Below are 55,596 nucleotides of genomic sequence, written 5' to 3' on the forward strand. Positions count from 1 at the left end.
CGTATCGCGCTTGGGGTCCATGCGCGTGGTAATCGCCCAGATCACATCATTCCAGTCCCGGGCATTGATGTCGTCATCGGTGACAATAACGAACTTGGTGTACATGAACTGTCGCAAAAACGACCAGACCCCGAGCATGACGCGCTTGGCGTGCCCTGGATACTGCTTCTTCATGGTCACCACCGCCATGCGGTAGGAGCAGCCTTCAGGCGGCAGGTAGAAGTCGGTGATTTCCGGGAACTGCTTTTGCAGGATCGGCACAAAGACTTCGTTGAGCGCCACACCGAGGATCGCCGGCTCATCAGGCGGACGGCCCGTGTAGGTGCTGTGATAGATCGGATTCTTGCGGTGCGTGATGCGCTCGACGGTGAACACCGGGAAGCTGTCGACTTCGTTGTAGTAGCCGGTGTGATCGCCGTACGGACCTTCCGGCGCCATCTCGCCCGGATGAATCACACCCTCGAGGATGATCTCGGCGGTAGCCGGCACCTGCAGGTCATTGCCACGGCACTTGACCAGCTCGGTGCGGTTGCCGCGCAACAGGCCGGCGAAGGCGTATTCGGACAAGGTGTCGGGTACCGGGGTCACCGCGCCAAGGATGGTCGCCGGATCCGCGCCGAGGGCCACGGAGACCGGGAACGGCTGGCCCGGGTGCTTCTCGCACCACTCGCGGTAATCCAGGGCGCCGCCGCGATGGCTGAGCCAGCGCATGATCACCTTGTTGCGGCCAATCACCTGCTGGCGATAGATCCCCAGGTTCTGGCGCTCTTTGTTCGGCCCGCGGGTCACGGTCAGACCCCAGGTAATCAGCGGCGCGACATCGCCCGGCCAGCAGTGCTGCACCGGCAGCATGCCGAGGTCGACATCGTCACCTTCGATGACCACTTCGTGGCAGGCGGCATCCTTGACCACTTTCGGCGCCATCGACACGACCTTTTTGAAGATCGGCAGCTTCGACCAGGCATCCTTGAGGCCCTTGGGCGGCTCAGGTTCCTTGAGGAAGGCCAGCAGCTTGCCGATTTCGCGCAGCTCGCTGACCGACTCGGCGCCCATGCCCATGGCTACCCGCTCCGGAGTGCCAAACAGGTTGCCGAGTACCGGAATGTCGAAGCCCGTGGGCTTTTCGAACAATAGCGCCGGGCCTTTGGCGCGCAGAGTGCGGTCGCAGACTTCGGTCATTTCCAGGACTGGAGAGATCGGAACCTGGATGCGCTTGAGTTCGCCGCGCTGTTCCAGGCCACGGATAAAGTCGCGCAAATCGCGATACTGCATGCAAAAGCCTCGTATTCGCCGTACCGGTCGGGGTGCAAAGTGTATCGCCTAACCCGGCCGGCCAGAATAGCCAAAGTACAGATAGCAAAAAGCCGGGTTGCCCCGGCTTTTGCGCAACGCACTCGTTTACTTGCGTTTCATCGACAAGAAGAACTCGTCGTTGGTCTTGGTCTGCTTGAGCTTGTCGATCAGGAACTCGATGGCCGCTACTTCATCCATCGGGTGCAGCAGCTTGCGCAGGATCCACATGCGCTGCAGTTCGTCGTCGGCGGTCAGCAGCTCTTCACGACGGGTACCCGAACGGTTGATGTTGATGGCCGGGAATACACGCTTCTCGGCGATCTTGCGGTCCAGCGGCAGCTCCATGTTGCCGGTGCCCTTGAACTCTTCGTAGATCACTTCGTCCATCTTCGAACCGGTTTCAACCAGTGCGGTGGCGATGATGGTCAGCGAGCCGCCTTCTTCGATGTTACGCGCAGCACCGAAGAAACGCTTTGGCTTCTCCAGGGCGTGAGCATCGACACCACCGGTCAGGACCTTGCCGGAGCTCGGGATCACGGTGTTGTAGGCACGTGCCAGACGGGTGATCGAGTCGAGCAGGATGACCACGTCTTTCTTGTGTTCAACCAGGCGCTTGGCCTTCTCGATGACCATTTCAGCAACCTGCACGTGGCGGGTTGGTGGTTCGTCGAAGGTCGAGGCAACCACTTCGCCGCGCACGGTGCGCTGCATTTCGGTAACTTCTTCCGGGCGCTCGTCGATCAGCAGGACGATCAGGTGGCACTCGGGATTGTTACGGGTAATGTTGGCCGCGATGTTCTGCAGCATGATGGTCTTGCCCGCTTTTGGCGGAGCAACGATCAAACCACGCTGACCTTTACCGATCGGGGCACAGAGGTCGATAACCCGGCCGGTGAGGTCTTCGGTGGAACCGTTACCGGCTTCCATCTTCAGGCGCTTGTTAGGGAACAGCGGCGTCAGGTTTTCGAACAGAATCTTGTTCTTCGCGTTTTCCGGCCGGTCGAAGTTGATGGTGTCGACTTTCAGCAGGGCGAAGTAACGCTCGCCTTCTTTTGGCGGGCGGATCTTGCCGACGATGGTGTCGCCGGTGCGCAGGTTGAAGCGACGGATCTGGCTTGGCGAGACGTAGATGTCGTCCGGGCCTGCCAGATAGGAGGCATCCGCCGAGCGCAAGAAGCCGAAGCCGTCCTGGAGAATCTCCAGCACGCCGTCACCGGAGATTTCCTCGCCGCTTTTCGCATGCTTTTTCAACAGAGAGAAAATCACATCTTGCTTGCGCGAACGGGCCATATTTTCTATGCCCATCTGTTCGGCCATTTCGAGCAGATCGGTAATCGGCTTTTGCTTGAGTTCAGTCAGGTTCATAAGGGGAGTGACGTAATCATGTAAGAAGGGGAAATTAAGCTTCTGGCTTAATGAAGCCGCGCCGCAGAGAAGGCGACAGGATCGCGTACTGATTCGAATTAGGGATGCGTCGGCGACGGCGTGCAGAGGGCACCGGAGAAACAGTGCGAGGCCGAATGTAACACCTGCTTTTTCTGGCGTCTAGTCACCAGACAAAGAAAAGCCCCGGCGAATGCGGGGCTTTTTTCACTCAGATATTGGCGTCAAGGAACGCCTGAAGCTGAGACTTGGACAGTGCGCCGACCTTGGTGGCCTCGACGTTGCCGTTCTTGAACAGCATCAGCGTCGGGATGCCACGCACGCCGTGCTTGGCCGGGGTTTCCTGGTTGTCGTCGATGTTCAGCTTGGCGACGGTCAGTTTGCCCTGGTAGGTAGCGGCGATGTCGTCCAGAACCGGAGCGATCATTTTGCAAGGGCCGCACCATTCAGCCCAGTAGTCGACCAGCACCGGGCCTTCAGCCTTCAGGACGTCGGCTTCGAAGGTGGCGTCAGTGACGTGTTTGATAAGATCGCTGCTCATGGAAGTCTCCAAGGTCGTAAGCAAAAAAACGTGGCCCATCATAGCCGCACCGGCGACTTACAGGAAGTCACGGACGATTGAGTGTAACTATAGTTGTGCATGACCGCGCATATCGGTGCGGTCACAGGAAAGTCATATTTCCTCCATCAACCTGCCCCACATCAAGCCTTGATAAGCTGCGCGTTGGCGTCAGCCCTGGATCGTGGCAGGATTGCCGGGTTATCGACCGAGAAACCATGACCATGCCGCAAACCACAGCCAAGAATCTGTCCTTGATCGCTGCCATTGACTTGGGCTCCAACAGTTTCCATATGGTAGTGGCCAAGGCCCACCATACCGAGATCCGTATTCTTGAGCGGCTCGGGGAGAAGGTTCAGCTGGCCGCCGGTATCAACGAAGAGCGCCAGCTCAACGAAGAGTCGATGCAGCGCGGTCTGGACTGCCTCAAGCGCTTCGCCCAGCTGATCAGCGGCATGCCGGACGGCGCCGTGCGTATCGTCGGCACCAACGCCCTGCGCGAGGCGCGCAACCGCGGCGAGTTCATCCGCCGCGCCGAAGAAATCCTCGGACATCCGGTCGAAGTGATTTCCGGCCGTGAAGAAGCCCGTCTGATCTACCTCGGCGTTTCACACACCCTGGCCGACACCCCCGGTAAACGCCTGGTCGCCGACATCGGCGGCGGCAGTACCGAGTTCATCATCGGCCAGCGATTCGAGCCGCTGCTGCGCGAAAGCCTGCAAATGGGCTGCGTCAGCTACACCCAACGCTACTTCCGTGACGGCAAAATCACCCCGGCACGCTACGCCCAGGCCTATACCGCGGCGCGCCTGGAGCTGATGAGCATCGAAAACGCCCTGCACCGCCTGACCTGGGACGAAGCCATCGGCTCCTCCGGGACCATCCGCGCCATCGGCCTGGCCCTCAAGTCTGGCGGCATGGGCAGCGGCGAGGTCAATGCCGAGGGCCTGGCCTGGCTCAAGCGCAAGCTGTTCAAACTGGGCGAAACCGACAAGATCGACTTCGATGGCGTCAAACCGGACCGCCGGGCGATCTTCCCGGCCGGCCTGGCGATCATGGAAGCGATTTTCGATGCGCTGGAACTGCAGCGCATGGACCACTGCGATGGCGCCCTGCGCGAAGGCGTGCTCTACGACCTGCTCGGCCGTCATCACCATGAAGACGTGCGTGAGCGTACCCTGACCTCGCTGATGGAGCGTTATCACGTCGATCAGGGCCAGGCGGCCCGGGTCGAGCGCAAAGCCCTGCATGCCTTCGACCAGGTGGCCAAGGCCTGGGACCTGGAAGACGGTATCTGGCGTGAGCTGCTCGGCTGGGCGGCCAAAGTGCATGAAGTGGGCCTGGATATCGCCCACTACCACTACCACAAGCACGGCGCCTACCTGATCGAGCACTCCGACCTGGCCGGCTTCTCCCGCGAAGACCAGCAGATGCTCGCCCTGCTGGTGCGCGGCCATCGCCGCAACATTCCCAAGGACAAGTTCGCCGAATTCGGCGACGAAGGCGTCAAGCTGATTCGCCTGTGCGTGCTGCTGCGCTTTGCGATTCTGTTCCATCACATCCGCGGCACCCAGCAGATGCCGACGGTGACCCTGCATGCCAAGGGCGATAGCCTGGATGTCGAATTCCCGGCCGGCTGGCTGGAAGAGAATCAGCTGACCCAGGCCGACTTCGGCCTGGAGGCTGAGTGGCTGACCCGGGTCGGCTTCGTCCTCAGCGTACGCTGAGGACCGGGTTGCTCAGGCGCTCGAGCAGAGCCGCCTGGGCACTGCGCGGGTTCTGATTGCCGGTAGGCGTGCTGCGCACATAGCGGCCGTCCGGCTGCAGGATCCAGGCGTGGGTGTTGTCGGTCAGGTACCCTTCCAGCTCCTTCTTGACCCGCAGGATCAGCTTCTTGCCCTCGACCGGGAAGCAGGTCTCGACCCGCTTGTCGAGGTTGCGCTCCATCCAGTCGGCACTGGACAGGAACATCTGCTCCTCGCCGCCGTTGAGGAAGTAGAACACCCGCGTGTGCTCGAGGAAGCGGCCGATGATCGAACGCACCTGAATGTTGTGCGACACCCCGGCAATCCCCGGACGCAGGCAGCACATGCCGCGCACTACCAGATCGATACGCACCCCTGACTGACTGGCCTTGTACAAGGCGCGGATGATCTTCGGATCGGTCAGCGAGTTGAACTTGGCGATGATGTGCGCAGGCTTGCCCTCCAGGGCAAACTGGGTTTCCCGCGCGATCATGTCGAGCATGCCCTTCTTCAGGGTGAACGGCGCGTGCAGCAGCTTCTTCATGCGCAGGGTCTTGCCCATGCCGATCAACTGACTGAACAGCTTGCCGACGTCTTCACACAAGGCGTCGTCCGAGGTCAGCAGGCTGTAGTCGGTGTACAGACGCGCGTTGCCGGCGTGGTAGTTACCGGTACCCAGGTGCGCGTAGCGAACGATCTCGCCGGCTTCACGACGCAGGATCAGCATCATCTTGGCGTGGGTCTTGAAGCCGACCACACCGTAGATCACTACCGCACCGGCGGCCTGCAGACGGCTGGCCAGCTGCAGGTTGGACTCTTCGTCGAAGCGCGCGCGCAATTCGATCACCGCGGTGACCTCCTTGCCGTTACGCGCGGCATCGACCAGCGCGTCGACGATCTCCGAGTTGGCGCCGCTGCGGTACAGGGTCTGGCGCACGGCCAGGACATGCGGGTCCTTGGCGGCCTGGCGCAGCAGATCGACCACTGGCGTGAACGACTCGAAGGGGTGCATGAGCAGGATGTCCTGCTTGCCGACCACGCTGAAAATGTTCTCGGCGTTCTGCAACAGCTTGGGAATCGCTGGTGTGAACGGCGTGTATTGCAATTCCGGGTGACTGTCCAGGCCGGTGATGCTGAACAGCCGGGTCAGGTTGACCGGACCGTTGACCTGGTACAGCTCGCTTTCACTCAGGCTGAACTGCTTGAGCAGGTAGTCCGAGAGGTGTTTCGGGCAGGTGTCCGCCACTTCCAGGCGCACGGCATCGCCATAACGGCGCGAGAACAGCTCGCCACGCAGGGCCCGGGCCAGGTCTTCGACGTCTTCTGAGTCCAGCGCCAGGTCGGCGTTACGGGTCAGGCGGAACTGGTAGCAACCCTTGACCTTCATGCCCTGGAACAGGTCATCGGCGTGGGCATGGATCATCGAGGACAGGAAGACGTAGTTATCTCCCGGACCGCCCACCTCCTCCGGCACCTTGATCACCCGTGGCAACAGGCGTGGCGCCGGAATGATCGCCAGACCGGAATCACGGCCGAACGCATCGACACCTTCCAGCTCGACGATGAAGTTAAGGCTCTTGTTCACCAGCAACGGGAACGGGTGCGTCGGATCGAGGCCGATCGGGGTGATGATCGGGGCGATCTCGTCGCGGAAGAAGCGCCGCACCCAGGTCTTGAGCTTGGTATTCCAGTGACGGCGGCGGATAAAGCGGATCTGGTGCTTTTCCAGCTCCGGCAGCAGCACATCGTTGAGGATCGCGTACTGACGATGGACCTCGCTGTGTACCACTTCACTGATCCGCGCCAGCGCCTGGTGCGGCTGCAGGCCGTCAGCGCCGGCCTGTTCACGGGCAAAGGTGATCTGTTTCTTCAGGCCCGCCACACGAATTTCGAAGAACTCATCCAGGTTGCTGGAAAAGATCAGCAGGAACTTCAGCCGCTCCAGCAGCGGGTAGCTCTCATCCAGCGCCTGTTCCAGCACGCGGATATTGAACTGCAGCTGGGACAACTCGCGGTGAATGTACAGACTGCTGTCATCCAGACCGGGAACCGCGATGGCCGGGGCAACTGGCGCCGGGACAGGCGCAGGCGCCTCGACCTCGACCACAGGCTCAGGCAGCGCAGCAGGCTCCGGCGGCGTTTCGAGCATCTGCTCCGGTACCGGCTGGGCTTGCTTCATCTCGATATCACTGAGTACTTCGTTATTCATCTGGCGTTCCTGAAGGGCGTTACTGCCCTCTCATCAATTGAGCAGCGCGAACAGCGAAATAGGTCAGGATGCCATCAGCTCCTGCCCGTTTGAAGGCCGTGAGGGATTCCAGGATCACTCCTTCACTGAGCCAGCCGTTCTGGATCGCGGCCATGTGCATGGCGTACTCGCCACTGACTTGATAGACAAAGGTCGGGACCTTGAATTCATCCTTGACCCGAAAAAGGATATCCAGATACGGCATACCCGGCTTGACCATGACCATGTCGGCGCCTTCGGCCAGGTCCGCAGCCACTTCATGCAGGGCTTCGTGGCTGTTGGCCGGGTCCATCTGGTAGGAGGCCTTGTTGGCCTTGCCCAGGTTCAGGGCCGAGCCGACCGCATCGCGGAACGGGCCGTAATAAGCGCTGGCGTACTTGGCCGAGTAAGCCATGATACGCACGTTGACGTGACCCGCCAGCTCCAGAGCTTCACGAATGGCCTGGATGCGGCCGTCCATCATGTCCGAAGGGGCTACCACCTGGGCTCCGGCTTCGGCATGGGACAAGGCCTGACGCACCAGGGCATCGACGGTGATGTCGTTCTGTACGTAGCCTTCTTCGTCGAGAATGCCGTCCTGACCATGGGTGGTGAACGGGTCCAGGGCGACGTCGGTGATCACGCCCAGCTCCGGGAAGCGCTCACGCAGGGCGCGGGTGGCGCGCTGGGCGATACCGTCCGGGTTCCAGGCTTCGGCACCGTCGAGGGATTTTTTCTCGGTTGGCGTCACCGGGAACAGGGCCAGGGCTGGAATCCCCAGCTTCACCCACTCTTGCGCCGCTTCCAGCAACAGGTCGATGCTCAGACGCTCGACACCCGGCATCGAGGCAACTTCCTCACGGCGGTTTTCGCCATCGAGGACAAACACCGGGTAGATCAGGTCATCGACGGTCAGCACGTTTTCGCGCACCAGTCGACGGGAGAAATCGTCACGACGGTTGCGACGCAGACGGGTGGCAGGAAACAAACGGTTAGCGGGGGTAAAGCTCACGGCAGACTCCTGAGCCCGCGCAGGCGGGCGAGCGCGACAGTTATAAGCGGCCATTATGACGCTTGAATGACAGCCTGGGACAACCCTGCGACTTGAGGACGCAGTCATTGTCCTTGTAGGAAATGTTAACGTCGAGACACATTTGGATACTTTCCCCAACGGCCACGAAGGGTTAGGCTTCGCGTTCATTTCGCCAGCACCCAGAAAATGCTCCAACAATTCCTGCAGGATTTTGGTTACTTTGCCCTTTTTCTCGGCACGTTTTTCGAAGGTGAGACCATCCTGGTTCTCGCAGGCTTCCTTGCGTTCCGCGGATACATGGATATCAACATGGTGTGCCTGGTGGCCTTCTTCGGCAGCTATGCCGGTGACCAGCTGTGGTACTTCATGGGGCGCAAGCACGGGCGCAAATTGCTGGCGCGCAAACCGCGCTGGCAACTGATGGGCGACCGGGCGCTGGAGCACATCCGCCGCCACCCGGATATCTGGGTCCTGAGTTTCCGCTTCGTCTATGGCTTGCGTACGGTCATGCCGGTGGCCATTGGTCTGTCCGGCTACCCGCCACGCCGCTACCTGCTGCTCAACGGCATCGGTGCGGCGGTCTGGGCCCTGGCCCTGGGCGCTGCCGCCTATCACTTCGGCGCCATTCTCGAAGGCCTGCTGGGCAACGTGAAGAAGTACGAGCTATGGGTGCTCGGTGGCCTGCTGGCCTTCGGCGGCTTGCTGTGGTTGCGCCGGCGCTTCAAGGCGGCGCGTGTCGCGCGCAAGGAGGCTGCGGCCATGCAGGCCGAACAGCGTGCCGCGGACCAGGACAGCGACCGGCCCTGAGCCAGGCAATCCCCGTTGTCGTCCTCACCCTGAACAATGAACACTGCGCCATTTGCAGAATCCAACTACAAAGGATTTTGAGAAGATGGACGCGGTGATTGGACATCTGCCAATTTAGAGGCGATCTAACGCCTCGACTCGGGAGTAGTGAGCATGACCAAAAAAAAAGTTGCAGTGATCCTTTCCGGCTGTGGTGTCTTTGACGGCGCCGAAATCCACGAGAGCGTGATCACCTTGCTGCGCCTCGACCAGCGCGGCGCCGAGGTTCAGTGCTTTGCGCCGAACATTGCGCAGATGCATGTGCTCAACCACCTGACTGGCGAGGAAATGCCCGAATCGCGCAACGTTCTGGTGGAATCGGCGCGCATCGCCCGCGGCAATATCAAGGATCTGCGTGAGGCCGATGCCAAGGAATTCGATGCCCTGATCGTGCCCGGCGGTTTCGGTGCGGCCAAGAACCTCTCGAATTTTGCCGTTGAAGGCTCAGGCTGCAGCGTCCACCCGGATGTTCTCGCCCTGGCAGAAGCCTTTGCCGAGGCCGGCAAACCGGTCGGCCTGATCTGCATCTCCCCTGCGCTGGCGGCGAAAATCTATGGCCCTGGCGTGGTCTGCACCATCGGCAACGATGCCGACACCAGTGCGGCCATCGTCAAGATGGGCGGCACCCACGAAGAGTGCGATGTGCATGACATCGTCGAAGATACCCAGCGCAAGCTGGTCAGCACCCCGGCCTACATGCTCGCGCAGTCGATCAGCGAAGCTGCTGGCGGCATCTACAAGCTGGTAGACCGCGTGCTGGAACTGACGCACGAAAAAGACTGAGCCTGCCACCAGGAACAGTGAAGACTCCTTCTGTGGGAGCTGGCTTTGCCGGCGATGGGGTCCACACTGGCCTCATCGCCGGCAAAGCCAGCTCCCACAATGGCTCGATCAGCCCGGGAAATCACGCGCCAGCCGCGTGAGGATGCGGTCCAGGGAATTGGCGAAGGCCTGCTTCTCACGATCGCCATAAGGCGCCTGTCCGCCACCGACCTGCCCCTGCTCGCGCAGGTCGGTGAACAGGTTACGCACCGCCAGACGTTCGCCCATGTTGCGCTCGTCGAACTCTCGCCCACGCGGATCGAGGCAGGCCACGCCTTTCTTGACCAGCCTGTCGGCCAACGGCACATCGCTGCAGATCACCAGCTCACCCGGCACGGCATGCTCGACCAGGTAATCGTCGGCAGCATCCGGCCCGCTGGGTACGACGATCAACCTGACGCAGGTGAACGCCGGTTTGATCTGGCTTTGCCCGGCCACCAGCACCACTTCCAGCTGACGCTTCAGGGCAAATTTGACGACCTGATCCTTGGCCGCCTTGGGGCAGGCGTCGGCATCGATCCAGATACGCATGACAACAGATTCCAACAAATACGGGCGAACAGTATCCCTGCTCGCCCGCTCGGCTTCAAATCAGCTCGCTGACACCCGGCGCTTCTCGGCCAGACGGCTGCGTCCGTACAGAATCGCAATGGCCAGCAAGGCCACCACTTGCGCCGCCAGCGAGTAGGCATCGGCGTGGATGCCCAGCCAGTCGAAGTCAAAGAAGGCCACCGGACGGGTACCGAACACCCCGGCTTCCTGCAATGCCTTGACCCCGTGACCGGCAAACACCACCGACAACGCACACAACAATGCAGCGTTGATGCTGAAGAACAGCGCCAGCGGCAGCTTCGCCGAACCGCGCAGGATCACCCAGGCCAGCCCTACCAGCAGCACCAGCGCCGTGGCGCCACCGGCCAGTACTGCCTGATGCCCGGCAGGCCCGGCCTGCAACCACAGCGTTTCGTAGAACAGAATCACTTCGAACAGCTCGCGGTAAACCGAGAAGAACGCCAGCAAGGCAAAGCCGAATCGTCCGCCACCGCTGACCAGGCTGCTCTTGATGTAGTTCTGCCAGGCCGCCGCGTGCCGGCGATCATGCATCCACACGCCCAGCCAGAGCACCATGACACTGGCGAACAACGCCGTGCAGCCTTCCAGCAGTTCGCGCTGAGCGCCACCGACATCGATGACATAGGCCGCCAATGCCCAGGTGCCGAATCCGGCCAGCAACGCCAGGCACCAACCGATGTTGACGCTACGTACCGCCGACTGCTGGCCGGTGTTGCGCAGGAAAGCGAGAATTGCCGCCAGCACCAGAATGGCTTCCAAGCCTTCGCGCAGCAGGATCAGCAGGCCGGAAATGTAGCTCAGCGACCAGCTCAGGCCATCACCACCGAGCAAGCCGGCGGCTTCCTTGAGTTTCGCCTTGGCAGCCTGCAGACGCTGGCTGACCTGCTCAAGCGGCAGACCGTCCTGGAGCGACTGGCGGTAGGCCATGAGCGACTTTTCAGTGTCCTTGCGCACATTGGCATCGACGTTGTCGAGGGAGCTTTCGATCAGCTCGAAGCCTTCCAGGTAGGCCGCCACCGACAGGTCGTAAGCCTGTTCATGGTCACCGTTCTGGTAGGCCGCCAGGCTCTTGTCCAGGGTGTTGGCGGTGTAGTCCAGCAGCTGCGCCGGGCCACGTTGTACCTGCGGAGGTTGGGCGCGCTGGGCGCGGAACACTGCCGCCGCTTCCAGCCCTTGCGATGCTTCAACCTCCAGCGGCGTCTGGCGCGCCAGATCAGCGAGGTTGTAGGTCGTTTCGCCTTTGGCCTTGGCCGGATCTGCGGTGAAGCTGGCGATGTAGGTGGCCAGGTCCCAGCGCTGACGCTCGTCGAGCTGATCGGCAAAGGACGGCATGTCGGTGCCTTCGATGCCTTGCCCCAAGGTGTTGTAGAGGTCATACAGGCTCAGCCGGGTCAGGCGCTCGCTGCTGCGCAGGTTGGCCGGCGGTGGTTCCAGGCCGACCCCCGCCGGACCGTCACCGGCACCGCTGTCGCCATGGCAGACCGAGCAGTGCTGGGCATACAGCGGCGCCCCGCGAGAGGGGTCCGGGGTGATGACAGGAGCCTGGCTGACTTCATAGGCAACCGCCAGCTGTGCGCCGAGCTGACGGGCCTGACGCGCGACGCTGGCGCCGTCCTGGCGCTGATTGATTGCCTGGCGCAGGCTGACCACGCCCTGCTCCAGCGCTTGCCGCTCGGCACGGGCCGGCAAGCCACTGATCAGGCCTTGCAGCACGTCAGTGAATTCCAGCTGCTCGCGGTATTCGCCGTCGTCCACCACTTTGCCCGCCTCGACCGTCGCCGGGTAGTCGGCACCGATGTAGTCGAGCAGGTGCAAGGCCTTGGCGGCGTTTTCGACAGGGTCGGCCAACAGTGCGGTACTGCTCAGTGCCAGCAGCGGCCAAAGCAACCAGGCGAGCAAGCGGGAACGGGGAATCATGAGCCAATCTCAAATAACAATGCGAGGTATTGCATTGTTCACTTCCAATGGCGATCGCTCAAGGTTTGCGCGGCAATCTCAGTAAAATTTAGTGACAATTTCATCTCGGGCACAAAAAAGGCGACCCTGAGGTCGCCTTCTCTCTGTGCAAGCATCCCGAATCAGACTGGCGCCCGGCGAATCGTCGCCAGCAAGGTCGCAGCCCCGAGGAACAACCCGGCAAAGGTGCGGTTCATCCGCCGCTGCTGCTTGGGCGTGCGCAGCAAACGCAGTACCCGTGCCGCCAGGCCGGTATATCCGGCCATGACCAGCAGATCCACAGTCACCATGGTCGCCGTGATGATCAGGTACTGGGGCAGCAACGGCGCATGCGGATTGATGAACTGCGGCAGTACCGCCAGCATGAAGATCAGCGCTTTGGGGTTGCTGACATTGACCAGAAAGCCGCGGAACACCAGGCTCAGCGGCTTGCCGATCGGCCGCACGGCAGACTCGTCGCTGATGTCGGCCGGCAAGGCGCGCCATTGTTTGACGGCCAGGTAGACCAGGTAGGCAACGCCGAACCATTTGATCACCTGGAACGCGGTAGCCGAGGCGGCGAGGATGGCGCCAACGCCGGCGGCAATGATCGCAATCTGCAGCACCAGGCCCAGCTGTAGGCCCAGGGCGTTCCAGTAGCCGCGCCAGAAGCCGTACTGCAGACCACAGGACATCGAGGCAATCGCCCCGGCGCCCGGCGAGAGACTGATCACCCAGCATGCGGCAAAAAATGCCAACCACGTTTCCAACGACATCACGCACCTCGGCCATAGCTTGTTACAAAGCTCTAAACTAGTGCGCTGGCGAAAAAATAACCACGGTTTTTTTCAGCGGCCGATCATTTGCCGACGATTTTGTCTTCACCCACCAGCGGCACAATCTCAGCACCGCGCCAGCGCCTGACCGACTTCTGGAAAAACTGGCTGTTGGGCACCTGGACTGTCGCGCCACCGGCCTCCGGCATTTCGATCAGGGTCGTGAACAGCAGGTTGATGGCCACCACCCGCCCTTTCACTCCGGGTTTGTCGATGGTCTCGACCAGCTCCACCACGTCGCCGATGCGAAACGGCCCGACGGTGAAGATCAGCACCGCACACAGCAGGTTCGACAACACACTCCACATTGCGAAGAACGCCACCGCCGCGACGGCGACAAAGCCGGACAAGGCCGTCCACAGCACCGTGGCGGAAACGCCCAGGCGCTCGAGTACGAACACCAGCGCACTGCCCATGATCAACCAGCGCAGACCACCGCGCACCGGCATCATCAGCTCCGGGGGCAAGGGATAACGTTCGCCCAGACGCTTCAGGCAGCGCCCGACCAGGCGCTGCAGGACAAATGCAGCGCAGAGGATCAGGAGAATCTGCAAGCCCAGCCAGAACGGTGCGATCCACTCCGGCGGCACGGGCAACTGCAACGACGTGATCAAGACAACGCCTCCAGCTCCGCCTGCATGGTCTCCAGCTGCTCAAGGGCGGCCATCCAGGCTTCTTCCAGTTCTGCCTCGCGAACTTTGAGCTTGGCCTGCTGGGCCAGCAAGTCGCGCAACTCATCCTTGCGTGCAGCTTCGTAGATAGCACTGTCACCGAGGCTGGCATCGATCTTTGCCAGTTGCTCATGCAGGGTGCCCAGTTCACGCTCCAGCTTGTCGGCTTCGCGCTTGTGCGGGGCCAACTGCTGACGCAGCGCTGCCGCAGCCTGACGCTGGGCTTTCTTGTCAGTCTTGTCGGCATTGACTGGCGCGGTACTGACCGGTGCGTTGCGCTGGCGATACTCGACCAGCCAGCGGCTGTAGTCGTCGAGGTCGCCGTCGAAGGTTTCAACCTTGCCATCGGCCACCAACAGGAAGTCGTCGGTGGTGCTTTTGAGCAGATGGCGATCGTGGGAAACCACCAGCACCGCACCGCTGAACTCCTGCAGTGCCATGGTCAGTGCCAGGCGCATTTCCAGGTCGAGGTGGTTGGTTGGTTCGTCGAGCAGCAGCAGGTTCGGCCGCTCCCAGGCGATCAGTGCCAGCGCCAGGCGGGCCTTTTCGCCACCGGAGAAATTCAGCACCGGCTCGTCGATACGGGCGCCGCGGAAGTCAAAGCCACCAAGGAAGTCACGCAGCGTTTGCTCGCGCTCGGTCGGAGCCAGACGCTGCAGGTGCAGCAACGGGCTGGCCTTGTTGTCCAGCGAGTCGAGCTGATGCTGGGCGAAGTAGCCCACCGACAGGTTCTCACCGCGCACCAGACGGCCGCTCAATGGCTCCAGCTCGCCGGCCAGGTTTTTGATCAGGGTCGACTTGCCCGCGCCGTTGGGGCCGAGCAAGCCGATACGTGCACCAGGAGTGAGCTGCAGCTTGACCTTCTCAAGGATGGTCTTGTCGCCGTAACCCAAGCGACCTTCGGACAGGTCGAGCAAAGGGCTGGAAATCTTTTCCGATTCACGGAAGACGAAGTCAAACGGCGAGTCCACATGCGCGGCCGAAAGCTCTTCCATGCGTTCCAGGGCCTTGATCCGGCTCTGCGCCTGACGTGCCTTGGTGGCCTGGGCCTTGAACCGGGCGATGTACTTTTCCATGTGCGCGCGCTGCGCCTGCTGCTTCTCGTAGGCCTGTTGCTGCTGGGCCAGACGCTCGGCACGGGTACGCTCGAACGCGGTGTAGCCACCACGGTAGAGCGTCAGCTTGCACTGCTCGACGTGGGCCACGTGATCAACGACTGCATCGAGAAAATCGCGGTCGTGGGAAATCAGCAACAGCGTGCCCGGGTAGCCCTTGAGCCAATCTTCCAGCCAGAGGATCGCATCGAGATCGAGGTGGTTGGTCGGTTCGTCGAGCAACAGCAGGTCGGAGGGGCACATCAGCGCCTGGGCCAGGTTCAGGCGCATCCGCCAGCCACCGGAGAAGTCGCCGACGCGGCGGTCCATCTGCTCGTTGGTGAACCCCAGACCGGCCAGCAGTTTGCGTGCACGGGCATCGGCGGTGTAGCCGTCGGCGCTGTCGAGCTCGATATGCAGACGCGCCAGCGCCGTACCGTCATGGGCGGCTTCGGCGGCAGCCAGATCGGCCTGGACCTTGCGCAGGCGGATGTCGCCATCGAGCACATAGTCGACTGCCAGGCGGTCGAGGGTATCGACCTCCTGGCGCATGTGCGCAATACGCCAGTCGGCCGGCAGCTGACAGTCGCCGGAGTCGGGCGTCAGCTCACCGCGCAACAAGGCGAACAGGCTGGATTTACCGGCGCCATTGGCACCGATCAGGCCGGCTTTGTGACCGGCGTGCAGGGTCAACTCAGCGCCTTCTAGCAGGCGCTGGGGACCACGCTGTAAAGTGAGGTTCGATAGTCTGATCATAATGGCCGCGGAGTCTACCAGCTTCGTCGGCAACTGGCGCGAGTGGGACCATGCACACCGACCTGTGGAATTTTGCCCTGAATCTTTACGCCCGCCCAGGTGTCGAGGCAGCCTGCCTGCAATGGCAGGATCAAGGCGGCGACGTCTGCCTGCTGCTGTGCGCGGCCTGGCTCGACACGCGTGGCGTGATGCCGAACGAGCAACGTCTGCAAGCATTACGGGAAGTGGCCGAGACCTGGCAGAACAACGTGGTCAAACCGCTACGCAGTTTGCGTCAGCAATGGCGCAATGCGGCCATGCAGGATCCGCAGCTGGCGAATTTGCGCGAGCACGTGAAGGGACTGGAACTGAAGGCAGAGCGCATTGTGCTGGAGCGCTTGCAGGAGGCCTGTGAGGGCTGGGCAGCAACACCCGAAGCTGACATCGATTGGCTGCAATGCCTGACGTCATTGGACGGTGGTGTGCATCACGACGCGCTGCATACGCTGCGCGCCGTGATGCAGTCGACTCAGGATGCCGACGATGGCGTCTGAGTTGGCGTTACCGAGGATGCAGGTGCAGTCGGTGCGCTGCTCGCCGGTGCACTGACCGCAGGAGCGGGTGCGGAAGCTGCTGGCGCAGGTGCGCTGGCAGGCTTGGCGGCAACAGGCTGTGCGGCCGGTTTGGCAGGTGCTTTTGCAGCAGGACGGGCCGCAGGTTTGGCCGCTGTTTTCGCGGCAACAGGCTTGGCCGCTGCTGGCTTGGCGGGTGCTTTCGCCGCTGCCGGTTTGGCCGCAGGCCTGGCAGGTGCTTTCGCCGCAACAGGCTTGGCTGCTGGTTTGGCCGCTGCTTTCACTGCGGGTTTGGCAGCTGCAGGTTTAGCCGCTGGCTTGGCGGCAGGTTTTGCAGCAGCGGTTCTGGTCGCAGGTTTTGCCGCCGCTCTGGTTGCAGGCCTGGCTGCCGGTTTTGCCGCTGCAGGTTTGGCAGGCGCTTTCGCCGCAGCAGGTTTAGCTGCGGCAGTTTTGGCCGCAGGTTTAGCGGGTGCTTTTACTGCAGCAGGCTTGGCGGCTGGTTTGGCAGCAGCGGTGCGTGCAGGTGCTTTTGCTGCTGGCTTGGCAGCGGCTTTGACCGCAGGTTTGGCGGCAGGCTTGCTCGCAGCTTTTACCGGTGCCTTGGCGGCCGGCTTGGCCGCGGCAGCAGCAGGTTTTGCCTCGCGCTGAGTCAGCGCCTTGGCAGCCGCTTCCTTGACCTTGCCAACACCCTGGGCCAGTTTCAGGCTTTCCTGGGCATCGCGCTTGAGCTGCAGAATGTAGGTGCGAGTCTGCGACTGGCGCTCTTTCAGCGAGTCGAGCAGCTCTTCCAGTTCAGCCGCTGCCGACTTGGCTTTGGCCTGTGCCTTGGCTTTTCCGGACTTGGCTGCGTCTTGCAATTTGAGACGAGATTTGTGCAGTTTTTCTTGTGCCTTGCCGCGTTGTTTTTCCAACTTGGCGAGCAGTTTTTCAGCATCAGCCAGCGCTTGCGAGCAGGCATTTTCCAAATGATCGAGCAGGCTGCCCGAGAGTTGCTGGAGCAGGTGCAACGGCGTACTTACTGGCTTCTTATTGGCCGACATGGTTTACCTCCTGGCTGACGAGAGTGCGGCTCATACTATGCTTCTGCTGCTACCGCCGCTAGGGCATGTTGACAGTATCGAAGGCGCCGCGTTGCATGCCTGGGCAAAGTTCTTATCGCTGCAGCTGGGAACAAGTGTAGATGCTTCGCAACGTGTTGCTGATATTTGCACGAAGTCGCAGAGCAAGGCTGGCATACTTTACTTCCGCTGAAGCAGGAGTACGCCAGTGTCGCGCTATCTAGTGTTAGCTGTTTTTCTATTGCCGGCAGCGCTCTTGGCAGCGCCCGCCGAAACCACGACAAATGATCACGACCTGGCCTACAGCCTGGGCGCAAGCCTTGGGGAACGGCTGCGTACAGAAGTTCCCGACCTGCAACTGGAAGCCTTGCTTGAGGGGTTACGCCAGGCCTATCAGAACAAGCCGCTGGCCCTGAGCAAAGAGCGCATGGCGGTAGTACTCGGCGAACATGAAACCCGCGCCAACGAAGCAGCGCTACATGCGCAAAGTGAACAGTTACTGGGCGCAGAAAAACGCTTCATGGCCAATGAGCGGGCCCGCGCAGGCGTGCGCGAATTAGCCGCAGGCATTCTGGTGACAGAACTGGTCAAAGGCAGCGGTGCCAAACCCGGCGCAAAGGGCAAAGTCCAGGTTCGCTATGTCGGCAAGTTGCCAGACGGCACTGTCTTCGATCAGAACCAGCAAGCGCAATGGTTCAATCTGGACAGTGTGATCGAAGGGTGGCAAGTAGCATTGCCGGAGATGGCGACAGGGTCCAAGTGGCGTCTGGTGATTCCTTCAGCCCAGGCATATGGCGCCGAAGGCGCGGGCGACCTTATTGCGCCCTATACGCCACTGGTGTTCGAGATCGAGCTGCTTGGGGTCGCCGACTGAAGTCGGCACACCCATCAGGCCTGTACCGCGCCCTCTTCGCTGTGCGCGTTGTGCAGTACTTCGATCAGGCAGTCTTCGAGTTCGAAGCGCTCATGCAGCAGGCTGCCGAGTTCGGTCAATTTCTTCGCAAAGCGCTCAGGGTCGTTGCAGTCACCCTTGTCGCAATGATCGTTGAAAGCCGAGGCAATTTCGGTGGTCGCATCGATTCGGGGGCTGATCTGCTTCGCCAGCTCCAGGCCTCGCGTATCGCCAAAAGCCTTGGCTTCGCTGACCAGTTGCTCGCTCACTTCGAAATGCCAGGCTGACACATAATCGATCAGCACCGCACAGAAGTCCCGGCTCTTGTCCTTGTCGGCGAATGCCGGCCTGGCATCGCGCAACTCACGAAAGGCCGTTACCAGCTCTGCACGCTCATCCAACCAGCGGTCAATGAGCTTGTGAACCCCACCCCAGCGTTCCTGAGCATTCTGACAACTATCTAGCATGGCGATCTCTTCCCTTCTGGGTAATGCGCCTGCCCCCGCTCGCAAGTGTGCGCAGCAATGGTGAAATCAGCAGACGGCATCGAGCAGCTGTGTTTTCGGTATGCGTGCAGGGAGATTATTCCCGTGCGCCCTTGGCTTCAAGGTACGCAGACGACAAAGTTCATACAAGTGTTTAATACTTTCTGAAGCTGCCGCCGGTCGTTTGCATCTGCAATCGATTGCTTCAGTTTTTTGCCGGGTGGCTGATGAGCGAACGCTTGTGCGCACACAGGCGCAAAAGCAGCAGTGCGGCCAACAGTACAAACGACAGCAAGCTCCACTCGGGGACCGTCAAGTCGAGAAAACTCCAGTTGATGGGCGTGCATTCAGGGCTGCCGAGCACCATGATTTTGAGCGACTGGCTCAGGGGCAGGCTTTCGAAGAAATAGCTCATCGATGGCTGGCACCCCATGTTCGCCAGCGGCGTGCCTTGCAACCACACATGCCTGGCTGCGAGCAGCGCTCCACCCGTGGCGAAGAACAGCGCCAGCGCCGCATAAAGGCGCGCCCCAAGGCGCCCGGGAGCGTGCACCACCGCACACAGGCAGACCAGTGCAAAGCCCCCCAGAAACAGCCGCTGGCTGTAGCACAGCGGACACGGTTCCAGCGCCATGCCCCATTCAAGATAGAACGCAGCAGCCAGCATCAGTACCGAGGCCAGCAAGGCCGGAAGGAACATTGAACGCAAGCGAGCCAACGGCATGGTAGTTCCGCAATCGAGATGGGCAGACTTCAACGGTAGAGGATTGCCGCATCTTGTTTCAAGGCGCGACAAATAGGATAAGTCGTTGACTACAAAGGGAATGGTCGCGAAACAAGCTAGAAATATATTCAGCTATTGTCGGACGAGGGCGTAGGGATTTGTAGGCGTTTTCGTCGAAGGCTTGGGCTTGCGGTTTAGCGCAAGCCCAAGGGTAGCTCAAGCTCGAACAGCTTCTGGCAAGGGCAGCGCCAGCAGGCGTTCGTCCAGCAGGCCCAGCCCCTCCTGGAACAGCTGGTTGCTGCGCTCGGTATCACCCAGCCCGGCCAGCAGGCGTGCCAGTTCGGCACAGGCCTCGGGATTGCGTTGCAGGCGCAAGCTGCTTTCCAGGTAGTCACGCGCCTTGCCCCACAAGCGGTTCTGCAGGCTCAACCGCCCCAGGGTGAGCAACAGGCCAGGGTCATCGCCGTGCTGCTTCAACCAGCCTTCGGCGGTCTGCAGCTGGCGCGCCAGATCAGTGCCGCGCACCAGGCCGTAGAGCCGCGCCAGGTGGCTCTCATACTGGCGCTTGAGTGCTGTGCGCAGCACCTCTTCCGCCTCGCTCTCCGCCCCCAACTGACGCAACTGCTCGGCATAGGCCAACACCAGTTGCGGCTCCTGACGCTGGGCGGTAGTCAGCTGCTGCCAGGCCCGTTCCAGAGACTGACGGGCACTTTGCTCCTCACCTTCACGGCTGGCGGCCAGGCTGAGGTTCTCGCCCCAGGCGCGTCGCTCCAGCTCCGCCAGTTCAGCGGCGGGCAGGACCTTGTCCTTGCGTAACTCAGGCAACAACCGGATCAGCGCCGACCAGTCACCGCGCTCACGGTACAGCCGCTGCAACAAGCGCAGCACCTGGGCGTTATGCGGATGACGCTCTTGCATGGCCTGCAGGGTGACCAGAGCCGCATCGCTCTCACCGTGATCCATCTGCAGCTGAGCGTGGCTCAAGGCAATCGCCAGCTCCGCTTGCGGCTGGCGCTCCAGGGCGCGTTCGAGCAGGTTGTCACGGTCCTCGGTACGCCCCAGTTCGTTCGCGGCGCGTGCAGCGCCCAGGTAGTACAGCAGCGGTTGACGCTCCGCTTCGGCGGCGCGTTGCAGGTGGCGCTGAGCGCTGGCCCAGCGACCCTCGGCAAGGTCCAGCTGGCCCTGCTCGATGGCCAGACGGGTACGACGACTGCGGTTGCGGCGCGACCAGGGATTGACCACACCGCTGGAGGTCAGCACCAGGCCGACCAGATAGCGCACCAGCAGCACGGCGAGAATGATGCCGGCCAACACGGCCAGTGCCGCCCAGAGCCCGGATTGATAGCGAAAGCTGCCGTAGGAAATCAGCACATAACCGCTGTGCTTGGCGATCGCGATCCCGAGTGCGGCAGCGGCCGCAATGGCCACCACCGCCAACAGGTAGACGCGCTTCATGGTTTGCCCTCCTCGGCCGGCAAGTGCCGGCGCTCGAGGTAGGCTTGAACCGCACTGAGGCTGTCGGCCAGATCCGGGACCACCACCGATACCGGCTCTTCGGCCAGGGCATTGAGGCTGTCGAGCATTGCCTTGCTTTGCGGGTTGTCCGGATTGAAGTTGGCCAGCAGAACGCTGCGCGCATCGTCCAGGGCCTGGGTATACACCTTGGCTTCGCCATTGAGCGCAGCCCACTGGGCCTGTTCGATGGTCAGGCTGAGCGCCAGACGCAGTTGATTGAGCGACTGCCCGGCAAGTAATGGACGAACATTTTCGTCAGCGTTGAAATCAATCTGGAAGTACTTGGACAGCTCCGCCCACCACTGCGACCAGCGACTGGCGCCATCGCCATCGGCGGTCAAGGCGCCCAGGGCATTGGCATCGCTGTTGAATTCAGGCGACACCGCACTGAGTTGCTGTACCAGTTCACGCTGGGCCGCCAGCTTCAGGAACAAGCCGGTACGGTCCGGTTGCTGGACGCTGCTGAGGGTGGCCAGGCTTTTCGCCAGCTGCTCACGGGCGGCGAAGGCACCCGGGTCGCTCTGCTCGCGCAGAATGTCATCGGCACCCTGGACCAGGGCGCGGGCACTGACGATGTCCTGCAGGGCCGACAAGCGCAGACTGGCCAGACGCAGCAAGTGCTCGGCTTCGGCCAGGCGCCAGTCTTTGCGGCTGGCACCCAGAATACTTTCCAGGCGCTGGCTCAGGCGCTGCTGATCGCCCTGCAGCTGCGCCACCAGGCGACGGCGGTCTTCAAGTTCGGTTGCCGCAGGCAAACCCGCCAGTTGCGCCGACATCTGCTGCTCACGCAATTGCAGCGCCTGGGTCTTTTCGCTCAAGGCTTGCAGGTACTGGCCCTGGCCTTGTTCGGCGCCCTGGAGCTGGCGCACCTGCCATACCCCCCAACCGCCAACGGCAACGCCCGCAGCACCGAGCAGCAAGGCCAGGATTGCCAGGCCGTTGCCCGAACGTTTGGCCGGCGGGGTGGTGGAGGGTTCAGACGCGTCAGGCGTCGATTGCAAGTCATCGTTGGGCAAGACAGTTTCGCTCACGTATCCATCCTTTGCATTGGGCTCGTCGCCAATCAGCTTAGCGCTTCAGAGGGCAGGTGCAGGCATTTGCTGCACGACTGCCAACAACGCCGCGGCGCTGGCACCGCGACAGTCCACTACATTCTGTGCCCCGGCTTCCCGGGCTTGCGCGGCAACACGCGGGCTGGGCACGAACAGCGGCAGCTGCGCCAACTGCGGCCACTTTTCCCCGGCCAGTTGCCGCAAGTGTTCAAAACCCTGCCCACTGCTGACCACCAGGCCGTTCAGGCGTTCCTCGGCAACTCGCGCGGATAACGCGCCGTCCGGGTAGGCCGGCAGGTAGCGGCGGTAGAGTTGCAGATAATCGACACTAGCACCTTGCTCGGTGAGACGCTCGGCGAGCAATTCGCGCCCGCCTTCGCCACGCATGATCAGCACCCGCGGTGCCGGGCCGGCAATCGCCTGGTGCAACGCGGGCAGCTGCAGGAGTGCTTCGCTGTCATCGCCAGCCGGTGGGAAGCTGACCTGGCAGCCCTGGTCCTGAAGAATCTGCGCAGACGCAGCCCCCACGGTAAACCAGGCTGACTGAGGCAACCGCGGCCAATAGCGGGACAGTTCTGCCAGCCCCAGGCGTGCAGCCGGCTTGCTGACCACGATAATCGCAGCGTAGCGATCAAACGCGCGCAGCAGGCCGAGCTGGGACTCATCCAGGCTCACCGCCTCAATCTCCAGCAGCGGTAGACTGCTGCTGGCAACCCCTTGCTCAGCCAGCACCTGTGCCAGCGCGGTGCATTCTTCCGCCGGCCGGGTCAGGAGCAGGCGCCAGCCGTTCACGGGTGACCGGCCTCGCCATACACGGCTTTGAGGATGTCTTCGGCGCCTTGCTTGAGCAGGTCTTCGGCAACCTGAACGCCCAGGGCCTCAGCATCGCCACGCGGCGCACGGGCCTGAGCGGTCAGCAGCTTGCCACCGCTCGGTTCGCCGACCAGGCCGCGCAGCCACAGCTGGTCGCCCTCCAGCACGGCGTAACAGGCGATCGGCACCTGGCAGCCGCCATTGAGGTGCTTGTTCAGCGCTCGCTCGGCAGTCACGCGGTCAGCCGTGTCCTGATGGTGCAAAGGCGCCAGCAATGCATGGATTTCGCGGTCGGCGCTACGGCATTCGATACCCACCGCGCCCTGGCCACCGGCAGGCAGGCTGTCATCGACACTGATGCCGGAGGTGATGCGATCTTCAAAGCCGAGACGAATCAGGCCGGCGGCAGCGAGGATAATCGCGTCGTACTCGCCGGCGTCGAGCTTGGCCAGACGGGTGTTGACGTTGCCGCGCAGAAAACGGATCTCGAGGTCTGGGCGACGGCTCAGCAGCTGGGCCTGACGACGCAGGCTGGAGGTGCCGACGATACTGCCGGCAGGCAGCTCATCGAGGCTCTTGAAGGTATTGGAAACAAAGGCGTCACGCGGGTCTTCGCGCTCACAGATGCAATACAGGCCCAGCCCCTCGGGGAAGTCCATCGGCACGTCTTTCATCGAGTGCACGGCGATGTCGGCCTGGTTTTCCAGCAACGCGGTTTCCAGTTCTTTGACGAACAGGCCCTTGCCACCGATCTTCGACAACGGCGAGTCGAGCAGCTTGTCGCCGCGACTGACCATAGGCACCAAGGTTACCAGCAGACCAGGGTGGGCCTGCTCCAGACGGGCTTTGACGTATTCGGCCTGCCACAGGGCAAGGGCACTTTTACGCGTGGCAATGCGGATTTCGCGAGTGGACATGGATCGATCCGTACAAAGATAGATGTAACGGATGATAACAGTTCATTCAGACCCGCTTGCAGATCTATGTCACAGGAGAAATTAACCATCCCTGGTAGGAATATTCTCCAATCCCGGCCTAGAGGTGCTGCATCATCTTGCGCACGCCCGCCACATGCCGGCGGCTGACAATCAGCGCATCGCCATTGAGGCCTTTGAGAAACAGCTGAAAATGCCCCAGCGGCGTGCGCTGCAAACGCTCGATGCGGTTGCGGGCCACCAGGGCATTGCGGTGAATACGCACAAAACGATCACCAAACTCGTCTTCCAGTGCCTTGAGTGGCTCATCCAGGAGCACTTCGCCGGACTCATGGCGCAAGGTCACGTACTTGTGATCGGCGATAAAGTAAATCACCTGGTCCAGAGGAATCAGCTCGATGCCTTTGCGGGTCCGCGCGCTGATATGGCTGCGCGGGCCACTGCCGCTCTCGGCTGCCGGACGCGTCAGCGCCGCCAGTTGCACCCGGCTGGGGCGCTCGGCCTTGCGCAACGCCTCACGCAAGGCATCGGCGGTCACCGGCTTGAGCACATAACCAAGCGTGCTCTCCTTGAAGGATTCTACGGTGAATTCGCCATCCGCCGCACAGAACACCACGGCAGGCGGAGCTTCGCGCTCACACAAGCGGGCAGCGACCTGGAGACCGTCCAGACCCGGCATGCGGATGTCGAGCAGGACCACCTCGGGTTTGAGGCTGTCAATAAGGGCCAGAGCCTCTTCGCCATTGGTGGCGCTGGGCTCCAGCACTGTATAGCCCCCCAGTTCGCCAAGCAGTCGGCTCAGGCGTTCCCGGGCTTGGGGTTCGTCATCAACGATCAGGACATTCATATTGCGCTGGATTCCTGCGTGAGTCTCGCACAAGGGTAGCGTAGACGGGTGAGGTGACGACCGTCACGGCGATCCACGCTCAGACTCGCACGATGGCTAAAGATTCACTGGCTCAGCATGAAACATGCCGAGCCTCTGTCCAACTGTAGACGGTTGCCGGAACGCTGCCGTTCATTCGATAAATATCCTGTTGCGAACGCCCTGTCGCCTGCCTTTGCCGCGACATAATCACGCATTTGCCCCGACCGCCGTCCTGCGGCACGCGCCTCAACCCTGTTATCATCGACGCCACTTTTCCGTTCACGCCTTCAACGAGTGAATCCATGAGCACCGACAAGACCAATCAGTCCTGGGGCGGCCGCTTCAGTGAGCCCGTCGACGCCTTCGTCGCCCGCTTCACCGCCTCCGTCAATTTTGACCAGCGCCTGTACCGCCACGACATCATGGGTTCGATCGCCCACGCCACCATGCTGGCGAAGGTCGGCGTGCTCACAGACGCCGAGCGCGACACCATCATCGATGGCCTGAAAACCATCCAGGCTGAAATCGAGGCCGGCAACTTCGACTGGCGCGTCGACCTTGAAGACGTGCACATGAACATCGAAGCACGCCTGACCGACCGCATCGGCATCACCGGTAAAAAGCTCCACACCGGCCGCAGCCGCAACGACCAGGTCGCCACCGACATCCGCCTGTGGCTGCGTGACGAAATCGATCTGATCCTGGCCGAGATCACCCGCCTGCAGCAGGGCCTGCTGGAGCAGGCCGAGCGCGAAGCCGAAACCATCATGCCCGGCTTCACCCACCTGCAGACCGCCCAGCCAGTGACCTTCGGCCACCACCTGCTGGCCTGGTTCGAGATGCTCAGCCGCGACTACGAGCGTCTGGTCGACTGCCGCAAGCGCACCAACCGCATGCCCCTGGGCAGCGCCGCGCTGGCGGGCACCACCTACCCGATCGATCGCGAACTGACCTGCCAGCTGCTGGGCTTCGAAGCCGTAGGCGGCAACTCGCTGGACGGCGTCTCCGACCGCGACTTCGCGATTGAATTCTGCGCCGCGGCCAGCGTGGCGATGATGCACCTGTCGCGCTTCTCCGAAGAGCTGGTGCTGTGGACCAGCGCCCAGTTCCAGTTCATCGACCTGCCTGACCGCTTCTGCACCGGCAGCTCGATCATGCCGCAGAAAAAGAACCCGGACGTTCCGGAGCTGGTTCGCGGCAAGACCGGCCGTGTGTTCGGCGCCCTGACCGGCCTGCTGACCCTGATGAAAGGCCAGCCGCTGGCCTACAACAAGGACAACCAGGAAGACAAAGAGCCGCTGTTCGACGCCGCCGACACCCTGCGCGATTCGCTGCGTGCCTTTGCCGACATGATCCCGGCGATCAAGCCGCGCCACGCGATCATGCGTGAAGCCGCCCTGCGTGGCTTCTCCACCGCGACCGACCTGGCCGACTACCTGGTACGCCGTGGCCTGCCGTTCCGTGATTGCCACGAAATCGTCGGCCACGCGGTCAAGTACGGTGTCGATACCGGCAAGGACCTGGCCGAGATGAGCCTGGAGGAACTGCGCCAGTTCAGCGACCAGATCGAACAGGACGTGTTCGCCGTGCTGACCCTCGAAGGTTCGGTCAACGCCCGGGACCACATCGGCGGTACCGCCCCGGCGCAAGTACGCGCCGCCGCAGCCCGCGGCAAGGCGTTGCTGGCCAGCCGCTAAGCCCTGCGCACAGGCTCGCCGGCGTCCTGCCGCGAGCCTGCTGCATCCGCTGTCAGCGCTTGCCGCCGCGCACCATTTCAAGGAACGCCGGCATCTGCGCCTCCTTGTCAGCCGCGATTTTCTGCACATTCGGATTGTTCTTGAAACGTTCAAGCAGCTCGCGTGCTTGCGGGAAGTCTTCCAGCACATCGATACCGAAGATCTTTTTGCCCACCGCATAAGCCAGATCGACGCTGAAGCAGAACATCACGTCGGCGATGGTCAGGCTGTCGCCAGCGACATACGGGCTGAATTTGCCGTTGCGCTTGAGGGTGGCAATACCTGCCAGCAGCTCGGCTTTGGCCTTGTCCTTGATGGCCGGGTCGACCTGGGCGCCGAAGAAGGCTTCGGGGTAGCAGGCGCGGGCAGGCAACTCGATGTACAGCTCGATCTCCTTGGCCAGTTCGTGCACCTTGGCCTGAGCGAAAACCCCTTCAGGCAACAGCGCCTTACCCGCCTGGGTCCGCTCGATGTAATCGAGGATCAGGTTGGTTTCACTGAGAAAACCGTGCTCGGTCTCCAGCGTCGGCACCTTGCCGCGCGGGCTTTTCTGCAGTGCTTCGGGGCTCTGGCCGCCGAAAAACGGCACTTCTTCAAACGGTACACCCTTTTCCAGCAGCGCCAGCTTGACCATGTTGTAGTAGTTGCTGACGGCAAATCCATAAAGCTTAAGCATGAAAACAGCCTCCAGGCCGTAAAGGGGTTGGCCGGATTGTTATAGACCCATGACCGGGTACTGACCAGCATCATGGAGATTGTCGATAGCCGGGCATTGACGCTTGGCTCATGGCAAACTGGGTGCCCCTTCAGAGGAGATCGCCCATGAGCGAGCCAACCGACATCGACAGCGACGAAGAAGAGTTCGCCGAGTCGACCCTGATCGAAGCGATCGAAAACCAGATTGAAAGCGACAACCCGCCAGCGGCCAAAGCCACGTTCAACAAGCTGACCCTGGTGGGTTACGAGCGCGAAGACATCCTCAACCTCATGGCCCATGTGCTGGCCCACGAGATCGACGCGATGCTCGAAGAAGACCGTGCGTTCAACACCGAATGGTATGAAACCGCTTTGCGCGCCCTGCCCGAGCTGCCGCCGGAAAAGGACTGAAGCAAAGCAGGATTTCCCTGACTACACTGCAAAACCAGGCACCGGCGACGGTGCTGCCCTCCTTGTCTGGAAGTCGGAGTCTCTATGTCGTTTACCCCCGAACTGATTGCCGAGCTGGAAGTCCTTGCCCTGTTCAACCTGGATAGCAGCCAGGAAGGCATCAAGGTCCATAACACTGCCTCCAAAGAACTCATCGCTGCAGCTCAACGCCTGTACGACAAGCAACTGACCGACCAGCCTGATGGCGGTTATCTGACCAGTCTGGGGCATGATGCTGCCGAGCACGCGCAGCAGCTGCTGACCATCCTGAACGTCGCCCAGCCTGCCTGAGAACAATGATCATCGCGGGGCAAGCCCGCTCCTACAGGGTTAATCACCACCTGTGGGAGCGGGCTTGCCCCGCGATGCATTGAGCGCTAATAAAATGGCGTCAAAATTAAATTAACACTTAAACTCGCCACAGCTTCCCCCAGACGGCCGGTTGTAGCCCGCGATGAACCACCCCCACGAAATCCGCCCCGACCTTGATCAGGGCATTGACCGCAAGGTGCTCAGCCAGCTGCGCCAACGCTTCCTGACGCTCAATCGGGGGCGCCTGGAGCGGGCCATGGACGGACTGTCGAGCCGCCAACAGCAGGTCATGACCCTGCTGCCGCTGTTCTTCCACGTCAATCATCCGCTGTTGCCCGGCTATGTGTCCGGCGCTACACCGGCGGGGGTCGCCAATTTCGAACCCGATGCCCAGCTGTTGGCCGAAGCCCAGCGCCTGACCCGCTCGTTCGCCTACAAGGCGCGCCGCGGCAACCCGCCCCAGCCGATCCACGGCCTGTTCCTGATGGGCAGCCTGGGCACCCTGGCCCAGGCCGAGCAGAGCGACATGGACGTCTGGGTCTGCCACGCCGCCGACCTCAATGACAGCGAACGGGAGGAGCTACGCAAAAAGTGCCAGCTCCTGGAAAGCTGGGCCGCCAGTCAGGGTGCCGAAGCCCACCTGTTCCTGATCGAGCCGGAGAGCTTCGCCAAAGGCGAACGCGACGGCCAACTGAGCTCCGACGACTGCGGCACCACCCAGCACTACCTGCTGCTCGACGAGTTCTACCGCACCGCCATCTGGCTCGCCGGACGTACACCTTTGTGGTGGCTGGTGCCGGTCTACGAAGAACCGCGCTATCACCGCTACATCGAAACCCTGCTGTCCAAGCGCTTCGTGCGCGCCGAGGAGCACCTCGACCTCGGCCATCTGGCGCATATCCCGCCCGGCGAATTCGTCGGCGCCGGGCTCTGGCAACTGTTCAAGGGCATCGAGTCGCCGTACAAGTCGGTGCTCAAGCTGCTGCTGACCGAGGTCTATGCCAGCGAACACCCGCAGGTGCAGTGCCTGAGCCTGCAGTTCAAACAGGCAGTGTTCGCCAATCGCCTCGACCTCGACGAGCTCGACCCGTACATGATGGTTTACCGGCGCATCGAGCAGTACCTGCTAGGGCGCGGCGAACGCCAGCGCCTGGAACTGGTGCGCCGCAGCCTGTACCTGAAAGTAAACAAGAAGCTCAGCGGCCTGGCCCGCCAACGCAGCGCCAGCTGGCAACGCGACCTGCTGCAGCGGCTGAGCCAGGAATGGGGCTGGGACGAACGCCAGCTGTCCCTGCTCGACAGCCGCAGCCAGTGGAAGGTGCGCCAGGTCGAGGTCGAGCGCCGCGAGCTGGTGGCCGAGCTCAACTACAGCTACCGCTTCCTGTGCCAGTTCGCCCGTAGCCAGAACGCCACCAGCCGCATCGACCAACGCGACCTCAGCGTCCTTGGCCGACGCCTGTATGCGGCCTTCGAGCGCCGCGCCGGCAAAGTTGAATTCATCAACCCGGGGATCGCCCCGGACCTCGCCGAAGGCACCCTGACCCTGGTCCAGTCGCCCAACCGCAAAGAGCCCGGGCAACTCCACTGGGGCCTGTACAACGGCAATCTAGGCGTACACGAGTGGGAGCATTTCGCCCCGATCAAACGCTGCCGCGAATTGCTTGAGCTGCTGACCTGGGCCCATCGCAACGGCGTGATCGACAGCAGCACGCGCCTGGCCTTGCACCCGGGTAGCAGCGACCTGAGCGAGTACGAGCTGTTCAACCTGCTCGGCAGCCTGCAACAGAGCGTCGCCCTGCCCTTGCCGGTGGTCAGCGAACAACGCCTGCTGCAGCCAAGCGAGGCTGATGAAATTCTCTTGCTGGTCAACGTCGGCGTCGATCCGCTGCGTCACCATCGCGACCTGAACATCCTGATGACCACCGAGCGCACCGACTCACTGAGCTATGCCGGGGTACGCGAAAACCTGGTGCTGACCCTGGACCAGGTCACCCTCAACAGCTGGAACGAGGTCCAGGTACACCGCTACGACGGCGAACATGCCTTGCTACGCTGCCTGCGAGATTACCTCGGCAATCTCGGCGCCACCCACCTGCCCAGATTGCGCGTACGTTGCTTCTGCCATAACCGCGCCCAGGCTATAGCCCAGCGGGTAGAGGAAGTATTCACCAGCGCCCAGACGCTGCTGGCGCAGAACCTCAACCATCGCTATCTGCTGCAGGTTCAGCAACACACTCATGTACTGGAGTTGCAGGCCGGGGCGGTGAACCTGGTCACGCTTGACGATCAGGACGCCGTGTTGCGTTACCTCAGCGAAGAACGCAGCGACTACAGCCCGCTGCACCTGGACGCCAACGCCCTGCAGGAGCTGGACCTGGCCCAGATCCTGCCCTTGGGCCAGCCGCAGTGCATCCAGCTGTTCTACCGGGTGCAGGATGCCTGGGCGGATGTCTATGTACTGGATGAGCACAACGCGCTATGGCAACAACGCCTACCGTTTCATGATGAAAACAGCCTGTTGCTACCGCTGCAGCGCTTCCTGCAGTCGATCGTGTTTCGCCGCGAAGCCCGCCTGCCGCTGGACAGCCTGCAGGCCCAGGGCTCTCTGGATATTCTTTATTACCAGTTGTTGCCATCAGGCACTGGCAAGGTCCGTCAGGTGGAAGCGCGACAGGTTGCGATCTCCGCCATCGACACGCCGTACTACGAAGTGCAGGCGATTCTGCAGGCAGGCGCCAGCGATGACGTGCAGGTCACCTTGTACTGCAATCAGCGGGAGTTTTCCGAGCTTGAGCATGGCGACCAGCTGTATGCCGTGGTCGCCCGCGAAATCATCGGACAGCGCCGCGAGACCGAGCGCTACCGTTGCTACATCACCGACCTGGACCTATCCGGCTTGCTCGCCGACGGTCTGGGTTCGAGCATTCTCTACCTGCGCTACAAAGGCGAGCTGGAGCGGGCGCTCAACGAAGCCCTGGCGCAGGCATAAGGCTCAGAGGTCGAAGTCGCCCGCGGCTTCTGGCTGATACTCGACCGCCAGCAGCTCAAGCTTCAGGGTCTTGCCGCCCGGGAGTGACCAATCGATTTTGGCGCCTACCGACAGGCCCAGCAGCGCGCTGCCAACTGGCGCGAGGATGGAGATTTTGCCCTCGTCGGCATTGGCATCCTTCGGGTAGACCAGAGTCAGGTGGTAGTCCTTGCCGCTGGCTTCTTCGCGGCAATGAACCCGGGAGTTCATGGTCACGACACCGGCCGGAACTTCCTCGTGACCGACCTGCTCGGCGCGGTCCAGCTCGTCCTGCAAGGCGAGCACACCCGGAGAGTCCTGCATCTTCTCATCGAGGCTGTCGATCAGACGCTCGAGACGCTGAACGTCCAATCGGGTGACGATAATGGAAGGCTTGGTGCTCATGATCCAGTCAGACTCCTTTTTTTGAACGATATAAAGCAAAACCCCGCCCAAGGGCGGGGTTTGCAGGAATTCGGCACAGCCGAAACAAGCTCGACACTACCACAGCCAAGTAAATACACAATACCCGCAGGGTTTAGGCCGATCCTGCCAGTTGCCGACGCGCCCGGGCTTCCTCGCAGATCTGCCGGCGACGCTGGTCATCGGCAGATCGCCACTGACGAATATCTTCGACATGGCGAAAGCAGCCAATGCAGACCTTGTGCTCATCCAGCCGGCAGGTGCTGATGCAAGGCGACGGCACCGCCGGGCTGACATTGCTGTAGAGCGGCTTGGCCGGCTTTGGCGCGTTGCTCATCTCAGATCTCTTCGAAGTCGAGCTTTTCGCCGACCCGCTCCCAGACGATGCGCTCAAGCATCTCGCCCAGCAACTCTTCGGTTTTTTCGCAGGTCCACTTGCCGCTCTGCTCGTCATAGTCGAAGTGGAAACCACCGGACTTGTCGGCCAGCCACAGCTGACGCAGCGGCTCCTGGCGGCTGAAGATCAGCTGGGCGCCGTCTTCGAACTTGATGGTCAGGATCCCTGCCGAGTTCTCCATGTCCAGATCCAGATCAGCTTCGTCGAACAGGTCTTCCAGGGCCTGTTGGGTCGCGTCGACCAGGTCGTGAAAACGCGCTTCGGTCAAACTCATTGCAAGAACCTCAAAAATGTCTGCACACACGCAAGCCGGGCAAGATACGAGCGCGGCGCGCCGAATGCAAAGGATAACGCCCGCCACCTCACCCCGGCAGCCCCCGCCCGACGGCGGGCCGCCCGCATAGGCAAGGCGGCAGGTGCTCGGTATACTCGGGCGCAATACTGCTTATTACAAAGGATTACGCCATGAAGCGCCTGATCTCCACCCTCGCGGCGCTCGTCGCGGTTGCCTGCCTTGTTTCCGCCTGCGGCCAGAAGGGCCCGCTGTACCTGCCAGACGAGAGCAAAGACGGTCAAAAGTCGCAATCGCACAAGCACCAGTAAGGGTAACCCATGGACGCTTTCAACTACCGCGACGGTCAACTGTTCGCGGAAGGCGTGGCCCTGTCGGCCATCGCCGAACGTTTCGGCACACCAACCTACGTCTACTCGCGCGCCCACATCGAGGCCCAGTACCGTAGCTATGCCGACGCTTTGCAGGGTGTTTCGCACCTGGTGTGCTTTGCCGTCAAAGCCAACTCCAACCTCGGTGTGCTGAACCTGCTGGCCCGTCTGGGTGCAGGTTTCGACATCGTTTCCGGCGGTGAGCTGGAGCGTGTCCTGGCCGCCGGTGGCCGCGCCGATCGCGTGGTTTTCTCCGGTGTCGGCAAGACTCGTGAAGACATGCGTCGCGCCCTGGAAGTCGGCGTGCACTGCTTCAACGTCGAGTCCACCGACGAGCTGGAGCGCCTGCAAGTGGTTGCCGCCGAGATGGGCCTGCGCGCGCCGATTTCGCTGCGGGTCAACCCGGACGTCGATGCCGGCACCCACCCGTACATCTCCACGGGTCTGAAAGAAAACAAGTTCGGTATCGCCATCGCCGATGCCGAAGAGGTGTACATTCGCGCCGCCCAGTTGCCTAACCTGGAAGTGGTCGGTGTCGACTGCCACATCGGCTCGCAACTGACCACGCTGGAACCCTTCCTCGACGCCCTCGACCGCCTGCTGGCGTTGATCGACCGTCTTGGCGACTGCGGTATCCACCTGCGTCACCTGGATCTGGGTGGCGGTGTTGGCGTGCGTTACCGTGACGAAGAGCCGCCGCTGGCCGGTGACTACATCAAAGCCATCCGCGAACGCCTCGGCGAGCGCGACCTGGCCCTGGTGTTCGAACCGGGCCGCTACATCGTGGCCAACGCCGGCGTCCTGCTGACCCGCGTCGAATACCTCAAGCACACCGAGCACAAAGACTTCGCCATCGTCGATGCGGCCATGAACGACCTGATTCGCCCGGCCCTTTACCAGGCCTGGATGAACGTCACCGCGGTGCAGCCGCGCGCGGGTGAAGGGCGTACCTACGACGTGGTCGGACCGATCTGCGAAACCGGCGATTTCCTGGCCAAGGAGCGTACGCTGAACCTGGCCGAAGGCGATCTGCTGGCGGTGCATTCGGCGGGCGCCTATGGTTTTGTCATGAGCTCGAACTACAACACCCGTGGTCGCTGCGCCGAGGTCCTGGTCGATGGCGACCAGGCGTTCGAAGTACGCCGCCGGGAAACCGTAGCCGAGTTGTTCGCCGGCGAAAGCCTGCTGCCGGAGTAAGCCCATGCTGCTGCGTTTTACCAAAATGCATGGGCTGGGCAACGACTTCATGGTCCTCGACCTGGTCAGCCAGCATGCGCACATCTTGCCCAAGCACGCCAAGCAATGGGGCGATCGCCACACCGGCATCGGTTTCGACCAGTTGCTGATCGTCGAAGCGCCGAGCAATCCGGAGGTGGATTTCCGCTATCGGATCTTCAACTCCGACGGCTCCGAGGTCGAGCAGTGCGGCAACGGTGCGCGCTGCTTCGCCCGCTTCGTGCTGGACAAGCGCCTGACCGCGAAAAAACGCATCCGCGTTGAAACCAAGGGCGGCATCATCGAGCTGGACGTGCGCAACGACGGGCAGATCTGCGTCGACATGGGCCCGCCACGCCTGGTGCCGGCCGAGATTCCGTTCGACGCCCCGGCCCAGGCCCTGAGCTACCCGCTGGAGGTGGCCGGAAAGCAGGTCGAACTGGCCGCCGTGTCGATGGGCAACCCCCACGCCGTGCTGCGCGTCAACGACATCAACAGCGCCCCGGTGCACGAACTGGGTCCACAGATCGAGCACCATCCGCGCTTCCCGCAGCGGGTCAACGTCGGCTTCATCCAGGTCATTGACCGCCATCGCGCGCAATTGCGTGTCTGGGAACGCGGCGCCGGGGAAACCCAGGCCTGCGGTACCGGTGCCTGCGCCGCTGCCGTGGCCGCGATCAGCCAGGGCTGGATGGACTCGCCGCTGCTGATCGACCTTCCTGGTGGACGCCTGTCCATCGAGTGGGCCGGCCCTGGCCAGCCGGTGTTGATGACCGGCCCTGCCGTACGCGTCTTTGAAGGACAGGTTCGTCTATGAGTGAGTGCCAACCATGACCGATCAGCCCCAGGCTCCTGCCGAACAGCCCACCGACCTTAGCGCCGAGGGCTCGACGCCCGCCTTCGGGGCTGAGGCCGTGGTTGCCTTTCTACGTGACAACCCGACGTTCTTCGCCGAACACGACGAGTTGCTCAGCGAGCTGCACATTCCCCATCAGCGCGGCGACAGCGTTTCGCTGGTGGAGCGTCAGCTCAAGCTGCTGCGCGACCGCAACATCGAGATGCGCCACCGTCTCTCGCAGTTGATGGACGTGGCCCGAGACAACGACCGGCTGTTCGACAAGACCCGCCGGCTGATTCTCGACCTGCTCGATGCCGACAGCCTGGAAGCCGTGGTCATGGCCGTCGAAGACAGCCTGCGCCAGGAGTTCAAGGTGCCCTTCGTCAGCCTGATCCTGTTCGGTGAAACCGCCGCGCCAGTCGGGCGCTGGGTCAATAGCGCCGACGCCCAGCAAGCCATCGGTGGCCTGTTGTGCAGCGGCAAGACGGTCAGCGGCAATCTGCGCGACCATGAGCTGGACTTCCTGTTTGGCGAAGACCAGCGCAAGGAAGTCGGCTCGACCGCCGTCGCCACCCTGAACCACCAGGGCCTGCACGGCGTACTGGCCATCGCCAGCCGTGACCCGCAACACTACAAAAGCACGGTCGGCACCCTGTTCCTCAGCTACATCGCTGAAGTGCTCGGCCGCGTAGTGCCGCGCTTTACCCAGACCCTGCGCCCGGTGCGCTGATGGAACGCCAGCTACAGGCCTTCTGCGCGCACCTGCGCAATGAGCGCCAGGTGTCCGGGCACACCCAGCTGGCCTACCGCCGCGACCTCGACAGCGTCCTGGCCTTCTGTGCCAAATCCGGTATCGACAGCTGGAATGCCCTGCAGATCCAGCACCTGCGCCAGTTTATCGCCCGCCAGCATCACCACGGCCAGTCGTCCCGTAGCCTGGCCCGGCTGCTTTCGGCAGTGCGCGGTTTCTACCGCTATCTCAACCGCGAAGGCCTGTGCAGCCATGATCCGGCCAACGGCCTGTCGGCGCCCAAGGGTGAGCGGCGCCTGCCGAAAACCCTCGATACCGATCGTGCCTTGCAGTTGCTCGAAGGCGCGGTGGAAGACGACTTTCTCGCCCGTCGTGACCAGGCCATGCTTGAGCTGTTTTATTCCTCCGGCTTGCGCCTGTCGGAGCTGACCAGCCTCAATACCGACCAGCTCGACCTGCCCGCAGGCCTGGTCCAGGTGCACGGCAAGGGCAGCAAGACGCGGGTATTGCCGGTCGGCCGCAAGGCGCGCGAAGCCCTCGAACAATGGCTCGCGTTGCGCGGTATCAGCGCACCACAAGACAACGCCGTATTCGTCAGTCGCCAGGGCCGTCGCCTCGGCCCACGCGCTATCCAGCTGCGCGTACAGGCTGCCGGCGAACGTGAGCTGGGGCAGAACCTGCACCCGCACATGTTGCGGCACTCTTTTGCCAGCCACCTGCTCGAATCGTCCCAGGACCTGCGCGCCGTGCAAGAGATGCTCGGCCATGCCGACATCGCCACCACGCAGATCTACACTCACCTTGATTTCCAGCACCTGGCCGCCGTCTATGACAGCGCCCATCCTCGGGCTAAACGCAGTAAGGGCAGCGATTCATGAGCATCAAGCTGATCACCTTTGACCTCGACGACACCCTGTGGGACACCGCCCCCGTGATCGTTAGCGCCGAAGCCATCTTGCGCGACTGGCTGGCCGCCAATGCGCCGGACCTTGGCGCAGTACCCGTGGAGCACCTGTACGCCATCCGTGAGCGCCTGGTGCAGGCGGAGCCCGGGCTCAAGCACCGCATCAGCGCCTTGCGCCGCAAGGTGCTGTTCCGCGCCCTCGAGGACGTCGGCTACAGCGAGAACAAAGCCCGCGAGCTTGCCAACGAAGGCTTCGAGGTGTTCCTCCACGCGCGTCACCAGATCGATATCTTTCCCGAGGTCCAGCCGGTGCTGGAGATCCTGCGCCACAGCTACACCCTCGGCGTGGTCACCAACGGCAATGCCGATGTGCGTCGCCTGGGTCTGGCCGACTACTTCAAGTTCGCCCTGTGCGCCGAGGATCTGGGGATTGGCAAGCCCGACCCCCAGCCCTTCCTTGAAGCGCTGCGCCAGGGCCAGGTCGAAGCCCATGCGGCGGTGCATATCGGCGACCATCCCGGCGACGACATTGCCGGCGCCCAGCGCGCGGGCCTGCGGGCCATCTGGTTCAACCCACAGGGCAAGACCTGGGAGGCTGACAACCAGCCCGACGCCGAAATCCAGCGCCTTTCGCAGCTGCCCGAGCTGCTCAACAGCTGGCGCTGATCCCCCCCGGTGGGAACAACTGCCTTGTAGGAGCGGATTTATCCGCTCCTACAAACAGGCACAAAAAAGCCCGCAGCGACGGCGGGCTTTCTTGCTGACGGAACCACTCAGATAGGGCGGCTACCGTACTTGTTGTCCGGCTTCTTGGGCGGATCGGCGACCACATTGGCCTCCACTTCCTGCACCTTGCCGCCACGGGAGAGGAACTCTTCCATAGCTTTGGCCAGGGCATCACGCTCCTTCTGCTTGGCTTCCATGCTCGGCATCTCGTCTACCGAGACAGCTGCCGACTTGGACTTGCCCTTGGCAACAGGTACCGGGCTGTCGTCGCCGCTGTCGTCAGCCACATCATCGGCTGCCGCTTCGAGGCCTTCATCACCTTCGTCTTCGTCGCCTACTTCGAGGTCGTCATTTTCCAGATCGTCGTCGCTCATGTTCTACCTCATGACTTGCGAAAAGCACATTAGTTATAGTCCAGCAGCGCCGTAAATCGACAGCCGCCGGAAAAATTCAAAGGGTCGCGGGTTTGCCGCCACCTCGGGTGTGCGCCAAAGAGCCTGGCGAACACCGTGCAGGTCCCGCTCTTGGCAGGGCCTGACAAAATTAAAGAGCTGCCGATAGTGAACCGTCGGCCTACCCTGGCGTGATCAGCCTGCTCATTGGCAAGCCTAGCAAAGGGTAGCGAAGTTTGCGGACAGCTTGTCAGCTCCCTTCGGCGCGCATTCTAGCGTGCTCAGAGAAAAAGCAAAGTGCCTAACTATCACTCTGGTCTGTAAGTTTTCTGCCTATCTGCAGCCAGCCGAAAAAGTGGCGGCAAAAGCGCCGAAAGAAACCGTTTGCGTTGCCTGAAAGCGACAAACTGCAGGCAAAAAAAATGCCCGGCAAGCCGGGCAAGATTTTTCGAGACAGTTACAGGTTGTAGCCGCGCTCGTTGTGTTGCGCCAGGTCGAGACCGACCGACTCTTCTTCTTCGTTAACCCGCAGGCCCATGACCAGATCCAGCACTTTGAGAATCACGTAGGTGACGATCGCGGTGTAGATCACGGTAAAGCCGACGCCTTTGGCCTGAATCCAGACTTGCGCGCCGATGTCTTCGACGGTGCCGAAGCCACCCAGTGCCGGGGCTGCGAACACGCCAGTGAGGATCGCGCCGACGATACCGCCGATACCGTGCACACCGAAGGCGTCCAGCGAGTCGTCGTAGCCGAGCTTGCGCTTGAGGCTGGTGGCGCAGAAGTAGCAGATCACACCGGCTACCAAGCCGATTGCCAGGGCGCCCATCGGGCCGACCGTACCGGCAGCCGGGGTGATGGCGACCAGGCCGGCAACCACACCCGAGGCAATGCCCAGAGCACTTGGTTTACCGTGGGTCAGCCATTCGGCGAACATCCAGCCCAGCGCCGCAGCGGCGGTGGCGATCTGGGTCACCAGCATGGCCATGCCCGCAGTGCCGTTGGCGGCCGCGGCGGAGCCGGCGTTGAAACCGAACCAGCCGATCCACAGCATGGCCGCGCCCATCAGGGTGTAACCGAGGTTGTGCGGGGCCATCGGCGTGGTCGGGAAGCCCTTGCGCTTGCCCAGCACCAGGCAGGCGACCAGACCGGCGATACCGGCGTTGATGTGCACCACGGTGCCGCCCGCAAAGTCCAGCACGCCCCAGTCCCACATCAGGCCACCGTTGCCGCTCCAGACCATGTGGGCAATCGGTGCGTAGACCAGGGTGAACCAGATGGCCATGAAGATCAGCATCGCCGAGAACTTCATACGCTCGGCAAAGGCACCGACGATCAGCGCCGGGGTGATGATCGCGAAGGTCATCTGGAAGGTAATGAACACCGCCTCGGGGAACAACGCCGCCGAAGAGGTCAGGCTCGCAGGCGTCACGCCAGCCAGGAAGGCTTTGGACAGGCCGCCGACGAAGGAATTGAAGTTGACTACACCCTGCTCCATACCGGTGGTATCGAACGCCAGGCTATAACCGTAAACCACCCACAGAACGCTGATCAGGCCAGTGATCGCAAAGCACTGCATCATCACCGAGAGCACGTTCTTGGAACGCACCATACCGCCGTAGAACAGGGCCAGGCCCGGGATGGTCATGAACAGCACCAAGGCTGTGGCGGTCAACATCCAGGCGGTGTCGCCGGAGTTGAGCACGGGGGCTGCCTCCTCTGCCAGGGCCAGGCCGGGCATTACGAGAGGCAAAAGGGCTCCTAGCCCTGCGAATCGACGCAGAGTCATGTTGTTTTCTCCTGGGGCGTTGGGGTTTGGTGAGGCTTTTTTTAGATCGCGTCGGTATCGGTTTCGCCGGTACGGATGCGAATCGCCTGTTCCAGATTAACCACGAAAATTTTCCCGTCACCGATCTTGCCGGTGTTGGCCGCCTTGGTGATCGCTTCGATGACCCGGTCCAGATCTTTGTCGTCGATGGCGACGTCGATCTTCACCTTGGGCAGGAAATCAACCACATACTCAGCACCGCGATACAGCTCGGTGTGGCCCTTCTGCCGACCGAAGCCTTTGACTTCAGTGACAGTAATACCCTGCACGCCGATTTCAGACAGCGACTCGCGCACGTCGTCCAACTTGAACGGCTTGATGATGGCAGTGACTAGCTTCATGAAACTCTCTCCCGAATTGGTGGACTTGCCCCAGGAAAACAAACCCGACTCAAGTCTAAGCGCAGCGCCTGGCTTTGTAACGCGTCGTCGACCGAAACCGCTTGATGCTCCGCCTGCACCCCGTTTCGTCACGGTGACTGCATCAGTGCATGGGTCACAAAGGTCTTAGCAGAAACCTTGCCAGATCCGCTAAATCGTCCAATTACAGACACTTGCGTTGGCCGCTGTTGATTGGCCAGTCGCCATCAGCGTTTCGCTGCACAATTACGGTGCGTGACGATTGACCGCGATGCGCAAAAAGCGTGCAGCTCAAGGCCGCTAATACTGCGTGCTACACTGGCGCCCCACTTGGATACAGCGGATAGCCGAACATGCTCGCGCCCAAAGCCTTTCTCGATGCCCTGAGCGACCAAGCCTCGCGCCTGTTCAGCGGCGACACCTCGCAACCTCGCGCCGAACTCGAAAGCCAGTTCAAAGCCCTGCTGCAAAGCGGCTTCAGCAAACTGGAACTGGTCAGCCGGGAAGAATTCGACAGCCAGATGGTAGTCCTGGCCCGCACCCGCGCCCGTCTTGAAGCGCTGGAGGCCAAGGTCGCCGAAATGGAAGCACGTCTGAATCCCCCCGCCGCCGAATAAAACGACCACCTGTTTTCACTCGGTTACTGTAGGAGCGGATTTATCCGCGATGGGGTGCGTCAGCGCCCCTGCTGTGTTGATGGGACGGCGTTACCGTCCATCGCGGATGAATCCGCTCCTACAAGTCCGGCAGGCGTTGCAACTCGATCCCGTCGATCAACGCATCAATCAACGCCCGCGCAAATTCCACTGAATGCTGGGTCGACCAGACATAGCTTTTCCCAGGCTCCGCGGTGTATCGCACCACCTCTTCAATGCTGACGCTGGCGCACTTGAGATAGAGCGAAGCATGCACCAGCGCGTCCTCGGCGCTGACACCCGAACACACATTGAACAACGGCGGATGCTCGGGACAACTGGCAACAGGCCTTTCGATGGTGCGCACAAAGGGCAAATCGGGTGGATCAGGAACGGGCTTTTTCATCGGGTGACTCCCATGCAGATGGAGCAACCACCGTTCGCTGCTAAACGAATAGGGTGGCAGCTGTACGCGGGTTAGCAGACCGGGCATAGGAACCGGCGCACCCGAAGGTGCCCCACGCACAGCCGCCATTGACCAGAAATACAGGCGGGGGAAAACCTGTATCAGGGAAATGGAGCTCTGCTTATGCCCTGGACTGCTAAATCCGGTCGTTGAATTGGCAACGACTGTCACAGGGTAGGCATGCACCTGGGCAGGCGCAACAGAGCAGCGGCGCCGGGAGTATGATTCAGAATGGTCTGACAGAAAACAGCTACAACCTGATCAGCCCCCCTGCACCTTAAGGAAAGTCCCCTCGCTGCCGATAACCGAGGACTCGAGCGCTGCGGCCTCTCCCTTCAAGAAAGCAGGTACCCCATGAAAGTCTGCATCACCCACCGAGAGATTTTCTATCACGTTCTTAACGCCGTCTTTCAGGCGTGCGACAAGCAGCCGGTGATCGCCGAACTCGGCGTTCTGCGGGGAGAAAACGCGCTCAAGCTGTACAACGCGCTAACGCCGGAAAAGATGGTGCTGATCGACAGCTGGAGCCCAGTGGCAAACGACCAGTACAGCCCGTTCGATCCGTTGCCGGCCTGGGTTGAGCCGATCGACACCTATGCTTACTACTACGGCGGCTCGATGTACGATCCAGCGACCTGGGATCGCCTCTACCATGAATGCCTGAGCAGGTTTGTCGACAAGGATAATGTCACCACGATCCGCGCCGACACCATCAGCGCCATTGAACAGATCAAGCCGAAAACCGGCATCGACAAGTTCGACCTGGTCTACATCGATGCCAACCACCAGTACGAATACATCCTGCGTGACTTGATGTACTACCAGGACCTGGTAGCCGACGACGGTTTCATCCTGCTCAACGACTGCTGCCACAGTCTGAACGGCACCAAGCAGAACCTTGGCGTGCTCGAAGCATTGAGCAGCTTCCTCAAGCGCAGCGACTTCATTCCGCTCGCCATGACCAACACCGATTGGTCCGATGTCATCCTGGTGCGCAAGAACTCGGTCATGGTGCAGCTCGTCGATATGGCGCTGACCAACTCCGACATCCCGTTCGTGGAAATTCCGTACCAGCTGATTTCTGCCGCGAAAGTGATCAGCGGGCAGCAGCGCGCGAACATCAGTTTTGCCTGAACCTCAGTTGCGCTGACAAAACGAGAATCCGGTGCCAGTCCTCTGGTATCGGATTCTTCAGGCCAAGCCTGTAAAAACCAGACTCACTCTTCCCCGCCCTCACCCTCCCCACCCCACTATCCTTGCAAAGCCGCAGGACGCGGCCCCGTATCGATCATGGAGTGTTCATGTCCCTCGCCCTTGTCCACAGCCGCGCCCAGGTCGGTGTATCGGCCCCGGCGGTCAGTGTCGAAGCCCATCTGGCCAACGGCCTGCCGGCGCTAACCCTGGTCGGTTTGCCTGAAGCGACCGTCAAGGAGAGCAAAGACCGCGTGCGCAGCGCGATCCTCAATTCCGGCCTGGAGTTCCCCGCCCGGCGCATCACCCTCAACCTCGCCCCGGCAGACTTGCCCAAAGACGGCGGCCGCTTCGATCTGGCGATTGCCTTGGGGATTCTTGCCGCCAATGGCCAGTTCCCGGTCACGGCTCTGGGCGAACTGGAATGCCTGGGAGAACTGGCGCTATCCGGCGCCATACGCCCGGTACAAGGTGTGCTACCGGCAGCCCTGGCAGCCAGAGCAGCCGGCCGGGCCCTGGTAGTCCCTCAAGAGAACGCCGAGGAAGCCTGCCTGGCGTCAGGTCTGGTGGTATTTGCGGTCGGGCATCTGCTGGAGCTGGTAGCCCACCTCAACGGGCAGACACCACTCAATCCCTACGCCGCCAATGGTTTGCTGTTGCAGGTCCGTCCGTATCCCGATCTGAATGAAGTCCAGGGCCAGCAAGCGGCCAAGCGCGCGCTGCTGGTCGCCGCCGCCGGGGCGCACAATCTGCTGTTCAGCGGCCCGCCGGGCACCGGCAAAACCCTGCTCGCCAGCCGTCTGCCCGGCCTCTTGCCGCCGCTGGACGAACGCGAGGCCCTGGAGGTGGCGGCGATTCAATCGGTAGCCAGCCATGTACCGCTCAGCAGCTGGCCGCAGCGACCGTTCAGGCATCCTCATCACTCGGCGTCCGGGGCTGCGTTGGTAGGTGGCGGCAGCCGCCCGCAGCCCGGCGAGATCACCCTCGCCCATCACGGTGTGTTGTTTCTCGATGAATTGCCGGAATTTGAACGGCGGGTACTGGAAGTACTGCGCGAACCATTGGAGTCCGGTGAAATCGTCATCGCCCGGGCCAAGGACAAGATCCGCTTTCCGGCACGCTTCCAGCTGGTCGCAGCGATGAACCCCTGCCCCTGTGGATATCTCGGCGACCCCAGCGGACGCTGCCGTTGTGGCAGCGATCAGATCCAGCGCTACCGCAACAAGCTCTCCGGCCCCTTGCTCGACCGCATCGACCTGCACCTGACCGTTGCCCGCGAGGCCACGGCCCTGTCCCCGGTTGCCGGCAATGGCGAAAGCAGCGCCAGCATCGCGGCGCACGTCGCTCGCGCCCGGGAGCTTCAGCAACAGCGTCAGGGATGCGCCAATGCCTTTCTCGACCTGCCGGGCCTGCGCCAGCACTGCACGTTATCACCGCCGACCAGCACTGGCTGGAAAGCGCCTGTGAACGTCTCAGCCTGTCCCTGCGCGCGGCACATCGCCTGTTGAAGGTGGCCCGTACCCTGGCTGATCTTGAGCAAGCCCGGGACATTGACCGCCCCCATCTTGCCGAAGCATTGCAGTACCGACCGACAACTACAGCATGAGCAATTATTTCAACCTTGAAATATACAGTCCCCGGTATTTTATTAATGCACTCACACAATAGCAAGCGCCCTTCATCGACTTGCTTCGCTGATAACGACCATTATAATAGTAAGGAATTCCACAACGCGCGTAGTGCTTGATGATCTACAATTTTCGACTAAAAAACAGCGACCTTGTGGAGTTTAATTCCGAGCACTGCAAGATTATTATCAGCAAAAACCAAGGTGCGCCAGAGGAATTAACACTGGCGCGCGCAGAGTCGCGAATTCTCGAACTTCTGCTGATGGAACCCGGCGCGATCTGTTCGCGCGAAGCGATTCTGGAGTTCGCCTGGGACGACCGTGTCGTCTCGGCAGGCAGCCTCAACCAATCCATTTTCATGCTCAGAAACGTCCTCGGCGACGGCAAGGATCACGAAATAGTGATCACCGTGCCACGGCGCGGCTATCGCTTCAACAGCGACCATATGGTCGACCATTCCGAGGCTGTTGAGGCGCCTGCAGAGGAGCCTCAACAGGCCAATACGATTGCGCCCGCCACCTCGCCTGACAGCAGGCAAGGCATTGGCACGGCGGTGATTCTCGGCTACCTGGCGGCGACGGTATTTGCTGTCTTGTCCATTTGGCGCCTGGTTGCCTGGTATGAGCCGACCCGTGAATTGCATGTTGCAGTTATCAAACAAGGTGAACTATCAATTTCAGCAGTCGGCAAGAACGAGCAAGAAGTAAACACGCTCAAAACCGACATATCCAATTTAAACTTGCCCACAGAAAATATCAAAGGCCAGGTCTTTATCAGCCGTAAAGGATCGCGAATGAATATGTCCTGTATCCGCACAACAGGGCACACTTACAACTTTGAATTTCAGCTCCAGAATGAGCAACTCATCAATATGTTGAAAAAATGCGCGGGCGAATAATGAAAAACAATCGAGTAGCTTGGCGCCACTGGCTAGTTATCGCCGCTATTTTTCTGGCAGGCCTGATAATGCAATTGATTGCACTGCCGCGCCCCTACATTAATAGTCAGCCTTATCGTACCGAGGGCCGAAACTTCATAGAAAATGAAATAATGGAGTCCAAGGAAGCGCTGACCATCAGTGAACCCAGCGCAGTGATTAGTGTACTTGAGCGCCTCGGCGATAAAGAGCGGCATGTTGCCGTTGGCGCCTCGCTCGTTGATACCTCGCGCTGGCGAGTAAAGATAAAGGTTGAAGATATCCAGGCCAGTAGCCAGACCGAACTGTTCGACGTCAGCCGCCATTCCGATCTGTTGTTTGCCCGCCAGTACTTCAGGCTCGGCTCCATCCTCAGCCTGGTCATCATCCCTACCGACAGCGACGCGCTGTGCTACTACTTCCTTGAGCTTGACCGGATGCGCTGCATGAACAACTGACCCCAGGCCGCGGCGCACGGCGTGTGAACCGGCGCGAAGGCCATAAATAACAATTTTTGATTCCTGTTTTCCTCACTCGCGACCCTAGAGTGGGGATAGCTCTGTCACCTCAACGTGACGTCAACAGGAATTCCCATGCACTTCAAAACCCTTTCGCTGCTATTGCTCTCGATGAGCCTGTTTGGTTGTTCGATGGCGCCAAGCATCGACACCGCGATCACCCCGGAACAACAAAAAACCAACGCACCTCTACACGTTATCGAACACGATGACGGTACTGTTGCGTGGAAGAAATCTGATGCGCCTTTGTCGAAAGGCCATGACAAAGCAATTTTCCTCAACCTGCCGAAAAGTATTTCTTTCGACAGTACTGATCCGCGCCTTGCCAAGTTTAATGGCGATGCAGACAAACTGCGCCAACACTTCCGAACCCAGTTGGTAAAACAACTCACCACTGCCGGTTATCGCCTGGTCGACAAACCCACCAAGGGCGCGCTGTCACTACAAGTATCGGTTGCCGATATTGAACGCAAACCGCGTGATCCTAATGTCACCGAATACATTCCCATCGGCATGCTGGTCGGCCTTTCCCTGCACGCCACCGGTGTACGCGATGAAACCCTTTATCTGTTCTTCCAGAGCGAAGTCAGCGACAGCCTGAGCGGTGAAACCCTGGCCCGCGCCGTAGACCGGGCCAGTGGCCGGAACATCGGTCAGGACAAGGCACCTGTGATCGAGGACATCTACCCGGCCATGGATTCCGCCGCGCAGATGATCCGTGAACGCCTGGACAGAGAGTTCCTGCCCAAGAAACCGGCTTGATCAGCCCTTTCTCCCATTAACCAAACTCCATTGGACGAACGATGAACTTCGCAAAACAGCTTGCAGCCGCCCTCCTTGTACTTAGCTCTGTAAACGCCGTGGCAGATGACCGTGGCCTCTATCTGGGCGGCGGCCTGACCAAGGTGGAAACCGACGAGCACCAGCTCAGTGACGACGACAACGCCTACAAGGCCTTCGTGGGCTACCGGCTGAATCCGTATCTGGCAGTGGAAGGCGCCTGGGTAGACCTGGGCAACTTCAGCGGCAAGGACGGCGACTTCGAAGGCCACTCGCTACAGGCCGCTGCCCACTTCGGTATCCCGGTCGGTAAGCGCGTGCGCCTGTTCGCCAGCGCCGGCGTGCATGCCTGGGACGCTGACAACGATATCGCCGGCGACAGCAGCGACCTGGACATGACCTACGGCCTCGGTGTCGAAGTGGACGTGTTCCGTAACATCGGCGTGCGCCTGGAACAGGAAGTGCTGAAGGTTGGCAATATCGATCTGGACCAGACCAGCGCCAGCGCCTACGTGATGTTCTGAGCCCACGCGCCAGTAGTAATTGCCGCCAACCTGCTCTTTACTAGCAACATCCCCGCGTCGTGAGACAGGTATGTTCGCTTTTGCCCAGAGTTACCCCCTGCTGATCGGCATCACTTTGATCGCACTTGATCTCCTGCTCTGGCAGGTGATCCCGGTCAGCCGGCGCCCCGTGCGCATCGGTCTGCGGCTGGGGGTGTTCCTGCTGTTCACCTGGGTGCTGATCAGCGCCGGGGTCAGCCCCCTGCAAGCCGCGCCTTGGGTCGAGGATGTACCGCGCAATTTGCTCGCGACAGTGCTGGGGATCGGTTGGTGGCTGTTCGCGGCGCGCACCGTTACGGTGGTGATCGGGGTCATTCTGGGCTCACGCAGCGGCCATACCGGGCGACTGTTGCAGGATGTACTGGGTGCCGTGATCTTCCTGGTCGCGGTTGTTGCCGCCGCCGCGTATGTACTTCAGCTGCCAGTCAAAGGCCTGCTGGCGACGTCCGGGGTGATGGCAATTGTTATCGGCCTGGCACTGCAGAGCACACTCAGCGATGTGTTCTCCGGCATCGTTCTCAACACCACCCGCCCCTATCAGGTCGGCGACTCGATCAGCATCGACGGCACCGAAGGCAAAGTAATCGACATCGACTGGCGCGCCACTCGCCTGCTCACCGGCAACGGCAGCATGGCGGTGATCCCCAACTCGGTCGCGGCCAAAGCCAAGCTGCTCAATTTCAGCCAGCCCAACGACATACATGGTGTCTCCATCAGCGTCGTGGTGCCTGCCAAGGTGCGCCCGCGGCGAGTGCTTGATGCCCTGGAAAAAACCCTGCAGGGCACGCGCACGCTACTCGCCACACCGCCGCCCAAAGCGACGATCAAGAACTCGACCCTGGAGTCGGTGGAATACGAAGCGAGTGGTTTCGTCAGTTCCATGAACCAGAAAGTTGAAGTGCGCAACCATATGTTCGACCTTGCCCACCGCCACCTGGAAGCGGCGGGTGTGGTCTGGAACAGCGACTCCCTGACTCCGCAAACCTGGAATCGGCAACGTGCATTGCTTGAGGATGTGCGAATCTTCCGCTCACTGAGCAGCGAGGAAAAAGACAGCCTCAGCCAGCGTATGACTGCGGTGGAATACCTGGCCGATCAGGTGATCCTCGGGGTTGGCGATAGCTCGGATTACCTGTTGGTGATCGGCACAGGTGTGGTGTCTGCGGGCATCCGCGATGGCGACAAGCTGATCGAGGCCGGACGCATGGGGCCAGGTGAGGTGCTGGGCCTGGAAGGCTTGCTGGAGACGGACGATTCCACCGCCGAATTCCGCACCCTGACCAGCTGCATCCTCTACCGTATCGACAAGGCTGAAGTGCGCAGTTGCCTGGAGCAACGCGGTGAGGTCAAGACGGCGTTGATCAAGCTGCAACGCATTCGCCAGCAAACCCGCCAGTCGCTACTGGAGCAGAAACCGGCAGCCATCAAGAAAGGCGGCTTTCTCAGCTGGCTGCACAAGTAGCGGTTACAGCACCACGCGCAAGCACTGCCCGGCGTGATACAGCGAGAACCCGGTTTCGTAGAAGCCGGTGCGCAGCGCCGGGGCCGATACCGGTTTCATCGGCGAGAACGGAATCGGCAAGGCATCCGGGTTGTCCTGCAGCAGGAACCGGGCGAAGGCTTTACCGATCACCGTGCCGGTGGTGTTGCCTCGGCCATTGTAGCCAGTCACCGCAACCAGGCCCGGGGCCGGTTCGAACAGGCGCATCAGGTGGTCAGGGGTGAAGTCGATGCAGCCGGTCCAGTGCATTTGCCACTCGACCTTGCCCAACTGCGGGAAGTAGTGATTCTGGATACGGTCGGCCCAGCTGCGGATGAACCAGCTCGGCTTGTTGTCGACCCGTCCCAGGCTACCGAGCAGCAGGCGGCCTTCATCGTCGCGACGAATGCTGCTCAGCACCGTGCGGGTATCCCAGGAACCCTGGCCGTGCTTGAGCACGTTATCGGCGGCTTCGCCTTGCAGCGGCACAGAGGCGACCTGGTAGTAGTAACCACGGAAGAAGTGCTTCTGCAGGGTCGTCCAGTCGCCTTCGGTGTAGGCGCCGGTCGAGATCACCACCTTGTCGGCACTGACCGAGCCCTGGCCGGTCTTAACCCGCCAGCCACGACCTTCGCGCTCCAGCCCCTCGACTGCCGACTGCTGAAATATCTGCCCGCCCAGACGGGTGACAGCCGCAGCCAGGCCTTGGGTGTAAGCCATGGGGTTGATGGTGCCGGCGCGGCGATCGAGCAGCGCGGCGGAAATCTTGTCGGTACCGCAGTACTCCTCGCAGCGTGCACCGGTGAGCAGCTCGACGTCGGCACCGCGACGGCTCCACTGCTGATGACGCGCTTCGAGGTCGGCAACGCCGCTGGCGTTATGCGCCATGTGCAGGGTGCCGCTGTTGTGTGCCTGGCAATCGATGCCCAGGCGTTTGATGGTGGCGAAGACTTCAGCAGGCGCTTCACCCAGCACCTTGTTCAGGCGGCTGCCTTGCTCATGGCCAAGGGTGGCTTCGACATCGTCGGGACGAATCCAGGTACCGGCGTTGACCAGACCGACGTTGCGCCCGGAGCCACCGTGGCCGATTTTCCAGGCCTCCAGCACAACGACCGACTTGCCCGCCTCCAGCAGGTGCAGCGCGGCGCTGAGCCCGGTGATGCCGCCGCCAATGATGCAGACGTCGGCCTTGAGTTCGCTGGCCAGTTTATCGACCGGCGTCGCGAGCCTGGTTACGTGTTCCCACAGACATTGTTGGCGCAGCTCTGACATGGCCGGCTTCCTTGATTGTTCTTGTTCGGTGGTGAAGCGATCGCGGGGCAAGCCCGCTCCCACAGGTTCGGATGATCCCCCTGTGGGAGCGGGCTTGCCCCGCGATTACCGTGTTCAGTCGAACACAATCCCCTGAGCCAATGGCAGCTCACGCGAATAGTTCACCGTGTTGGTCTGCCGACGCATATAGGCTTTCCACGAATCGGAGCCCGACTCACGGCCGCCACCGGTTTCTTTCTCGCCACCAAAGGCACCGCCAATTTCCGCACCGCTGGTACCGATGTTGACGTTGGCGATACCACAGTCGCTGCCCGCCGCACTCTGGAAGCGCTCAGCTTCACGCAGGTCGGTGGTGAAGATGCACGAGGACAGACCTTGTGGCACTTCGTTGTTCAAGCGCAGGGCCTCGTCGAAGTCGTCATAGGCCAGCACGTAAAGGATCGGCGCGAAGGTCTCGTGACGCACTACGGCGCTTTGCGCCGGCATCTCGGCAATGGCTGGCGACACGTAGTAAGCGTTCGGATATTGCTCCTGCAACTGGCGCTCGCCACCGAACACCTGGCCGCCTTCGTCGCGGGCACGGGCCAGGGCGTCCTGCATGGCGCTGAAGGACTGTTTGTCGATCAGCGGACCGACCAGGTTGTCTTTGCGTGGATCGCCGATACGCACTTTGGCGTAAGCGGCTTTGACCCGCGCCACCACTTCGTCCTTGATCGAACGATGGACGATCAGGCGGCGCAGGGTGGTGCAACGCTGGCCGGCAGTACCGACGGCGCTGAACAGGATGCCGCGCACGGCCAGGTCCAGATCGGCGCTCGGCGCCAGGATCATGGCATTGTTGCCACCCAGTTCGAGAATGCTGCGACCAAAGCGTGCGGCAACCCGCGGACCGACTTCACGACCCATGCGGGTGCTGCCGGTGGCACTGACCAGCGGCACGCGCGGGTCATCGACCAGCGCTTCACCGGCTTCACGATCGCCGATGATCAGCTGGCTCAGGCCTTCTGGCGCATCACCAAAGGCTTTCAGGGCTTTCTCGAACAGCGCCTGGCAGGCCAGCGCGGTGAGCGGAGTCTTCTCCGAGGGTTTCCAGACCACAGCGTTGCCGCAGACCAGTGCCAGCGAAGTGTTCCAGGCCCAGACCGCAACCGGGAAGTTGAAGGCGCTGATGACCCCGACCACACCCAGCGGGTGCCAGGTTTCACGCATGTGGTGACCAGGACGTTCGGAGGCGATGGTCAGGCCGTACAGCTGACGCGACAGGCCAACGGCGAAGTCGCAGATGTCGATCATTTCCTGCACTTCACCCAGGCCTTCCTGGGTGATCTTGCCGGCTTCGACGGAAACCAGTTCGCCCAGCGCCGCCTTGTTTTCCCGCAGGACTTCGCCAAACAGGCGAATCAACTCACCGCGACGCGGCGCCGGCACGTTGCGCCAGACCTGGAAGGCCTGCTCGGCCTTGTCGATCTTGGCCACGACCTGGGCTTTGCTTTCCAGGTGCACCGAGGCAATCGCGCTGCCATCGATAGGGGTGTGAACGGGATGGTTGCCGTGGGTGTAGGCACTGGCCGGGACACCGAGGCGGTCAAGCAGTCCATCAACCATTTTCTTCTCCTGCATGCGATGAGTGGTTGAATTAGTGATCGGGATCAGTATTAATCCGATCACTCTGGCGCAACAAACGACCTTTATTCTGCATATCATTCCGCCAGGTAATGATCTACCCGCTTCTGAGGCCGCTATGTCCAAACGTCTGGTGCCATCGATGGCCGCCCTGCAGTGTTTCGAGGCTGCTGCCCGGCACCTGAGCTTCACCCGCGCCGCCGAAGAACTGCACCTGACCCAGAGCGCGGTGAGCAAACAGGTCGCGCAGCTTGAGGAGATGCTCCGCCATCACCTGTTCCTGCGCATCCGCCGCCGCCTGCAGCTGACACCCGCCGGTGCGCTTTACCTGGCTGAGGTCAACAAGATCCTCACCCAGGTCGACATGTCCAGCCGCTACATCCTCTCTTATGGCGAGCAGACCGAAGTATTGAAGGTAGCCACTCAACCGAGCTTTGGCGTGCGCTGGTTGATTCCGCACCTTAAAGGCTTCGGTAAACGCCACCCCAACATCCACCTGGATATCCGCAATGAGATGGAGCCTTTCGCCTTGCTGCAGGGCAAGGCCGACGTGGTGTTTTTCTACGGTCAGGGCACCTGGCCCGGTGCGACCTGTATAGAACTGTTCGGGGAAGAAGTGGTGCCGGTCTGCGCAGCGGAATTGTTGCAGGGCCGCACCTTGAAAGACGCCAGCGAACTGGCCGAGCTGGTATTGCTGCAAAGCACTTCGCGCCCGGAAGCCTGGCATGAGTGGTTCCTTGAACAAGGCCTGCATTCGGCCCACAGCTACCACGGGCCGCGCTTCGACACCTTCTATATGAGCCTCAGTGCCGCGCAGTCCGGTTGCGGCGTGGCCCTGGTGCCGCGTTACCTGGTGGCTCAGGAGCTGGCCGAAGGCAAACTGATCGTGCCCTGGCAACACAGCATGCGCAGCAATGGCGCGCATTTTCTGGCGTTTGCCGAGCATGCGGCAGAAGTGCCCAAGGTACGAGCGCTGGTCGACTGGATCGCTGCCGAGCTGGCGTCGGAAGATCAAGAATCCACGGAATGACAGATCGACTTTTTTTCGCTTGCGGGAGTACTGCATTCCTCGCTTTCATGTAGGGGTGCCCACCTCACCAGGAAGCTTTCGATGCCCGCTCAAGATTTCGTCAGCCCGGACAGCATTCGCGCGCAGTTCTCCGCCGCCATGTCGCTCATGTACAAACAGGAAGTGCCGCTGTACGGCACCTTGCTGTCGCTGGTGAGCGAAATCAACCAGCAGGTCATGGCCGAGCAGCCAGAGGTGGCCCAGGCCCTGCGCTGGACCGGCGAAATCGAACGTCTGGACCAGGAGCGTCATGGCGCCATCCGTGTCGGTACTGCCGAAGAGCTGGCGACCATCGCCCGCCTGTTTGCGGTGATGGGCATGCAACCGGTGGGTTATTACGACCTCAGCTCGGCCGGCGTACCGGTGCATTCCACAGCTTTTCGCGCCGTTCACGAACAATCGCTGCATATCAGCCCGTTCCGGGTTTTCACTTCGCTGTTGCGCCTGGAGCTGATCGACAACCCGGCCTTGCGTGAGCTATCCCGACAGATCCTCGCCAAGCGGCAGATCTTCACCCCGCGCGCTCTGGAGCTGATCCAGCAGTTCGAGCGTGATGGCGGCCTGAATACCGATGATGCCCGCACTTTTGTTGACGAAGCCCTGCACACCTTTCGTTGGCACCACGCTGCCACGGTGACTGCCGAGCAGTACCAACAGCTGCATGATCAGCACCGTCTGATCGCCGATGTGGTGGCCTTCAAAGGCCCGCACATCAACCATCTGACGCCGCGCACCCTGGACATCGATGCGATCCAGCTGGGCATGCCGGCCAAAGGCATTCCACCCAAGGCGGTAATCGAAGGCCCGCCACCACGGCGCTGCCCGATCCTGCTGCGTCAGACCAGCTTCAAGGCGCTGCAGGAAAAGGTCGCGTTCAGTGATCAGCAAGGTGCTGCGGGTGGCAGTCACACCGCACGCTTTGGCGAGATCGAGCAGCGTGGTGCGGCGCTGACTCCCAAAGGGCGCCAACTGTATGACCAACTGCTCGATGCTGCCCGCGATGCATTGGGCGGTGTACCGGCAGAAGCCAACGCCGAGCGCTACATGCAGTTGCTCAAAGACAGCTTCCAGGCGTTCCCGGATGACCTCGCGCAGATGCGTGAGCAGGGCCTGGCGTACTTCCGTTATTTCCCCACCGAGCGCGGCCTGGCTGCACGGGGCGGCGCGGAGCGCCCGACTTCACTGGACGGCCTGATCGATGCCGGCCATGTGCACTTCGAAGCGCTGGTGTATGAGGACTTTTTGCCGGTCAGTGCTGCGGGGATCTTCCAGTCCAACCTGGGGGATGAGGCGCAGAGCGAGTACGGCAGCAATGCCAACCGCGATGCCTTTGAACAGGCGCTGGGCAAGCCGGTGCAGGATGAGCTGGCGCTGTATGCGCAGAGTCAGCAGCGGTCGTTGCAGGCCTGTGCCAAGGCGCTGGATTTGCCGGGGCTGTAAGGGCCTCTTCGCGGGGCAAGCCCGCTCCCACCGAGGTTGCAATGATCCCGGTGGGAGCGGGCTTGCCCCGCGATAGCTACCTGAGGACCTGCACCTTCGGCAGGTCCATCGCATCGGCCTCACCCTGCAGAAAATCACTCAAGCGACGCAACCGTTCACCCCCCGGGCGGGTTTTCGGCCACACCAGGTAATAGTCCAGGCCACTGGCCACCGCTGTCGGCCAGGGCAGGCTCAAACGCCCCTGGGCCACATCCTCGGCCACCATCAGCAAATCGCCCATGGACACCCCGTAACCCCGCGCGGCAGCGATCATCCCAAGCTCCAGGGTATCGAACACCTGACCGCCCTTGAGCGAGACCTTGTCCGTCAACCCCATGCGCGCCAGCCAACTGCGCCAGTCACGCTTGTCAGGTGTCGGGTGCAGCAGCTCGATAGCGGCCAGGCGCCTGGCGTCCCAAGGCCCTTCAGTCAGCAGCTCGGGGGCCCCCACCGGAATCAGCAGCTCGGAAAACAGCCGCACCACTTCCCAGTCCGGCGGAAAGTGCCCATCGCCAAGCAATACCGCACAATCAAAGGGCTCATGGTTGAAATCGACATGATCGACATCCATCCAGGCGCTGGTCAGTTGCACCTCATTGCCCGGCTGTAGATGACGAAAGCGACTGAGGCGCGCCAGCAACCAGCGCATGGTCAGCGTCGAGGGCGCTTTCATGCGCAGGATGTCGTCCTCGCTGCGCAGCGTATTACAGGCGCGCTCCAGTGCGGCGAAGCCTTCACGCACGCCCGGCAGCAACAGCCGCGCCGCTTCGCTCAGTTGCAGGCTGCGGCCATTGCGCACGAACAAACGGCAGGCGAAATGCTCTTCCAGCGTGCGGATATGGCGGCTGACTGCGCTTTGGGTGATCGATAACTCATCCCCGGCGCGGGTGAAGGAGCTGTGCCGGGCAGCCGCCTCAAAGGCCCGCAAGGCATACAACGGCGGTAAACGACGGGGCATGGACGAATCCTCCGCATAAGCCCTGGGTAATCCACAGGATCATACTTGCATGAGTTTTAATCATGCCACTGATCGTTTTTATCCTTTTGCGAATAACCGTATAAAGGATGAGAATTTCCCGCTTTCCCACAGCAATGCTAGAAAAGGACGATTCAATGCAGGCCGCACCCACTCATGAACTCAAGGCCCTGTTGCGCCTGGCCGGTCCTTTGATCGCCTCGCAACTGGCGCACATGCTGATGGTGCTGACCGACACCCTGATGATGGCCCGCATCAGCCCGCAGGCCCTGGCTGGCGGTGGTCTGGGCGCGGCGAGCTATTCGTTCGTGTCGATTTTCTGTCTGGGTGTTATCGCCGCCGTCGGTACCCTGGTGGCGATTCGCAAGGGTGCCGGTGACACCGTCGGTGCCACCCGCCTGACCCAGGCCGGGTTGTGGCTGGCCTGGGCCATGGCCCTGGTGGCGGCGCTGGCGCTGTGGAACCTGGAGCCGGTGCTGTTGCTGCTCGGCCAAAGCCCTGACAACGTCGAAGCGGCCGCCCAGTTCCTGCTGTTGCTGCCCTTCGCCCTGCCCGGCTACCTGAGCTTCATGGCCCTGCGCGGCTTTACCAGCGCCATCGGCCGCTCAACACCGGTGATGGTCATCAGCCTGGTCGGCACCGTGGCCAACTTTCTGCTCAACTATGCGCTGATCGAGGGCATGTTCGGCCTGCCGAAACTGGGACTGGTGGGTATCGGTCTGGTCACCGCCATCGTGGCCAACTGCATGGCCGTGGCCATGGCCCTGTATATCCGCTGGCACCCGGCTTATGCGCCCTACCCGATTGCCAAGGGCCTGAGCCGTCCGTCCTGGCCAGCCTTGCGCGAACTGTGGCGCCTGGGTCTGCCGATCGGCGGCACCTACACCGTCGAAGTCGGCCTGTTCGCCTTCGCCGCGCTGTGCATGGGTGTGCTCGGTAGCACCGAGCTTGCGGCGCACCAGATCGCCCTGCAGATCGTCTCCACGGCGTTCATGATTCCGGCGGGCCTGTCGTACGCCGTGACCATGCGTGTGGGGCTGTATTACGGTGCCGGTAACCTGCTTGGCGCACGGCACGCCGGCCGCGTCGGGATCGGTTTTGGCGCGGCGATGATGCTGATGTTTGCCATCCTGTTCTGGCTGCTGCCGGACCCGCTGGTAGGGCTGTTCCTCGACCACGATGATCCGGCCTTTGCCGACATCATCCAGCTGGCTGTGAGCCTGTTGATGGTCGCGGCGTGGTTCGAGCTGTTTGACGGCGTGCAGACCATCGCCATGGGCTCGATTCGCGGGCTCAAGGATGCCAAGACCACTTTCCTGGTCGGGCTGTTCTGCTACTGGGTGATCGGCGCCCCGGCGGCCTGGCTGCTGGCCTTCACCTTGGGCATGGGCGCGGTTGGCGTCTGGTGGGGTCTGGCACTGGGCCTGGCGTGTGCGGCGGTGACCCTGACGCTGGCGTTCGAGTGGCGGATGAAGCGCTTGCTGGGTAACTCAGGTGGTGTGAACAAGGCCACTATTTCGGTGATTTGAAGGACTTTTCGCGGGGCAAGCCCGCTCCCACAGGGCAGCTTATCTCTGTGGGAGCGGGCTTGCCCCGCGATGACTTTCTACAAAGCCACCGACCGCTGCGCCGACCCG

55 protein-coding genes and 2 pseudogenes (2 of these 57 only partly in view) are annotated in these 55,596 nt (G+C 61.6%); 26 read left to right on the forward strand and 31 right to left on the reverse strand.

The genetic code is table 11. The features are described from left to right. From ubiD to trxA, 3 genes are all read right to left on the reverse strand, one after another. A protein-coding gene (gene ubiD, locus ACVI9W_RS11250; protein ID WP_038615731.1) for a 4-hydroxy-3-polyprenylbenzoate decarboxylase crosses the window boundary here: on the reverse strand, positions 1-1,272 show its 5' portion. 195 nt of this gene lie to the left of the window's left edge; 1,272 of the gene's 1,467 nt are visible here — the first part of the coding sequence; it begins with the start codon at positions 1,270-1,272; its stop codon lies beyond the left edge, outside the window. 126 nt (positions 1,273-1,398) lie between these two features. Then, positions 1,399-2,658, reverse strand: coding sequence for a transcription termination factor Rho (rho, locus tag ACVI9W_RS11255; RefSeq protein WP_038615733.1), 1,260 nt, complete (start codon positions 2,656-2,658; stop codon positions 1,399-1,401). A 229-nt stretch (positions 2,659-2,887) separates the two neighbouring features. Further along, a complete protein-coding gene (gene trxA, locus ACVI9W_RS11260; RefSeq protein WP_461530026.1) occupies positions 2,888-3,217 on the reverse strand; it encodes a thioredoxin TrxA in 330 nt (109 codons plus the stop codon). A gap of 242 nt (positions 3,218-3,459) precedes the next feature. Between trxA and ppx the strand changes: the two genes are divergently transcribed. After that, positions 3,460-4,962 carry an exopolyphosphatase gene (gene ppx, locus ACVI9W_RS11265; RefSeq protein ID WP_157194817.1) on the forward strand — a complete coding sequence of 501 codons (1,503 nt, stop codon included), beginning with the start codon at positions 3,460-3,462 and terminating at the stop codon, positions 4,960-4,962. On the opposite strand, the gene ppk1 is transcribed toward ppx, so the two are convergent. After that, positions 4,949-7,189, reverse strand: a complete 2,241-nt coding sequence (gene ppk1 / locus ACVI9W_RS11270) for a polyphosphate kinase 1 (RefSeq protein WP_461530027.1) — start codon at positions 7,187-7,189, stop codon at positions 4,949-4,951. The two genes, ppx and ppk1, sit on opposite strands and share 14 nt — an antisense overlap. Positions 7,190-7,208: 19 nt before the next feature. Next, the gene (hemB, locus tag ACVI9W_RS11275; protein WP_038615739.1) at positions 7,209-8,219 is read right to left on the reverse strand and encodes a porphobilinogen synthase; all 1,011 of its coding nucleotides are present in this window, start codon (positions 8,217-8,219) and stop codon (positions 7,209-7,211) included. 207 nt (positions 8,220-8,426) lie between these two features. Here hemB and ACVI9W_RS11280 point away from each other — a divergent pair, with 207 nt between their 5' ends. Continuing rightward, positions 8,427-9,047, forward strand: coding sequence for a DedA family protein (locus tag ACVI9W_RS11280; RefSeq protein WP_422415843.1), 621 nt, complete (start codon positions 8,427-8,429; stop codon positions 9,045-9,047). Between the two features lie 153 nt (positions 9,048-9,200). After that, positions 9,201-9,869 (forward strand): isoprenoid biosynthesis glyoxalase ElbB, encoded by a 669-nt coding sequence (gene elbB / locus ACVI9W_RS11285; RefSeq protein ID WP_461530028.1) that lies wholly within the window; start codon positions 9,201-9,203, stop codon positions 9,867-9,869. A gap of 108 nt (positions 9,870-9,977) precedes the next feature. Here elbB and ACVI9W_RS11290 read toward each other — a convergent pair whose 3' ends face one another. From ACVI9W_RS11290 to ACVI9W_RS11310, 5 genes are all read right to left on the reverse strand, one after another. Beyond that, positions 9,978-10,439: a YaiI/YqxD family protein gene (locus ACVI9W_RS11290; protein WP_461530029.1), complete on the reverse strand. Its 462-nt coding sequence runs from the start codon at positions 10,437-10,439 to the stop codon at positions 9,978-9,980. Positions 10,440-10,499: 60 nt separating this feature from the next. Beyond that, positions 10,500-12,398 (reverse strand): FTR1 family protein, encoded by a 1,899-nt coding sequence (locus tag ACVI9W_RS11295; protein WP_461530030.1) that lies wholly within the window; start codon positions 12,396-12,398, stop codon positions 10,500-10,502. Between the two features lie 161 nt (positions 12,399-12,559). Further along, the gene (locus ACVI9W_RS11300; protein WP_461530031.1) at positions 12,560-13,192 is read right to left on the reverse strand and encodes a LysE family transporter; all 633 of its coding nucleotides are present in this window, start codon (positions 13,190-13,192) and stop codon (positions 12,560-12,562) included. 83 nt (positions 13,193-13,275) lie between these two features. Continuing rightward, positions 13,276-13,854 carry a mechanosensitive ion channel domain-containing protein gene (locus ACVI9W_RS11305; RefSeq protein ID WP_371262016.1) on the reverse strand — a complete coding sequence of 193 codons (579 nt, stop codon included), beginning with the start codon at positions 13,852-13,854 and terminating at the stop codon, positions 13,276-13,278. 8 nt (positions 13,855-13,862) lie between these two features. Further along, on the reverse strand, positions 13,863-15,773 hold the full coding sequence (locus tag ACVI9W_RS11310; protein WP_157194629.1) for an ATP-binding cassette domain-containing protein: 1,911 nt from the start codon (positions 15,771-15,773) through the stop codon (positions 13,863-13,865). Between the two features lie 50 nt (positions 15,774-15,823). Here ACVI9W_RS11310 and ACVI9W_RS11315 point away from each other — a divergent pair, with 50 nt between their 5' ends. Then, a complete protein-coding gene (locus ACVI9W_RS11315) occupies positions 15,824-16,306 on the forward strand; it encodes a TIGR02444 family protein (protein ID WP_422415840.1) in 483 nt (160 codons plus the stop codon). On the opposite strand, the gene ACVI9W_RS11320 is transcribed toward ACVI9W_RS11315, so the two are convergent. Then, the gene (locus ACVI9W_RS11320) at positions 16,282-17,364 is read right to left on the reverse strand and encodes an AlgP family protein (RefSeq protein WP_461530032.1); all 1,083 of its coding nucleotides are present in this window, start codon (positions 17,362-17,364) and stop codon (positions 16,282-16,284) included. The genes ACVI9W_RS11315 and ACVI9W_RS11320 overlap by 25 nt on opposite strands. A 226-nt stretch (positions 17,365-17,590) precedes the next feature. Here ACVI9W_RS11320 and ACVI9W_RS11325 point away from each other — a divergent pair, with 226 nt between their 5' ends. Continuing rightward, positions 17,591-18,256 carry an FKBP-type peptidyl-prolyl cis-trans isomerase gene (locus ACVI9W_RS11325; protein ID WP_461530033.1) on the forward strand — a complete coding sequence of 222 codons (666 nt, stop codon included), beginning with the start codon at positions 17,591-17,593 and terminating at the stop codon, positions 18,254-18,256. A 14-nt stretch (positions 18,257-18,270) separates the two neighbouring features. Here ACVI9W_RS11325 and rsd read toward each other — a convergent pair whose 3' ends face one another. The 8 genes and pseudogenes from rsd to ACVI9W_RS11365 all read right to left on the reverse strand — a co-directional run. Next, a complete protein-coding gene (rsd, locus tag ACVI9W_RS11330; RefSeq protein ID WP_157194633.1) occupies positions 18,271-18,741 on the reverse strand; it encodes a sigma D regulator in 471 nt (156 codons plus the stop codon). 223 nt (positions 18,742-18,964) lie between these two features. Beyond that, complete coding sequence (locus ACVI9W_RS11335; RefSeq protein WP_038615768.1) at positions 18,965-19,483, reverse strand: disulfide bond formation protein B; 519 nt, start codon at positions 19,481-19,483, stop codon at positions 18,965-18,967. 216 nt (positions 19,484-19,699) lie between these two features. Beyond that, complete coding sequence (locus ACVI9W_RS11340) at positions 19,700-20,938, reverse strand: heme biosynthesis protein HemY (RefSeq protein WP_422415835.1); 1,239 nt, start codon at positions 20,936-20,938, stop codon at positions 19,700-19,702. After that, positions 20,935-22,029, reverse strand: a complete 1,095-nt coding sequence (locus ACVI9W_RS11345) for a uroporphyrinogen-III C-methyltransferase (RefSeq protein ID WP_038615772.1) — start codon at positions 22,027-22,029, stop codon at positions 20,935-20,937. Before ACVI9W_RS11345 ends, ACVI9W_RS11340 begins: the two co-directional genes overlap by 4 nt. Before the next feature lie 45 nt (positions 22,030-22,074). Then, a complete protein-coding gene (locus ACVI9W_RS11350; RefSeq protein WP_461530034.1) occupies positions 22,075-22,842 on the reverse strand; it encodes a uroporphyrinogen-III synthase in 768 nt (255 codons plus the stop codon). Then, positions 22,839-23,780 carry a hydroxymethylbilane synthase gene (gene hemC / locus ACVI9W_RS11355; RefSeq protein WP_038615777.1) on the reverse strand — a complete coding sequence of 314 codons (942 nt, stop codon included), beginning with the start codon at positions 23,778-23,780 and terminating at the stop codon, positions 22,839-22,841. The genes ACVI9W_RS11350 and hemC overlap by 4 nt, the downstream gene beginning before the upstream one ends. Before the next feature lie 118 nt (positions 23,781-23,898). After that, positions 23,899-24,645, reverse strand: coding sequence for a LytR/AlgR family response regulator transcription factor (locus tag ACVI9W_RS11360; protein WP_038615778.1), 747 nt, complete (start codon positions 24,643-24,645; stop codon positions 23,899-23,901). Continuing rightward, a pseudogene (locus ACVI9W_RS11365) lies at positions 24,642-24,749 on the reverse strand (sensor histidine kinase); the annotation flags it as partial. The pseudogene ACVI9W_RS11365 and the gene ACVI9W_RS11360, both read right to left, overlap by 4 nt. A gap of 219 nt (positions 24,750-24,968) precedes the next feature. Here ACVI9W_RS11365 and argH point away from each other — a divergent pair. Then, on the forward strand, positions 24,969-26,363 hold the full coding sequence (gene argH / locus ACVI9W_RS11370) for an argininosuccinate lyase (protein WP_038615780.1): 1,395 nt from the start codon (positions 24,969-24,971) through the stop codon (positions 26,361-26,363). 52 nt (positions 26,364-26,415) lie between these two features. Here the strand turns inward: argH and ACVI9W_RS11375 are convergent, their stop codons facing one another. Then, positions 26,416-27,078, reverse strand: coding sequence for a glutathione S-transferase family protein (locus ACVI9W_RS11375; RefSeq protein ID WP_038615782.1), 663 nt, complete (start codon positions 27,076-27,078; stop codon positions 26,416-26,418). Positions 27,079-27,224: 146 nt separating this feature from the next. On the opposite strand from ACVI9W_RS11375, the gene ACVI9W_RS11380 reads away from it, so the two are divergent. The 3 genes from ACVI9W_RS11380 to ACVI9W_RS11390 all read left to right on the forward strand — a co-directional run bounded on the left by ACVI9W_RS11380 (position 27,225) and on the right by ACVI9W_RS11390 (position 30,849). Continuing rightward, positions 27,225-27,509 (forward strand): hypothetical protein, encoded by a 285-nt coding sequence (locus tag ACVI9W_RS11380; protein WP_038615784.1) that lies wholly within the window; start codon positions 27,225-27,227, stop codon positions 27,507-27,509. An 84-nt stretch (positions 27,510-27,593) separates the two neighbouring features. Beyond that, entirely contained in the window at positions 27,594-27,839 is a 246-nt protein-coding gene (locus ACVI9W_RS11385; protein WP_038615787.1) for a TIGR02647 family protein, read from the forward strand. 163 nt (positions 27,840-28,002) lie between these two features. Next, on the forward strand, positions 28,003-30,849 hold the full coding sequence (locus tag ACVI9W_RS11390) for a class I adenylate cyclase (RefSeq protein WP_461530035.1): 2,847 nt from the start codon (positions 28,003-28,005) through the stop codon (positions 30,847-30,849). Positions 30,850-30,852: 3 nt separating this feature from the next. On the opposite strand, the gene rnk is transcribed toward ACVI9W_RS11390, so the two are convergent. From rnk to cyaY, 3 genes are all read right to left on the reverse strand, one after another. Further along, a complete protein-coding gene (rnk, locus tag ACVI9W_RS11395) occupies positions 30,853-31,272 on the reverse strand; it encodes a nucleoside diphosphate kinase regulator (RefSeq protein ID WP_038615792.1) in 420 nt (139 codons plus the stop codon). Between the two features lie 133 nt (positions 31,273-31,405). After that, the gene (locus ACVI9W_RS11400) at positions 31,406-31,627 is read right to left on the reverse strand and encodes a DUF1289 domain-containing protein (RefSeq protein ID WP_461530036.1); all 222 of its coding nucleotides are present in this window, start codon (positions 31,625-31,627) and stop codon (positions 31,406-31,408) included. Between the two features lies 1 nt (position 31,628). Then, positions 31,629-31,961: an iron donor protein CyaY gene (gene cyaY, locus ACVI9W_RS11405; protein ID WP_038615797.1), complete on the reverse strand. Its 333-nt coding sequence runs from the start codon at positions 31,959-31,961 to the stop codon at positions 31,629-31,631. A gap of 191 nt (positions 31,962-32,152) precedes the next feature. On the opposite strand from cyaY, the gene lptM reads away from it, so the two are divergent. Genes lptM through ACVI9W_RS11435 form a run of 6 tightly spaced genes read left to right on the forward strand, consistent with a single transcriptional unit; the run spans position 32,153 to position 36,724 of the window. After that, complete coding sequence (lptM, locus tag ACVI9W_RS11410) at positions 32,153-32,290, forward strand: LPS translocon maturation chaperone LptM (protein WP_038998077.1); 138 nt, start codon at positions 32,153-32,155, stop codon at positions 32,288-32,290. 9 nt (positions 32,291-32,299) lie between these two features. Next, positions 32,300-33,547 (forward strand): diaminopimelate decarboxylase, encoded by a 1,248-nt coding sequence (gene lysA, locus ACVI9W_RS11415; protein WP_191830541.1) that lies wholly within the window; start codon positions 32,300-32,302, stop codon positions 33,545-33,547. Between the two features lie 4 nt (positions 33,548-33,551). Next, complete coding sequence (gene dapF, locus ACVI9W_RS11420; protein WP_157194644.1) at positions 33,552-34,382, forward strand: diaminopimelate epimerase; 831 nt, start codon at positions 33,552-33,554, stop codon at positions 34,380-34,382. Between the two features lie 13 nt (positions 34,383-34,395). Further along, positions 34,396-35,133: a DUF484 family protein gene (locus ACVI9W_RS11425; protein WP_422421295.1), complete on the forward strand. Its 738-nt coding sequence runs from the start codon at positions 34,396-34,398 to the stop codon at positions 35,131-35,133. Next, positions 35,133-36,032, forward strand: coding sequence for a tyrosine recombinase XerC (xerC, locus tag ACVI9W_RS11430; protein ID WP_038615809.1), 900 nt, complete (start codon positions 35,133-35,135; stop codon positions 36,030-36,032). The genes ACVI9W_RS11425 and xerC overlap by 1 nt, the downstream gene beginning before the upstream one ends. Further along, on the forward strand, positions 36,029-36,724 hold the full coding sequence (locus tag ACVI9W_RS11435) for an HAD family hydrolase (RefSeq protein ID WP_038615811.1): 696 nt from the start codon (positions 36,029-36,031) through the stop codon (positions 36,722-36,724). Before xerC ends, ACVI9W_RS11435 begins: the two co-directional genes overlap by 4 nt. A gap of 107 nt (positions 36,725-36,831) precedes the next feature. On the opposite strand, the gene sutA is transcribed toward ACVI9W_RS11435, so the two are convergent. The 3 genes from sutA to glnK all read right to left on the reverse strand — a co-directional run bounded on the left by sutA (position 36,832) and on the right by glnK (position 39,345). Continuing rightward, positions 36,832-37,158 carry a transcriptional regulator SutA gene (gene sutA, locus ACVI9W_RS11440; RefSeq protein WP_038615813.1) on the reverse strand — a complete coding sequence of 109 codons (327 nt, stop codon included), beginning with the start codon at positions 37,156-37,158 and terminating at the stop codon, positions 36,832-36,834. A 475-nt stretch (positions 37,159-37,633) separates the two neighbouring features. Further along, a complete protein-coding gene (locus ACVI9W_RS11445; RefSeq protein WP_461530037.1) occupies positions 37,634-38,965 on the reverse strand; it encodes an ammonium transporter in 1,332 nt (443 codons plus the stop codon). 41 nt (positions 38,966-39,006) lie between these two features. Further along, positions 39,007-39,345: a P-II family nitrogen regulator gene (gene glnK, locus ACVI9W_RS11450; protein WP_002555808.1), complete on the reverse strand. Its 339-nt coding sequence runs from the start codon at positions 39,343-39,345 to the stop codon at positions 39,007-39,009. 371 nt (positions 39,346-39,716) lie between these two features. On the opposite strand from glnK, the gene ACVI9W_RS11455 reads away from it, so the two are divergent. Then, the gene (locus ACVI9W_RS11455; protein ID WP_038615819.1) at positions 39,717-39,980 is read left to right on the forward strand and encodes an accessory factor UbiK family protein; all 264 of its coding nucleotides are present in this window, start codon (positions 39,717-39,719) and stop codon (positions 39,978-39,980) included. A gap of 118 nt (positions 39,981-40,098) precedes the next feature. Here the strand turns inward: ACVI9W_RS11455 and ACVI9W_RS11460 are convergent, their stop codons facing one another. After that, a complete protein-coding gene (locus ACVI9W_RS11460) occupies positions 40,099-40,404 on the reverse strand; it encodes a DUF3077 domain-containing protein (RefSeq protein WP_461530038.1) in 306 nt (101 codons plus the stop codon). A gap of 414 nt (positions 40,405-40,818) precedes the next feature. On the opposite strand from ACVI9W_RS11460, the gene ACVI9W_RS11465 reads away from it, so the two are divergent. The 7 genes and pseudogenes from ACVI9W_RS11465 (at position 40,819) to ACVI9W_RS11495 (ending at position 47,522) form a co-directional block, all read left to right on the forward strand. Next, positions 40,819-41,598 carry a class I SAM-dependent methyltransferase gene (locus tag ACVI9W_RS11465; protein ID WP_461530039.1) on the forward strand — a complete coding sequence of 260 codons (780 nt, stop codon included), beginning with the start codon at positions 40,819-40,821 and terminating at the stop codon, positions 41,596-41,598. A 167-nt stretch (positions 41,599-41,765) separates the two neighbouring features. Further along, a pseudogene (locus ACVI9W_RS11470) lies at positions 41,766-43,261 on the forward strand (YifB family Mg chelatase-like AAA ATPase). A 140-nt stretch (positions 43,262-43,401) separates the two neighbouring features. Further along, entirely contained in the window at positions 43,402-44,181 is a 780-nt protein-coding gene (locus ACVI9W_RS11475) for a winged helix-turn-helix domain-containing protein (RefSeq protein WP_461530040.1), read from the forward strand. Beyond that, positions 44,181-44,657 (forward strand): hypothetical protein, encoded by a 477-nt coding sequence (locus ACVI9W_RS11480; protein ID WP_461530041.1) that lies wholly within the window; start codon positions 44,181-44,183, stop codon positions 44,655-44,657. Before ACVI9W_RS11475 ends, ACVI9W_RS11480 begins: the two co-directional genes overlap by 1 nt. Positions 44,658-44,828: 171 nt before the next feature. After that, entirely contained in the window at positions 44,829-45,479 is a 651-nt protein-coding gene (locus ACVI9W_RS11485) for a DUF3313 domain-containing protein (protein ID WP_461530042.1), read from the forward strand. 41 nt (positions 45,480-45,520) lie between these two features. After that, positions 45,521-46,021 carry an outer membrane beta-barrel protein gene (locus ACVI9W_RS11490; protein WP_038615839.1) on the forward strand — a complete coding sequence of 167 codons (501 nt, stop codon included), beginning with the start codon at positions 45,521-45,523 and terminating at the stop codon, positions 46,019-46,021. A gap of 70 nt (positions 46,022-46,091) precedes the next feature. Then, positions 46,092-47,522, forward strand: a complete 1,431-nt coding sequence (locus ACVI9W_RS11495; RefSeq protein WP_461530043.1) for a mechanosensitive ion channel domain-containing protein — start codon at positions 46,092-46,094, stop codon at positions 47,520-47,522. Between the two features lie 3 nt (positions 47,523-47,525). On the opposite strand, the gene amaA is transcribed toward ACVI9W_RS11495, so the two are convergent. Continuing rightward, on the reverse strand, positions 47,526-48,812 hold the full coding sequence (gene amaA / locus ACVI9W_RS11500; protein WP_461530044.1) for an L-pipecolate oxidase: 1,287 nt from the start codon (positions 48,810-48,812) through the stop codon (positions 47,526-47,528). 114 nt (positions 48,813-48,926) lie between these two features. Further along, on the reverse strand, positions 48,927-50,417 hold the full coding sequence (gene amaB / locus ACVI9W_RS11505; RefSeq protein ID WP_461530045.1) for an L-piperidine-6-carboxylate dehydrogenase: 1,491 nt from the start codon (positions 50,415-50,417) through the stop codon (positions 48,927-48,929). A gap of 136 nt (positions 50,418-50,553) precedes the next feature. On the opposite strand from amaB, the gene ACVI9W_RS11510 reads away from it, so the two are divergent. Beyond that, the gene (locus tag ACVI9W_RS11510) at positions 50,554-51,465 is read left to right on the forward strand and encodes a LysR family transcriptional regulator (protein WP_157194663.1); all 912 of its coding nucleotides are present in this window, start codon (positions 50,554-50,556) and stop codon (positions 51,463-51,465) included. Between the two features lie 81 nt (positions 51,466-51,546). Next, positions 51,547-52,944, forward strand: coding sequence for a 2-oxoadipate dioxygenase/decarboxylase HglS (gene hglS / locus ACVI9W_RS11515; protein WP_461530046.1), 1,398 nt, complete (start codon positions 51,547-51,549; stop codon positions 52,942-52,944). Between the two features lie 76 nt (positions 52,945-53,020). Here the strand turns inward: hglS and ACVI9W_RS11520 are convergent, their stop codons facing one another. Then, on the reverse strand, positions 53,021-53,941 hold the full coding sequence (locus ACVI9W_RS11520; protein WP_461530047.1) for a LysR substrate-binding domain-containing protein: 921 nt from the start codon (positions 53,939-53,941) through the stop codon (positions 53,021-53,023). Positions 53,942-54,096: 155 nt separating this feature from the next. Between ACVI9W_RS11520 and ACVI9W_RS11525 the strand changes: the two genes are divergently transcribed. Then, positions 54,097-55,488 carry a NorM family multidrug efflux MATE transporter gene (locus ACVI9W_RS11525; protein ID WP_461530048.1) on the forward strand — a complete coding sequence of 464 codons (1,392 nt, stop codon included), beginning with the start codon at positions 54,097-54,099 and terminating at the stop codon, positions 55,486-55,488. A 77-nt stretch (positions 55,489-55,565) separates the two neighbouring features. On the opposite strand, the gene ACVI9W_RS11530 is transcribed toward ACVI9W_RS11525, so the two are convergent. Next, a protein-coding gene (locus ACVI9W_RS11530; RefSeq protein ID WP_461530049.1) for a putative bifunctional diguanylate cyclase/phosphodiesterase crosses the window boundary here: on the reverse strand, positions 55,566-55,596 show its 3' portion. It continues 1,634 nt past the right edge of the window; the window shows 31 of its 1,665 coding nt (coding positions 1,635-1,665); the start codon falls outside the window, past its right edge; the stop codon is at positions 55,566-55,568.

Source organism: Pseudomonas sp. 210_17 TE3656, from assembly GCF_054821965.1.

What these genes read in the sequence shown, in the direction of transcription:
- ppx (WP_157194817.1), top strand. Translation starts at nt 3,460, where the DNA reads ATGCCGCAAACCACAGCCAAGAATCTGTCCTTGATCGCTGCCATTGAC.
- ACVI9W_RS11380 (WP_038615784.1), top strand. Translation starts at nt 27,225, where the DNA reads ATGAGCGAGCCAACCGACATCGACAGCGACGAAGAAGAGTTCGCCGAG.
- ACVI9W_RS11280 (WP_422415843.1), top strand. Translation starts at nt 8,427, where the DNA reads ATGCTCCAACAATTCCTGCAGGATTTTGGTTACTTTGCCCTTTTTCTC.
- ACVI9W_RS11485 (WP_461530042.1), top strand. Translation starts at nt 44,829, where the DNA reads ATGAGCCTGTTTGGTTGTTCGATGGCGCCAAGCATCGACACCGCGATC.
- ACVI9W_RS11435 (WP_038615811.1), top strand. Translation starts at nt 36,029, where the DNA reads ATGAGCATCAAGCTGATCACCTTTGACCTCGACGACACCCTGTGGGAC.
- ACVI9W_RS11340 (WP_422415835.1), bottom strand. Translation starts at nt 20,938, where the DNA reads ATGAAGCGCGTCTACCTGTTGGCGGTGGTGGCCATTGCGGCCGCTGCC.
- xerC (WP_038615809.1), top strand. Translation starts at nt 35,133, where the DNA reads ATGGAACGCCAGCTACAGGCCTTCTGCGCGCACCTGCGCAATGAGCGC.
- ACVI9W_RS11525 (WP_461530048.1), top strand. Translation starts at nt 54,097, where the DNA reads ATGCAGGCCGCACCCACTCATGAACTCAAGGCCCTGTTGCGCCTGGCC.
- ACVI9W_RS11445 (WP_461530037.1), bottom strand. Translation starts at nt 38,965, where the DNA reads ATGACTCTGCGTCGATTCGCAGGGCTAGGAGCCCTTTTGCCTCTCGTA.
- hemC (WP_038615777.1), bottom strand. Translation starts at nt 23,780, where the DNA reads ATGTCCACTCGCGAAATCCGCATTGCCACGCGTAAAAGTGCCCTTGCC.
- ACVI9W_RS11520 (WP_461530047.1), bottom strand. Translation starts at nt 53,941, where the DNA reads ATGCCCCGTCGTTTACCGCCGTTGTATGCCTTGCGGGCCTTTGAGGCG.
- sutA (WP_038615813.1), bottom strand. Translation starts at nt 37,158, where the DNA reads ATGAGCGACGACGATCTGGAAAATGACGACCTCGAAGTAGGCGACGAA.
- trxA (WP_461530026.1), bottom strand. Translation starts at nt 3,217, where the DNA reads ATGAGCAGCGATCTTATCAAACACGTCACTGACGCCACCTTCGAAGCC.
- elbB (WP_461530028.1), top strand. Translation starts at nt 9,201, where the DNA reads ATGACCAAAAAAAAAGTTGCAGTGATCCTTTCCGGCTGTGGTGTCTTT.
- ACVI9W_RS11510 (WP_157194663.1), top strand. Translation starts at nt 50,554, where the DNA reads ATGTCCAAACGTCTGGTGCCATCGATGGCCGCCCTGCAGTGTTTCGAG.
- ACVI9W_RS11490 (WP_038615839.1), top strand. Translation starts at nt 45,521, where the DNA reads ATGAACTTCGCAAAACAGCTTGCAGCCGCCCTCCTTGTACTTAGCTCT.
- ACVI9W_RS11460 (WP_461530038.1), bottom strand. Translation starts at nt 40,404, where the DNA reads ATGAAAAAGCCCGTTCCTGATCCACCCGATTTGCCCTTTGTGCGCACC.
- ACVI9W_RS11385 (WP_038615787.1), top strand. Translation starts at nt 27,594, where the DNA reads ATGTCGTTTACCCCCGAACTGATTGCCGAGCTGGAAGTCCTTGCCCTG.
- ACVI9W_RS11465 (WP_461530039.1), top strand. Translation starts at nt 40,819, where the DNA reads ATGAAAGTCTGCATCACCCACCGAGAGATTTTCTATCACGTTCTTAAC.
- cyaY (WP_038615797.1), bottom strand. Translation starts at nt 31,961, where the DNA reads ATGAGTTTGACCGAAGCGCGTTTTCACGACCTGGTCGACGCGACCCAA.
- glnK (WP_002555808.1), bottom strand. Translation starts at nt 39,345, where the DNA reads ATGAAGCTAGTCACTGCCATCATCAAGCCGTTCAAGTTGGACGACGTG.
- ACVI9W_RS11360 (WP_038615778.1), bottom strand. Translation starts at nt 24,645, where the DNA reads ATGAATGTCCTGATCGTTGATGACGAACCCCAAGCCCGGGAACGCCTG.
- ACVI9W_RS11425 (WP_422421295.1), top strand. Translation starts at nt 34,396, where the DNA reads ATGACCGATCAGCCCCAGGCTCCTGCCGAACAGCCCACCGACCTTAGC.
- ACVI9W_RS11295 (WP_461530030.1), bottom strand. Translation starts at nt 12,398, where the DNA reads ATGATTCCCCGTTCCCGCTTGCTCGCCTGGTTGCTTTGGCCGCTGCTG.
- ACVI9W_RS11290 (WP_461530029.1), bottom strand. Translation starts at nt 10,439, where the DNA reads ATGCGTATCTGGATCGATGCCGACGCCTGCCCCAAGGCGGCCAAGGAT.
- ACVI9W_RS11300 (WP_461530031.1), bottom strand. Translation starts at nt 13,192, where the DNA reads ATGTCGTTGGAAACGTGGTTGGCATTTTTTGCCGCATGCTGGGTGATC.
- ACVI9W_RS11475 (WP_461530040.1), top strand. Translation starts at nt 43,402, where the DNA reads ATGATCTACAATTTTCGACTAAAAAACAGCGACCTTGTGGAGTTTAAT.
- ACVI9W_RS11455 (WP_038615819.1), top strand. Translation starts at nt 39,717, where the DNA reads ATGCTCGCGCCCAAAGCCTTTCTCGATGCCCTGAGCGACCAAGCCTCG.
- amaB (WP_461530045.1), bottom strand. Translation starts at nt 50,417, where the DNA reads ATGGTTGATGGACTGCTTGACCGCCTCGGTGTCCCGGCCAGTGCCTAC.
- ACVI9W_RS11315 (WP_422415840.1), top strand. Translation starts at nt 15,824, where the DNA reads ATGCACACCGACCTGTGGAATTTTGCCCTGAATCTTTACGCCCGCCCA.
- ACVI9W_RS11335 (WP_038615768.1), bottom strand. Translation starts at nt 19,483, where the DNA reads ATGCCGTTGGCTCGCTTGCGTTCAATGTTCCTTCCGGCCTTGCTGGCC.
- rsd (WP_157194633.1), bottom strand. Translation starts at nt 18,741, where the DNA reads ATGCTAGATAGTTGTCAGAATGCTCAGGAACGCTGGGGTGGGGTTCAC.
- argH (WP_038615780.1), top strand. Translation starts at nt 24,969, where the DNA reads ATGAGCACCGACAAGACCAATCAGTCCTGGGGCGGCCGCTTCAGTGAG.
- rnk (WP_038615792.1), bottom strand. Translation starts at nt 31,272, where the DNA reads ATGAGCACCAAGCCTTCCATTATCGTCACCCGATTGGACGTTCAGCGT.
- ACVI9W_RS11400 (WP_461530036.1), bottom strand. Translation starts at nt 31,627, where the DNA reads ATGAGCAACGCGCCAAAGCCGGCCAAGCCGCTCTACAGCAATGTCAGC.
- ACVI9W_RS11320 (WP_461530032.1), bottom strand. Translation starts at nt 17,364, where the DNA reads ATGTCGGCCAATAAGAAGCCAGTAAGTACGCCGTTGCACCTGCTCCAG.
- ACVI9W_RS11495 (WP_461530043.1), top strand. Translation starts at nt 46,092, where the DNA reads ATGTTCGCTTTTGCCCAGAGTTACCCCCTGCTGATCGGCATCACTTTG.
- ACVI9W_RS11480 (WP_461530041.1), top strand. Translation starts at nt 44,181, where the DNA reads ATGAAAAACAATCGAGTAGCTTGGCGCCACTGGCTAGTTATCGCCGCT.
- lptM (WP_038998077.1), top strand. Translation starts at nt 32,153, where the DNA reads ATGAAGCGCCTGATCTCCACCCTCGCGGCGCTCGTCGCGGTTGCCTGC.
- rho (WP_038615733.1), bottom strand. Translation starts at nt 2,658, where the DNA reads ATGAACCTGACTGAACTCAAGCAAAAGCCGATTACCGATCTGCTCGAA.
- ACVI9W_RS11390 (WP_461530035.1), top strand. Translation starts at nt 28,003, where the DNA reads ATGAACCACCCCCACGAAATCCGCCCCGACCTTGATCAGGGCATTGAC.
- ACVI9W_RS11375 (WP_038615782.1), bottom strand. Translation starts at nt 27,078, where the DNA reads ATGCTTAAGCTTTATGGATTTGCCGTCAGCAACTACTACAACATGGTC.
- ACVI9W_RS11310 (WP_157194629.1), bottom strand. Translation starts at nt 15,773, where the DNA reads ATGATCAGACTATCGAACCTCACTTTACAGCGTGGTCCCCAGCGCCTG.
- dapF (WP_157194644.1), top strand. Translation starts at nt 33,552, where the DNA reads ATGCTGCTGCGTTTTACCAAAATGCATGGGCTGGGCAACGACTTCATG.
- hglS (WP_461530046.1), top strand. Translation starts at nt 51,547, where the DNA reads ATGCCCGCTCAAGATTTCGTCAGCCCGGACAGCATTCGCGCGCAGTTC.
- lysA (WP_191830541.1), top strand. Translation starts at nt 32,300, where the DNA reads ATGGACGCTTTCAACTACCGCGACGGTCAACTGTTCGCGGAAGGCGTG.
- amaA (WP_461530044.1), bottom strand. Translation starts at nt 48,812, where the DNA reads ATGTCAGAGCTGCGCCAACAATGTCTGTGGGAACACGTAACCAGGCTC.
- ppk1 (WP_461530027.1), bottom strand. Translation starts at nt 7,189, where the DNA reads ATGAATAACGAAGTACTCAGTGATATCGAGATGAAGCAAGCCCAGCCG.